The 57,671-nt window shown below is 37.5% G+C and carries 54 protein-coding genes (1 of these 54 running past the window's edge); 15 read left to right on the top strand and 39 right to left on the bottom strand.

What is annotated here, in order from left to right; translation table 11 throughout:
* The 12 genes in view from LDM93_RS09200 to LDM93_RS09145 are tightly spaced (at most 44 nt apart) and all read right to left on the bottom strand, a layout consistent with a single transcriptional unit that may run on beyond the window.
* A protein-coding gene (locus LDM93_RS09200) for a glycosyltransferase family 4 protein (protein WP_223892116.1) crosses the window boundary here: on the bottom strand, positions 1 to 262 show its start. The gene continues 950 nt to the left of window position 1, outside the view; the window shows 262 of its 1,212 coding nt (coding positions 1–262); it begins with the start codon at positions 260 to 262; its stop codon lies off the left edge, out of view.
* Complete coding sequence (locus tag LDM93_RS09195; RefSeq protein ID WP_223892115.1) at positions 252 to 746, bottom strand: DapH/DapD/GlmU-related protein; 495 nt, start codon at positions 744 to 746, stop codon at positions 252 to 254. The genes LDM93_RS09200 and LDM93_RS09195 overlap by 11 nt, the downstream gene beginning before the upstream one ends.
* Positions 747 to 753: 7 nt before the next feature.
* The gene (gene wecB, locus LDM93_RS09190; RefSeq protein WP_238480481.1) at positions 754 to 1,758 is read right to left on the bottom strand and encodes a non-hydrolyzing UDP-N-acetylglucosamine 2-epimerase; all 1,005 of its coding nucleotides are present in this window, start codon (positions 1,756 to 1,758) and stop codon (positions 754 to 756) included.
* A gap of 44 nt (positions 1,759 to 1,802) precedes the next feature.
* Complete coding sequence (locus LDM93_RS09185; RefSeq protein ID WP_223892114.1) at positions 1,803 to 3,035, bottom strand: glycosyltransferase; 1,233 nt, start codon at positions 3,033 to 3,035, stop codon at positions 1,803 to 1,805.
* A complete protein-coding gene (locus LDM93_RS09180) occupies positions 3,032 to 4,126 on the bottom strand; it encodes a glycosyltransferase (RefSeq protein ID WP_223892113.1) in 1,095 nt (364 codons plus the stop codon). The genes LDM93_RS09185 and LDM93_RS09180 overlap by 4 nt, the downstream gene beginning before the upstream one ends.
* A gap of 12 nt (positions 4,127 to 4,138) precedes the next feature.
* Positions 4,139 to 5,158: a glycosyltransferase gene (locus tag LDM93_RS09175; protein WP_223892112.1), complete on the bottom strand. Its 1,020-nt coding sequence runs from the start codon at positions 5,156 to 5,158 to the stop codon at positions 4,139 to 4,141.
* Positions 5,151 to 5,693 (bottom strand): DapH/DapD/GlmU-related protein, encoded by a 543-nt coding sequence (locus tag LDM93_RS09170; protein ID WP_223892111.1) that lies wholly within the window; start codon positions 5,691 to 5,693, stop codon positions 5,151 to 5,153. Before LDM93_RS09170 ends, LDM93_RS09175 begins: the two co-directional genes overlap by 8 nt.
* Before the next feature lie 3 nt (positions 5,694 to 5,696).
* Positions 5,697 to 7,412, bottom strand: a complete 1,716-nt coding sequence (locus LDM93_RS09165) for an asparagine synthase-related protein (RefSeq protein ID WP_223892110.1) — start codon at positions 7,410 to 7,412, stop codon at positions 5,697 to 5,699.
* Entirely contained in the window at positions 7,412 to 8,674 is a 1,263-nt protein-coding gene (locus LDM93_RS09160; RefSeq protein ID WP_223892109.1) for a lipopolysaccharide biosynthesis protein, read from the bottom strand. Before LDM93_RS09160 ends, LDM93_RS09165 begins: the two co-directional genes overlap by 1 nt.
* Positions 8,671 to 9,756: a DegT/DnrJ/EryC1/StrS aminotransferase family protein gene (locus LDM93_RS09155; RefSeq protein ID WP_276571374.1), complete on the bottom strand. Its 1,086-nt coding sequence runs from the start codon at positions 9,754 to 9,756 to the stop codon at positions 8,671 to 8,673. Before LDM93_RS09155 ends, LDM93_RS09160 begins: the two co-directional genes overlap by 4 nt.
* Complete coding sequence (locus LDM93_RS09150; RefSeq protein ID WP_223892108.1) at positions 9,753 to 10,322, bottom strand: acyltransferase; 570 nt, start codon at positions 10,320 to 10,322, stop codon at positions 9,753 to 9,755. Before LDM93_RS09150 ends, LDM93_RS09155 begins: the two co-directional genes overlap by 4 nt.
* The gene (locus tag LDM93_RS09145; protein WP_223892107.1) at positions 10,322 to 11,299 is read right to left on the bottom strand and encodes a Gfo/Idh/MocA family protein; all 978 of its coding nucleotides are present in this window, start codon (positions 11,297 to 11,299) and stop codon (positions 10,322 to 10,324) included. Before LDM93_RS09145 ends, LDM93_RS09150 begins: the two co-directional genes overlap by 1 nt.
* A 222-nt stretch (positions 11,300 to 11,521) precedes the next feature.
* On the opposite strand from LDM93_RS09145, the gene LDM93_RS09140 reads away from it, so the two are divergent.
* Together LDM93_RS09140 and dcd are read left to right on the top strand one after the other, a co-directional pair.
* Positions 11,522 to 12,337, top strand: coding sequence for a peptidyl-prolyl cis-trans isomerase (locus LDM93_RS09140; protein ID WP_223892106.1), 816 nt, complete (start codon positions 11,522 to 11,524; stop codon positions 12,335 to 12,337).
* A 27-nt stretch (positions 12,338 to 12,364) separates the two neighbouring features.
* Positions 12,365 to 12,931, top strand: a complete 567-nt coding sequence (dcd, locus tag LDM93_RS09135; protein WP_223892105.1) for a dCTP deaminase — start codon at positions 12,365 to 12,367, stop codon at positions 12,929 to 12,931.
* Between the two features lie 31 nt (positions 12,932 to 12,962).
* Here the strand turns inward: dcd and asnB are convergent, their stop codons facing one another.
* Positions 12,963 to 14,759, bottom strand: a complete 1,797-nt coding sequence (gene asnB / locus LDM93_RS09130; RefSeq protein WP_223892104.1) for an asparagine synthase (glutamine-hydrolyzing) — start codon at positions 14,757 to 14,759, stop codon at positions 12,963 to 12,965.
* A gap of 124 nt (positions 14,760 to 14,883) precedes the next feature.
* Here asnB and topA point away from each other — a divergent pair, with 124 nt between their 5' ends.
* From topA to LDM93_RS09115, 3 genes are read left to right on the top strand one after another with little or no spacing between them, the layout of a single operon-like run.
* On the top strand, positions 14,884 to 17,082 hold the full coding sequence (gene topA / locus LDM93_RS09125) for a type I DNA topoisomerase (protein ID WP_223892103.1): 2,199 nt from the start codon (positions 14,884 to 14,886) through the stop codon (positions 17,080 to 17,082).
* A complete protein-coding gene (locus tag LDM93_RS09120) occupies positions 17,082 to 17,942 on the top strand; it encodes a biotin synthase (RefSeq protein ID WP_223892102.1) in 861 nt (286 codons plus the stop codon). The genes topA and LDM93_RS09120 overlap by 1 nt, the downstream gene beginning before the upstream one ends.
* On the top strand, positions 17,929 to 19,104 hold the full coding sequence (locus LDM93_RS09115; RefSeq protein ID WP_223892101.1) for a cation:proton antiporter: 1,176 nt from the start codon (positions 17,929 to 17,931) through the stop codon (positions 19,102 to 19,104). The genes LDM93_RS09120 and LDM93_RS09115 overlap by 14 nt, the downstream gene beginning before the upstream one ends.
* Positions 19,105 to 19,110: 6 nt before the next feature.
* Here the strand turns inward: LDM93_RS09115 and LDM93_RS09110 are convergent, their stop codons facing one another.
* The 4 genes from LDM93_RS09110 to recA form a co-directional block, all read right to left on the bottom strand.
* On the bottom strand, positions 19,111 to 19,956 hold the full coding sequence (locus LDM93_RS09110) for a hypothetical protein (protein WP_223892100.1): 846 nt from the start codon (positions 19,954 to 19,956) through the stop codon (positions 19,111 to 19,113).
* 2 nt (positions 19,957 to 19,958) lie between these two features.
* Positions 19,959 to 20,210, bottom strand: a complete 252-nt coding sequence (locus tag LDM93_RS09105; RefSeq protein WP_223892099.1) for a hypothetical protein — start codon at positions 20,208 to 20,210, stop codon at positions 19,959 to 19,961.
* Between the two features lie 15 nt (positions 20,211 to 20,225).
* Positions 20,226 to 21,500: a phosphopyruvate hydratase gene (eno, locus tag LDM93_RS09100; RefSeq protein ID WP_223892098.1), complete on the bottom strand. Its 1,275-nt coding sequence runs from the start codon at positions 21,498 to 21,500 to the stop codon at positions 20,226 to 20,228.
* 298 nt (positions 21,501 to 21,798) lie between these two features.
* On the bottom strand, positions 21,799 to 22,836 hold the full coding sequence (recA, locus tag LDM93_RS09095; RefSeq protein ID WP_223892097.1) for a recombinase RecA: 1,038 nt from the start codon (positions 22,834 to 22,836) through the stop codon (positions 21,799 to 21,801).
* 172 nt (positions 22,837 to 23,008) lie between these two features.
* Between recA and LDM93_RS09090 the strand changes: the two genes are divergently transcribed.
* Both LDM93_RS09090 and LDM93_RS09085 read left to right on the top strand, forming a co-directional pair.
* Entirely contained in the window at positions 23,009 to 23,872 is an 864-nt protein-coding gene (locus LDM93_RS09090) for a menaquinone biosynthesis family protein (protein ID WP_223892096.1), read from the top strand.
* Complete coding sequence (locus LDM93_RS09085) at positions 23,873 to 24,649, top strand: UDP-N-acetylmuramate dehydrogenase (protein WP_223892095.1); 777 nt, start codon at positions 23,873 to 23,875, stop codon at positions 24,647 to 24,649.
* Between the two features lie 5 nt (positions 24,650 to 24,654).
* On the opposite strand, the gene LDM93_RS09080 is transcribed toward LDM93_RS09085, so the two are convergent.
* The 9 genes from LDM93_RS09080 to LDM93_RS09040 form a co-directional block, all read right to left on the bottom strand.
* On the bottom strand, positions 24,655 to 25,179 hold the full coding sequence (locus tag LDM93_RS09080) for a DUF1566 domain-containing protein (protein WP_223892094.1): 525 nt from the start codon (positions 25,177 to 25,179) through the stop codon (positions 24,655 to 24,657).
* 108 nt (positions 25,180 to 25,287) lie between these two features.
* Positions 25,288 to 25,893, bottom strand: coding sequence for a murein L,D-transpeptidase family protein (locus LDM93_RS09075; RefSeq protein WP_223892093.1), 606 nt, complete (start codon positions 25,891 to 25,893; stop codon positions 25,288 to 25,290).
* Between the two features lie 4 nt (positions 25,894 to 25,897).
* The gene (locus LDM93_RS09070; protein ID WP_223892092.1) at positions 25,898 to 26,284 is read right to left on the bottom strand and encodes a hypothetical protein; all 387 of its coding nucleotides are present in this window, start codon (positions 26,282 to 26,284) and stop codon (positions 25,898 to 25,900) included.
* Positions 26,285 to 26,293: 9 nt separating this feature from the next.
* Complete coding sequence (locus LDM93_RS09065) at positions 26,294 to 26,863, bottom strand: murein L,D-transpeptidase family protein (protein WP_223892091.1); 570 nt, start codon at positions 26,861 to 26,863, stop codon at positions 26,294 to 26,296.
* A gap of 153 nt (positions 26,864 to 27,016) precedes the next feature.
* On the bottom strand, positions 27,017 to 27,532 hold the full coding sequence (gene tpx / locus LDM93_RS09060; RefSeq protein WP_223892090.1) for a thiol peroxidase: 516 nt from the start codon (positions 27,530 to 27,532) through the stop codon (positions 27,017 to 27,019).
* A gap of 135 nt (positions 27,533 to 27,667) precedes the next feature.
* Complete coding sequence (locus tag LDM93_RS09055; protein WP_223892089.1) at positions 27,668 to 28,837, bottom strand: NAD(P)/FAD-dependent oxidoreductase; 1,170 nt, start codon at positions 28,835 to 28,837, stop codon at positions 27,668 to 27,670.
* A gap of 11 nt (positions 28,838 to 28,848) precedes the next feature.
* Complete coding sequence (locus tag LDM93_RS09050) at positions 28,849 to 29,040, bottom strand: hypothetical protein (protein ID WP_223892088.1); 192 nt, start codon at positions 29,038 to 29,040, stop codon at positions 28,849 to 28,851.
* An 8-nt stretch (positions 29,041 to 29,048) separates the two neighbouring features.
* Positions 29,049 to 30,494 (bottom strand): cytochrome c oxidase accessory protein CcoG, encoded by a 1,446-nt coding sequence (ccoG, locus tag LDM93_RS09045; protein ID WP_223892087.1) that lies wholly within the window; start codon positions 30,492 to 30,494, stop codon positions 29,049 to 29,051.
* Entirely contained in the window at positions 30,495 to 31,169 is a 675-nt protein-coding gene (locus LDM93_RS09040) for a recombinase family protein (protein WP_223892086.1), read from the bottom strand. It lies immediately after the preceding gene.
* A 160-nt stretch (positions 31,170 to 31,329) separates the two neighbouring features.
* On the opposite strand from LDM93_RS09040, the gene moaC reads away from it, so the two are divergent.
* Both moaC and LDM93_RS09030 read left to right on the top strand, forming a co-directional pair.
* Entirely contained in the window at positions 31,330 to 31,803 is a 474-nt protein-coding gene (gene moaC, locus LDM93_RS09035) for a cyclic pyranopterin monophosphate synthase MoaC (protein WP_223892085.1), read from the top strand.
* 18 nt (positions 31,804 to 31,821) lie between these two features.
* The gene (locus LDM93_RS09030) at positions 31,822 to 32,091 is read left to right on the top strand and encodes a YbeD family protein (protein WP_223892084.1); all 270 of its coding nucleotides are present in this window, start codon (positions 31,822 to 31,824) and stop codon (positions 32,089 to 32,091) included.
* A gap of 11 nt (positions 32,092 to 32,102) precedes the next feature.
* Here LDM93_RS09030 and LDM93_RS09025 read toward each other — a convergent pair whose 3' ends face one another.
* From LDM93_RS09025 to LDM93_RS09015, 3 genes are all read right to left on the bottom strand, one after another.
* Positions 32,103 to 37,463, bottom strand: a complete 5,361-nt coding sequence (locus tag LDM93_RS09025; RefSeq protein ID WP_223892083.1) for a cadherin domain-containing protein — start codon at positions 37,461 to 37,463, stop codon at positions 32,103 to 32,105.
* Positions 37,464 to 37,475: 12 nt separating this feature from the next.
* Positions 37,476 to 39,794, bottom strand: a complete 2,319-nt coding sequence (locus LDM93_RS09020; RefSeq protein ID WP_223892082.1) for a DUF5011 domain-containing protein — start codon at positions 39,792 to 39,794, stop codon at positions 37,476 to 37,478.
* A 660-nt stretch (positions 39,795 to 40,454) separates the two neighbouring features.
* Positions 40,455 to 41,273 carry a paraquat-inducible protein A gene (locus LDM93_RS09015; RefSeq protein WP_223892081.1) on the bottom strand — a complete coding sequence of 273 codons (819 nt, stop codon included), beginning with the start codon at positions 41,271 to 41,273 and terminating at the stop codon, positions 40,455 to 40,457.
* A 26-nt stretch (positions 41,274 to 41,299) separates the two neighbouring features.
* On the opposite strand from LDM93_RS09015, the gene LDM93_RS09010 reads away from it, so the two are divergent.
* Positions 41,300 to 42,076 (top strand): inositol monophosphatase family protein, encoded by a 777-nt coding sequence (locus tag LDM93_RS09010; RefSeq protein ID WP_223892080.1) that lies wholly within the window; start codon positions 41,300 to 41,302, stop codon positions 42,074 to 42,076.
* Positions 42,077 to 42,302: 226 nt separating this feature from the next.
* The gene (locus LDM93_RS09005) at positions 42,303 to 44,504 is read left to right on the top strand and encodes a choice-of-anchor O protein (RefSeq protein WP_223892079.1); all 2,202 of its coding nucleotides are present in this window, start codon (positions 42,303 to 42,305) and stop codon (positions 44,502 to 44,504) included.
* Positions 44,505 to 44,549: 45 nt separating this feature from the next.
* Here LDM93_RS09005 and lspA read toward each other — a convergent pair whose 3' ends face one another.
* Complete coding sequence (gene lspA / locus LDM93_RS09000; RefSeq protein WP_223892078.1) at positions 44,550 to 44,999, bottom strand: signal peptidase II; 450 nt, start codon at positions 44,997 to 44,999, stop codon at positions 44,550 to 44,552.
* Complete coding sequence (gene glmM / locus LDM93_RS08995) at positions 44,999 to 46,336, bottom strand: phosphoglucosamine mutase (RefSeq protein WP_223892077.1); 1,338 nt, start codon at positions 46,334 to 46,336, stop codon at positions 44,999 to 45,001. The genes lspA and glmM overlap by 1 nt, the downstream gene beginning before the upstream one ends.
* A 221-nt stretch (positions 46,337 to 46,557) precedes the next feature.
* Here glmM and rpsT point away from each other — a divergent pair, with 221 nt between their 5' ends.
* The 3 genes from rpsT to LDM93_RS08980 are packed head-to-tail and all read left to right on the top strand — an operon-like array spanning position 46,558 to position 48,411.
* Complete coding sequence (rpsT, locus tag LDM93_RS08990; protein ID WP_223892076.1) at positions 46,558 to 46,827, top strand: 30S ribosomal protein S20; 270 nt, start codon at positions 46,558 to 46,560, stop codon at positions 46,825 to 46,827.
* A gap of 51 nt (positions 46,828 to 46,878) precedes the next feature.
* Entirely contained in the window at positions 46,879 to 47,946 is a 1,068-nt protein-coding gene (gene prfA / locus LDM93_RS08985; RefSeq protein WP_223892075.1) for a peptide chain release factor 1, read from the top strand.
* A 3-nt stretch (positions 47,947 to 47,949) separates the two neighbouring features.
* A complete protein-coding gene (locus LDM93_RS08980) occupies positions 47,950 to 48,411 on the top strand; it encodes a hypothetical protein (RefSeq protein ID WP_223892074.1) in 462 nt (153 codons plus the stop codon).
* Positions 48,412 to 48,881: 470 nt separating this feature from the next.
* Here LDM93_RS08980 and soxZ read toward each other — a convergent pair whose 3' ends face one another.
* The 6 genes from soxZ to LDM93_RS08950 all read right to left on the bottom strand — a co-directional run bounded on the left by soxZ (position 48,882) and on the right by LDM93_RS08950 (position 53,600).
* Entirely contained in the window at positions 48,882 to 49,196 is a 315-nt protein-coding gene (gene soxZ / locus LDM93_RS08975) for a thiosulfate oxidation carrier complex protein SoxZ (RefSeq protein ID WP_223892073.1), read from the bottom strand.
* A gap of 75 nt (positions 49,197 to 49,271) precedes the next feature.
* Positions 49,272 to 49,718 carry a thiosulfate oxidation carrier protein SoxY gene (locus LDM93_RS08970; protein WP_223892072.1) on the bottom strand — a complete coding sequence of 149 codons (447 nt, stop codon included), beginning with the start codon at positions 49,716 to 49,718 and terminating at the stop codon, positions 49,272 to 49,274.
* 100 nt (positions 49,719 to 49,818) lie between these two features.
* On the bottom strand, positions 49,819 to 51,096 hold the full coding sequence (locus tag LDM93_RS08965) for a c-type cytochrome (RefSeq protein WP_223892071.1): 1,278 nt from the start codon (positions 51,094 to 51,096) through the stop codon (positions 49,819 to 49,821).
* Positions 51,077 to 52,426, bottom strand: coding sequence for a sulfite dehydrogenase (soxC, locus tag LDM93_RS08960; protein WP_223892070.1), 1,350 nt, complete (start codon positions 52,424 to 52,426; stop codon positions 51,077 to 51,079). The genes LDM93_RS08965 and soxC overlap by 20 nt, the downstream gene beginning before the upstream one ends.
* Positions 52,427 to 52,698: 272 nt before the next feature.
* Positions 52,699 to 53,166: a thiosulfate oxidation carrier protein SoxY gene (locus tag LDM93_RS08955; protein ID WP_223892069.1), complete on the bottom strand. Its 468-nt coding sequence runs from the start codon at positions 53,164 to 53,166 to the stop codon at positions 52,699 to 52,701.
* The gene (locus LDM93_RS08950; RefSeq protein ID WP_223892068.1) at positions 53,163 to 53,600 is read right to left on the bottom strand and encodes a hypothetical protein; all 438 of its coding nucleotides are present in this window, start codon (positions 53,598 to 53,600) and stop codon (positions 53,163 to 53,165) included. Before LDM93_RS08950 ends, LDM93_RS08955 begins: the two co-directional genes overlap by 4 nt.
* Positions 53,601 to 53,734: 134 nt before the next feature.
* Between LDM93_RS08950 and LDM93_RS08945 the strand changes: the two genes are divergently transcribed.
* A complete protein-coding gene (locus tag LDM93_RS08945; protein WP_223892067.1) occupies positions 53,735 to 54,172 on the top strand; it encodes an MOSC domain-containing protein in 438 nt (145 codons plus the stop codon).
* 53 nt (positions 54,173 to 54,225) lie between these two features.
* Here LDM93_RS08945 and LDM93_RS08940 read toward each other — a convergent pair whose 3' ends face one another.
* Positions 54,226 to 55,224 carry a DUF302 domain-containing protein gene (locus LDM93_RS08940; RefSeq protein ID WP_223892066.1) on the bottom strand — a complete coding sequence of 333 codons (999 nt, stop codon included), beginning with the start codon at positions 55,222 to 55,224 and terminating at the stop codon, positions 54,226 to 54,228.
* Between the two features lie 171 nt (positions 55,225 to 55,395).
* Positions 55,396 to 56,961, bottom strand: coding sequence for a DUF3373 family protein (locus LDM93_RS08935; RefSeq protein ID WP_223892065.1), 1,566 nt, complete (start codon positions 56,959 to 56,961; stop codon positions 55,396 to 55,398).
* Between the last annotated feature and the right edge of the window lie 710 nt (positions 56,962 to 57,671).

Below are 57,671 nucleotides of genomic sequence, written 5' to 3'. Positions count from 1 at the left end.
TCCATATGCGCCCTATAGACTTTGATGATTTATATTCTGGTATTCTAATCCATATATATTCTATTCCATCAATTGTTTCTTTGAGAACACTCTTAGTCACTTTAGGAGGCGAAGAAAAAAGATGTGAGTATGATCCACTCACCAGAGTCACCTTATACCCTTGTGACATCAAATTTTTGGCGAGATAATAATGTCTATATTCCATTCCATGATAAGGAGAGCCGATATATTGATTGATGATTGTTACATACTTATTTGTCATATACAATCTTTTTTATGGGAACCCCACCTACTGTTGTATCGGAGGGAACATTTTTATGGACCAAAGAACCTGCTGCAATAACGGCATGTTCACCTATTGTAATGCCATTTTTACCTGATACCACATTAGATCTCATCCCAAGATAAGCTCCCCTCTTAATGATAATATCCGTATGCCCCTGTCCTTTTCCATGGCAAGCAAAATAACAACCATATGAAATAACAACATCATCCTCTATAATTGTCTTTTGAGGATCAATGTCATCAAGGTAGCATTTCATTCCTATAAATACATTATTGCCGATCTGAAATCCCAACATTCGATACAGTATTACGCGAAGATTTGAAAAAGGGGTATTAGGGATAATAACAACATTGATATATTTACGAATAGGTTTCCACACGATAGTTGTCAGAGAATATTTAACATAATATGGTGGTTCTTTTTTCAGTATCTTTCTGTAAAACTGTTCCATTAAATACATCTAATACTTACCTTTTTAATAATTCTTGAAGAATATGATAACTGGCATTACCATTGCCATATAAACCTAAACCAAAATCATCAGAAAATTCAAAATTTTTATATAAATCGAGTATTTTCTGTTTATTAGCTCCGGCAAGTACATTAAACCGATTCTCTACTAACTCCACCCACTCTGTTTCATCTCTTAAAGTTATACACGGTTTCTTAAAGAAGTAAGCCTCTTTCTGAAGCCCCCCGCTATCGGTCATCACTAAACTACAATGATCTATAAGCCATACCATCTCCAGGTAGCCTACTGGGTCAATAATTGTCAAATTCTGAATGTTTAATTTTAAATTTTCTAGTATTTTTTTTGTTCTTGGATGTAGAGGCAAGATGACTTGTTTCTCTTTAGCAATTTCATCCAATGCCTCAAATATATTTTTTAGTCTATTTTCATCATCTGTATTTTCAGCTCTATGAATAGTACAAAGTACAAAGTCATCCTTGATTTCAATATTTGGCTCAACAGCAAGATTTTTATAAAATATCGCTCCGTCTTGCATCACATCGCCAGATTTCACTATCTTACAGTCATAATTTTCAAAGCCTTCATTTTTCAGATTCTCTATAGCTGTATCTGTAGGACAAAAGAGTATCTTGCTCACTCTATCTGTCAATATTCTATTTACTTCTTCAGGCATTTTCATATTAAAGGATCTTAAGCCTGCTTCTATATGTGCCACTTTTATATGTAATTTTGATGCAGCTAAAGCCCCAGCCAATGTAGAATTGGTATCTCCATATACTAGTACCCAGTCAGGGTTCTCTTGCAGTAAAACCTCTTCTATCTTCTCCAGCATTTGACCTGTCATCGCACCATGACCAAGACCATTGATGTCAAGATTATAATCAGGCTTTGGTATCTTCATCTCTTCAAAAAATATATCACTCATATTGGCATCAAAATGTTGCCCAGTATGTACTATGATTTCTTGTATCTCTTTATATTTAGAAATCTCTCTGCTAATACTTCCTGCTTTTATAAATTGCGGTCTAGCCCCTATAATAGTAACTATTTTGATGATCTTCCTCCTGAAAAACTAGATAATACCTCAACAAAAACCCTATAATTATGATTAGCATTATAGTAATGGTCCCAAGTATCTCTTGCATGGCTTTTCTTATCTGCCAATAAAGTCTTATTATTTACTATGTGATGTAATGCTTCTGCAATTGTATCGTAACTCGCTTTTTTATCTAACAAAATTCCATTATCATTGTTCACTATTTCTGAAATACCGCCAACATCTAATGCCATAACAGGGATAGAGCAACTCATTGCTTCCATAAATGTCACAGGTATACCTTCAGAAATACTCGTATTGATAAATAGATCAACAAAATGATTTTTGTAAAAATCAAAAACAGCTGCGTTGTCTAAATTTCCAAGAAAATCTACTGTAACATTTTCAGGAAGCATCTTGTGTGCAAAAGCTTTTATTTTGCGATACTCTACACCAGTACCTATATGTGTCCAGAAAAAGGCGATTGTTGGATTTTTTTGTGCTACATTTGATAAAGACATGATCATTAAATCCGTTCGCTTTACTGGACTCAGGTGAGAGCAGCTTACAATATGAAAATGCTTTGAATCCTGAGACATTTTCGTAGTGATATTGTGGTCACTTGTTCCCAATCTAGAGAGTGATATTTTTGATAAATCCATCTGATAATGCTGCCTTAGATAATCATACCCATTTTTGGAAATAGGAAAAATTTTTTTAATATTTTTGAGTACTGTTGGTCTCAGAGGCAAATACCCGTCATTTTGTTCAAGATAAAGATCACTGCCATGTACTCGAGTTACATAGTTGATTTTTGCAACTTTTTGATCATACAAAAAAGAAGCAAAAACAGCCCCATTAAACCAATATGAATAAAAAATATTTTCTGTACTATAATTGACTTTCAGATGTTTAAAAAGTGCGACACCTCTACCAGTAAAAGAAGCCAGTTTTTGTAACTTTTTTAAAGAAAGTATTATACTGAGATTAGCAATGATCTCTTTATAGGTATATTTTGTAACCAAACTGTAAAAAGCAAACTTTATGTTATTGTTTTGATATGCAAACGTTGTATCTACAACTATATTTTCTGGAATTTCTCTCTTATCTCCCTTTATAAATGTAGGAATGACAGTTACATTTTCAAAATATTTAGCTAAATATAAAATTTCAGTTTCCAAAAACTGTTCTTTATCCCCATAAGGATATGACACAGTAAATAAAATAAGGTTTTTTTTCATACTTCCCACTTGTCCTTACTTTGCAATATCATATCAAAAAACTCAATTTTTTGATTCTCTTTTACTGACACATCTAACGTCTTCTCCGCAAAGTCTCTTGCAAGTTGTCTAAATTTACTATTATGATGAGCAGATAGCACAAAGTGTCTAATCTCCCTGATATGCTCTTCTATATTTGTTTTTGTATTTGGAAGTTTCAAAACAAATGGTTCTTCTTCACTGATATCCGTATCCTCATAAGCATAGATGACAGGAAGTCCATGAGCGAAGTATTGTCTTGTTTTTAGTGGGCTGGCTTCAGTCATTTTGTTTTCATACAAAGAAAGCGTGCCAATGCCTATATCTTGATCTTTAACAAAATGCTTTGCTTTATCAGTAGAGAGATACCCATGAAAAAAAAGATTAGGCCTATTCTTCCCATCCATACCAATGATATGAAAATCAAATTCTATGAGCTTTTCAGCTAGAAAAATGATTTTATCTACACCATGCCATTTTTGATTGGGTGAGCCGATGAATACTAATGAAGGCCTTATGCTACCTGTTGATGGTTCAAATGCATACATATCTGTATTGATACCATTTGCAATGACAATAGATGGTTTAGCAAGATACTCAAACTTCTTTTGTAATTCATGGCTTACACATACAAATCCATCTACAGGTTGTAAAAAAAGATTACGAAAAAATTTATTGTACAAGTATAAAAGTTTAGAAGAAAACTTATACTCATTAATGTCATCTGTATTGATCTCTACAATTCTAATGTGATCTCCCAATGTTCTTTTTAAGAAGGGAGAATAGAGCCGATACCGCATATAAACAATATCATAGTCAACCGTTTTCAATATCTTTTTTAATCGCCAAGTACTTAAAAGAAGATGGACATATATCTTCCACCCTCTTCTTTTTATATCTATCTTTGGTTCCGTAAGCCTCTCTCCCTGAAGAGAGAAAAGAGAAAGAGATTCTAATGAGATCAGTGATACATTATGTCCCTGCTTTGACCATTGATTGCTTTGCATCAAAACTTTTTGAGCTATGCCTGACGTTCCATCAAGATCAGTATCGGACAAATAGAGTATTTTCATTTTAATGCCCATTTAAAGATTGCTATTCTCATATAAACTTATATATAAAGATTTATTATGCTCTTTTGAAAATTGCTTAATTATAATATCTCTTCTATCTTGATAGTATTGATTATTAATTGTTTTAAATAATGCAAAGTCTATATTTTCTAAGTCCTTAACTATAAAGCCTATATCTGAAGTAACAATTTCCCTATTTGCTGGTAAATCTGATACAAAAACTATACAATTGGAAGCTATAGATTCAACAAGACTAATAGATATAGAGTCACTATTAGGTATTGATGCATATATCTTAGATTTACAATAGTATTCAAAATTTGTCTTCGTGTCAACCCAACCAATGAATTCTACACTATTGGTAATATTTAAAGTTTTTACTAAATTTTTTAATTTTCCACTATCTTCTCCATTACCTGCAATAACTAATTTCCATGATGGATCTAGTTTTAGAAATTTATGAAAAGACAAGATAATTTTATCAATATTATATAATTCTTTATGCAGTCTATTTGAATAAATAATATTTTCTTTATACATTGTACAATAGGGTATTTCAATACCAAAATTTATGTTATAAGTATTTAACTTTTTATTTGTCAATTTATTTGCTTCCAATAAAACAGTATCTGAATCAGCAGTAATAATATCAACACTATTTAGTATATATTTTACTATCCATTTTAAAAATATACTTTTTTTAGGTGTTAAAAGAATATCACTTCCCCATGCCGTTAATACTGTCTGTGTATTATTGCCTTTTAGTGCCAAAAGTGTTAAAAGTGCTGGAATATTGACTTGATGAATGTGTACAGTACTTGGATTAAAATCATTAATTATTTTCTTTAAATTTTTATAGTTTTTAAAACCATTTATTCTTAATCCAAAATCCACTTCTATTGTATCTATATTCCACGACTCATTTTTTCTATCTGTCAATAGTAACACATCATCAAAATAATCTTTTACCAGCTCTATAAAATTAAATATGTGTATACTGCTGTTTCCAACAACTAAGAGCTTTTTAGTCATTAAATATTCTTTTTATCATTTTTGCCGCATTCCCACCGTACATAAACCCACTTTTCAATTTTCCTTTAACTACAGAGTTCGCACCTATTACAACATTGTCATCAATTATTGTATTGGGCAAAATAACACAATTTGCACCAATAAACACATTGTTTCCAATAGTAATATCCCCTTTATTGTAACTATCTTTAAACAGTATCCCTTTATTTTCAGGGATACTGTTTGTACTACAAAATATAGAACAATTTGGTCCGATAGCAACGTTATTACCTATAGTCAAGTTTTGTTTTTCTATTAAAATATACCCATATGGTGCTATATGCGAAAAATCACCTATCCTCAAATATCCTTCTTTACTTTTATAAATAGTAATACATTTGTATAATATACTCCTCTTACCAATGGAAATATTGTTTTTTTGTTCTATTTCGCATCGATAATCTATGGTAACGCCTTTTTTTAATTTTATAGTTTTATAAAATAAAGTTAAATATTTAAAGTTTAATATATTCAGTATTTTTTTTGCAAAGTTCAAAACTTAACCTTTCATATGCAATTTATATGATAACAATACAGTAATAACTAAAAATTTATTATTACTCCCATAATGGTTATGTTTGATATCACAATTATACATATTCTTTAGCAGTTTTTGTAAATTGATATCTTCAATATCATTAATATGAGTAAAATACAAAACATCTAGATTTTTCAATATCTTTTTGTTATTTCTTAACCACATATCAAAAGGATTCATATTATCAACTTTTAATCCTACTCTTCTTAAAAAAGCATTTTTATATCGTTTGAATTGTTTTGCATATTTCACCAATATTATACTTTTTGGTTTTACTCCTGCACTATCCCATTTATAATTTGATATCTGTTTATGTTTGTTATTAAACCAATCTAAATAAATTGCTTCATCCTTTTTAAATACATCTGGTATTGTCAAACAAAATTCCATGAGACTCCTATTATAAAACGGTGAAAGCATATCTGTAAAATGTGTAGCTGTTCTATCCCCATTTAAAGTACCATTAATTACTCTCTGCTCATAGCCAAATAATTCAGAATTATTTTTGTACTTAATTGCATAGTCTTCAAAAAATGTTATCTCTTGTACAAGTTGTGTTTGGTCACTTATAGCACTATTATCAACTGTAAAATATTTTTTAACATATGAGCCAAATAATAAATCACCAATCTGTCCTGTATGCAAAGCACCAAAGTCAGTGTGATTTATTGAAGACAAATAATCGTAACCAGCAGCTGCCCCATTAAAAATTGTCAAACCGTCATTTGCTTCTATATATCTCTCTATCTCTTTCTCTAAAAACTTACCATTATCAAGAGCATAGAAAAAATGTTTAAAGCCCTCTTTACTAGCAATCTCTTGGGCTATTTTTTCATCGCTACTTCCTGATTGTGAAAAGGTCATTGTTAAAACATCCATATATCCCTGCTCTTTTGCTAAAAAAAGATTTACCCTACTATCAAGGCCTCCACTTAAAAAAGTATAATGTTTATAATTGTATTCATCATCTTTTGCCCAACACTCTTTTACGCTAGATATCAGTAACTCGTCTATTTTCTCAATGATTTGTTCTTTAGATAAATCAAAGTTCTCTTTTTTACAAAAATTAAAGTATTGTCTTTCTTCCATATTAAAATGTTTATCTATTTCAAAAATAGTTGCATAATTTAATTTTTTTGTATTTTTTTCATATGTTAAATCATTTAGCATATGTCCAACAGTAAGCATCGAGTAAACAGCATCATGATCCCAAATTTTTTCAATACTTAATTGTGATAATAATTTTGTAATTACTTTTAATTCTGAAGCAAACATAAAAACATCATTATTTTTATAAATATAGAGTGGTTTTGTTGAAAGAGAATCATTAAAAATATATAGTTTATCTATATTTTTATCATAAATAAACCCACAAAACTGTCCTCGAATATTTTGAACAAAATCTATGCCATCATTGTGATACCATTGAATAATTGTTTCATAACTTTTTTTAGTTACTTTGTTATAAAAAACCCCTTCAAAGCCTATAATGATAGTCTCATCTTCATACAACACTCTATCATTTAAAAATTTGTCTATAACACTTCGCCCGTAAATAAAATTTTTATATTTAAACTCTTCATTTATTGTATTATCTAAAGTGGAGCTAAAAAAATTTGTATATATTTCTTTTATATCTTGTTTTTTAGTCGAAATGACACCATATAGACCAGCCATTAATTTACCTTTTTTAGTGAACTAAGCATCCACCATATATTATAGTTTAACATTAAAAATCCAACTATGGAATAACATATTAACGCAATAAAAACATTTTGATAATACAATCCAATACTTATAGCAATAACTCTTAATATAGTATAAACTATTTCTAAAAACAATGCTTTTCTTTGTAAATTTAACAAGCTTGGGATAAAAGAAATAGTTGATGTAAAAATAACCATCCCCAACCATGGAGATAAAACCTGTGTATAGACACCTGCTTCTCTCCACACTTCACCAAATACAAAAGCAAAAATATCAGGGGCAAAAACAATAATTATCAAAAATGGTATACTAATCTTTTTTAATAGAGATTTTAACAGTCTTACAGTAAAGCCATAACTATTGCCATGTTCATTATGTATCTGCATAACCTTTTGATTATATACTTTTGCACTTGCCCCTGCCAATATCATCATGGGTGCAAATACAATTCTTGTACTTAATGAATAAAATCCAACAACAGTTAGATTAAAAAATGGGGTAAACATATAAATCGGTATGTTGGATGAAAAAGTATTTAACATCGCATGAGGCGCTTGATATTTTGGGAAGTTTTTATAGTGTTTTGTGAGAGTTATCATTTTGTTTTTAGATATTTTAGATAGCAGTATTTTATCTTTAATAATATTTTTAAACAAACGTGTATTAGCAAACAATGTCGAAACAATGTGTCCACTTATTAAACCAGTAACTCCAGCCTTTACAAACCCAATACTGAGTTGAATTATGGCCGAGACAATAGATTTAATGATAGTTGCATTTGCAATATTTTTATAATTTTTCTTTCTGTTATTATAATAACTGAGCATATTAAATAGCCCTGTAAAAAATAAAGCTATAGGTACAAAATAAAGCCAATATCCAATCTCATCATTATTTAGTATACTTGTTAAGGACTTATTGAATAAAACTACTAAAGTCAAAAGAAACAATGCTAAGAACAAAACAATAGTCATACCTAGTGCAAATATATTAATTGCATCTTCATCTTCTTTCGGAATCATCAAAGCAAGTTCATATCGTCCACTTGCAACAACAGAAAACAATCCAGTAATTGCCATAAACAATGCAAATACTCCAAAGTCTTCTGGCGTATATATCCTCGTAAGTATTGGACTTATAGCTATAGGTATAGCTTGTGCTATGGTAGTGCCTGTCATAAGGGTTAGTACATTTCTACTGAATTCAGATTTTGGTTTTAATTTTTTGATCATATGCTATTAACAGTATATACTATTTCTTCATCTGTCAAGTAAGGATTCATAGGTAAGCTCATAATCTCATTAGAAACTTGTTCAGATATAGGAAAGTCACCCTTTTTATATCCCAAATACTCAAAACACTCCTGCAAATGTACAGGCATAGGATAATGCACAGCTGTAGGGATACCGTGTTCTTTGAGTTTTATTTGCACTTCATCACGATTCTGAACCCGTACAGAATACTGTGCCCATGCTGAAGTAACATCTTTCTCCACAAAAGGTAAAATCATATTTTTACCTTCTAAAGCTTTAGCATATCTCTTCGCAACTTCTTGACGCAAAGCAAGATCTTTTTCATAATACTTGATCTTTACATTCAGTACTGCTGCCTGAATGGTATCCATTCTTCCACCCATACCGATATACTGATGATGGTATCTTTTGGACTGCCCGTGTACTCTTAGTGACTTCATCTTTTCTGCTAGTGTATCATCATTGGTAAAGACTGCACCTCCGTCACCAAAGCACCCAAGTGGTTTAGCCGGGAAAAAACTTGTCGTTGAAATATCTCCTAAGTTGCTGTCTGTCTTACCTTTATAAGTACTTCCGAAACTTTGCGCACCATCGATGATGACTTTAAGACCATGTTTACCTGCTATGGCTTGAATAACATCCATATCCGCTGGTTGCCCATATAGTGAAACAGGGATGATCGCTTTGGTTTTATGTGTAATCTTTTCTTCTATTTTAGAAGGATCTATATTATAGGTTCTCTCATCTATATCCACAAAGACCGGTTTTGCTTTTAAAAAAGCAATGGTCTCTGATGTAGCGATGAAAGTAAAAGGTGTTGTGATGATCTCATCCTCTGGCTGAATATCCAGTGCCATCATGGCAAGTAATAAAGCATCTGTTCCTGAGGAGCAGGTAATAGCATGTTTTGCCCCCGTAAACTCTTGCAAAGAAGTTTCAAGTTGGGTTATCTCTTCTCCCATAATATAGTTTGACTTATCTAGTACCGATTGTATCGCCTCATCTATCTCAGTTTTATAGAGTTGGTACTGGTATTGTAGTTTTGCGAAATCTATATTCACTTTTTACTCACTTGTAAATTTTCTTCGATTATTTCATACTGTGCGAATTCATCTTCTGCAGTATTATTATGAAATACCAATGTATTTCCAGAAATACCTACCCACCCTATCTGTTTAGCAGGAACCCCGACCATAAGGGCATAAGGTTTTACATCTCTGTTCACCACAGCACCAGAACCTATAAGTGCATATTCACCGATAGTAATACCACACACAATGGTTGCATTTGCTCCAATAGAACATCCTTTTTTAAGGAGTGTCTTTTTAAACTCTTCTTTTCTCTGTATAAAGGCTCTTGGATTGATCACATTGGTAAAAACCATAGAGGGCCCAAGAAAGACATCATTCTCTACTTCAACTCCTTCATAGAGGGAAACATTGTTCTGTACTTTAACACCATTACCTACTGTGACTTTGGGCCCTACTACACAGTTTTGTCCAAACGAGCAGTCTGTACCGATAGTAGTATGTGAAAGAATATGCGAGAAGTGCCAGATTCGGGTATTATCTCCTATGTTTACATGTTCATCAACATAGCTACTCTCATGGACAAAAAATTCTGCCATTAGCCAATTACCTTTTTACAGAAGGGATGGTACTCACCTTTAAGCCCTACAGGGGCAAGATTTCGTATGGTTGAAACAGTGTTGATAGAACCATAAGCTTCATCCAGCCCAAAGCCATTACCTTTAAGTATCTCTTCATATGATCTTGTATGGAGATCCGTAAATCCTCCAGAGAATTCTATCTCTTCTCCATCTACAGTAATACTTCTATAGGTTCTCTGCCCCTGTGCTTTTACCTCTTCAGGGATATAGTCATAATTGACTGACAAGAACCATCTTACATTAGCATTTTTCAATTTGAAAAAGCCTGCATTCGTATCAGCTGTTTTAAGATGTACGATATTCTCTTCAATATCACCAAAGATCCAACACAACATGTCATAGAAGTGTACACCGATATTTGATGCGATCCCTCCTGACTTTGCTTCATTCCCTTTCCATGAAATGAAATACCATTTACCTCTAGAAGTCAGATAGGTCAAATCAATATCATAGGTTTTATCAGGGTTCTCTGCCAACTCTTTTTGTACCTTTTCTTTCAGTGCGATGATGGAAGGATGCAGTCTGAGCTGTAGTATATTATAAACTTTTTGACCGGTTTCTTCTTCAATGATTTTTAATTGATCGATATTCCATGGGTTTAGTACAAGCGGTTTTTCACAAATAGCATCCGCGCCACTTTTGAGGGCAAATCGTATATGGGAATCATGTAAATAGTTAGGAGAACAGATTGACACATAATCTATTTTTTTACCTGTATTTCGTCGCCATTTATCTACAAATCTATCAAAACGTTCAAACTCTGTAAAGAAATCTGCCTCAGGAAAATGACTGTCTATAATACCTATGCCGTCATAGGGGTCAAGTGCCGCAACAAGATTATTACCTGTTTCTTTAATAGCCTTCATATGCCTTGGGGCAATGTACCCTGCTGCTCCTATAAGTGCAAAATTCTTTTTACTCACTACACTCTCCATATATAAATTTAATTTTGTAATATAAAAAATTATATCTAAACAGGTTTAACCATACCCCTATATAAAATATACATCTTTTTAAAATGCTCCATGAAGCCCACGTTATTCCACATTGATGTGTCAATTCTCTATGAAAAAGTATTATATCCTAAACAAAACAATTCATATAATATTTACATGATTATGTTATAATTTTCCAACTTATTAGGGAAACGGATATCTATGAAAAAACTTGTTCTACTTGGATTTATTACTTTACTGACACTCTCACACGCTAAAATGGTAGATGCTATTGCCATTATCGTTGAGGGGGAGCCTATTACCACTGCAGAGATACGTGCAGTACAAAGACAAATGCAGGTTTCTAAGGAACAAGCCACTGATCTTCTTATCCAGGACCGATTGCAAAAATCGGCAATGAAAGATGTGCAGATCGCTGAGGCAGACATCGATGAAAAAATAGCAGCGATTGCAGCACAAAACAACCTTACTGTTCCTAAAATGCAAAAGATCCTGAAAGAACAGGGGACCACATGGAATAACTATCGTTCAAGTGTCAAAGAGGCGATGAAAAAAGAGAAGTTCTTTCAGCAAAATGTGGTCAGTTCTATCCCCACTCCAAGTGAAGACGAACTCAAGCTTTTTTACAAAAATCACCAAGGTGAATTTACCATTCCTGCCTCTGTCAATCTGATTGAATACTCTGCACCATCTGAAGAGAGCATGAAGAAATTTCTTCAAACAAAAAACACCAAAGGTATTAAAAGCCGTTCTGTGACCAAGTCGACAAAAGACCTAAACCCTGCGTTACTTGGCAGCATTTTACAAACACAAGATGGTTCATTTACGCGCCCTTTTAATGCAGGAGACCGATATATAAGCTATAAGGTTCTTTCCAAAAAAGGCAAGGTAAACATGCCTTTTGAAGCAGCCCAAGGTGCCGTTGCTGCAAAATGGAGACAGCAACAGCAAAATAAAGCGCTTAAAGACTATTTTGAAAAGATCAAAACAAACGCTGATATACAAATACTCAGATAACATCTTATTTATAAACGAAGGAAGAACATGGGACTAAAATCCGATAAATGGATACGCGAGAAATCACTGAACGAAGAGATGATAACCCCTTTTTGTGAAGGACTGGTAGGAGAAGGAGTGGTCAGTTACGGGCTAAGCTCATACGGCTATGATATTCGAGTTACGGATGAATTTAAGATCTTTACGAACATCAACGCTGAAGTGGTGGATCCAAAAGACTTTAATGAAAACAATGTCGTGGACTTCAAAGGGGATGTCTGTATCGTGCCTCCTAACTCTTTTGCCCTTGCAAGAACCGTTGAGTACTTTAAAATGCCGAGTGATACTTTGGCTATCTGTCTAGGAAAAAGTACCTATGCGCGTTGTGGTATCATTGTGAATGTCACACCATTCGAGCCCGGATTTGAAGGGCATATCACGATAGAGATCTCCAACACTACACCTCTTCCTGCAAAGATCTACGCGAATGAAGGCATCGCACAGGTACTCTTCTTAGAGGGAGATGAGCAGTGCGAAACAACGTATCGTGACAGAGCGGGGAAATACCAGAGTCAAACAGGTATCACCCTCCCCAGAATCCTTAAAAACAAATAATTAAAGCCCTAGGTAATAAGTATACCATTACCTAGGATCTACGATTTACCTTTTCCAACCATTTACATAACATATAGAGTGAAAAAAGATGTTGTTTGAACATCCCCTGTTTCCCTTTTTCCAAATACATTTCAAGTTCACTTTCATGAAAAAGGTTCATTTTTTTCTGTATACGATGAATGACTTCTAACTCTCCGCTCTCTTGCAACCACTCCATGTAAGGATAGTTAAACCCTTTTTTATTGCGATCGACGATCTCTTTGGGAAGATACTTTCTAGCAACATTTTTCACCAATGCCTTGGAAGGTTTCATCATACGAAGATCAGGAGTACAGGAGAATGCTGTAGCCACCACTTCTTTGTCTAAAAACGGACTTCTTGCCTCTATACTGTGTGCCATGCTCATGCGGTCTAGCTTACGCAAAAAGACATTTCCCAGCATCACTTTGAGATCTAAAAAGCTGTACCACTCCATAGGTGAGACACGGCTACTCTGTTCAAACTCTTCTTTGTAAGGCTCAAGTGCTGCTAAAGAACAGTTATCCTTCACATTCATGCGTAAAAGCCTGTTTTGCTGAAGGTCGGTGAATATCTCAGCGGTCGACCGGAACAATGTACTCCCTTCAAAGATACGTTTGTACCACTCCCACTCTTTATGCATAGAAAAATGTGATTTAAAGTAGTGGTGCAACCACCCTTTGAACTCCAGATCCTTGGCCTGTTCAAGGTCATAAAACTCTTTATAGGTTCTGTACCCCATGAAGAGTTCGTCACTTCCATCTCCTGTCAACACCACCTTGAACCCCTCTTTATGAACGGCTTTCATCAGATGGTAAAGAGGCAGCATGGCTGGATCGGCCAAAGGTTCATCCATAGAGGAGATCACCTCCTCTATGGTTTGCAAAAAATCTACTTTACTGAAGAGCACTTCATGATGGTTGGAATTTATATGCTCCGCTACTACTTTGGCAAAAGGACGTTCATCATACTTCTCATATCCTTCATACCCTATACTGAAGGTATGTACCTTTTGTGTTAAAGATGCCATGGCGCAGATAAGTGAAGAGTCCACACCTCCAGAAAGAAGACAGGCGAATTTTACCTCTTTGGGCAAACGCATTGCCACAGACTCCAAAAGCACATTTTCCAGCTTCTCTTCTGCTTTCTCCTGTGCCGAAATGGTTTGGCCGTCACTGAACGGCGTATAATACTTTTTCCTTTTCACTCTCCCCTCATTTACAGTAAACGTTACCATCTCCCCTGCATCTACTTGATGAATATGCCTATCAAAGGTATGGGGAGAAAGCGGAGTTTGAAAAGAGAGATATTGTGTCACTATCTGCCTGTCAAATGTAAACGGAACAAGGGAGTGGATGGCTTTCATTTCACTGGCAAAGATGAATTTTTGTCCATCCAACGTATAATAGACCGGTTTCTTTCCAAAAGGGTCACGAAATAACTTGACCTGTGCCTCTTCGACGATCACAATGGCGAACATTCCCCTTAGATGTGTGACAAAATCATCACTCCATCTCCTGTATGCAGCATACAGGACATCAACCTCACTTGCTTTGTGAAGCTGAAGTTCCACCGCCAAGACTTCATAATTGTAAATTTCACCATTGAAAAGTATCTGTAGCCCATCATGATTATATATGGGTGTGAGTGTTTTCGTTACATTTGTAATGGCAAGCCTATGGACGCCAAGAAAACAATGCGCATTCACAGAGGTATACTTTGCATCTATCCCCCGATGGGCCAATGCATCAAAAGCCTCTATGGCTTTTTCCTCCTCATAGGTTCCGATGATCCCAAATATTGCACACACCTATCGAAGTCCTTCTTGATCACTTGTTTTCTCAATTATACTTGTTTAAAATAATACTCTTCTCTTGCTTTTACTCTCTTTTGTGTTACAATGCCAAAAATTTATCTATATAAAGTAAGTAAATATGAAAAACCTAATTATAGTAGAATCACCTGCTAAAGCACGTACCATTACCAGTTTCTTAAATAAGGACTATAAAGTCATCGCCTCAAAAGGGCATATTCGTGACCTTCCAAAAAGTACTTTTGGCATTACGGTCGATGACGAAAACGGTGATCTTATCCCTAAATACTCCATCCCAAGAGATGCGAACCCCACGGTCAAAGAGTTAAAGAAACTTTCCAAAGAAGCAGAAACCGTCTTTATCGCAACGGATGAGGACCGCGAAGGTGAGGCTATTGGGTATCATATCGCCAAGGCGATCGGGAAAGAGCCTACTGAGCTTCCCCGTATCGTCTTTCATGAGATCACCAAAAATGCTATACAGCATGCGCTTGAAACACCGCGTAAAGTGGATATGGACTCTGTGGATGCACAACAGACAAGAAGACTGCTTGACCGTATCGTAGGATACAAACTTTCACCTCTGCTTGCCAGTAAGATCCAAAAAGGGCTGAGTGCCGGTAGAGTACAAAGTTCGACATTGAAACTGGTTGTAGACAGAGAACGTGAAATCAAAGCCTTCGTTCCTGAAGAGTATTGGACAATAGATGCACTTTTTGAAAAAGACATCGAAGCTTCTATCTATGATTATAACGGTCTCAAGATTGAGAAGCTGACGGTTAAAACTGAAGCAGATGCCACAGAGATCGTTACTTCGGCCAAAAGTGAATCCTTTGTTGTAGTGTCACTGGAAAAGACGAAAAGAAAGACCAAAACACCTCCACCGTTTATGACTTCAACCCTTCAGCAGACAGCCTCTACCCAACTGGGATTTTCACCTAAAAAAACCATGATGGTCGCACAAAAGCTCTATGAAGGGGTGAAAACAGACAAAGGTACCATGGGTGTCATTACCTATATGAGAACCGACTCACTGAATCTTGCAAAAGAAGCGGTAACAGCAGCAAGAGAATACATCCAAACCACTTACGGGGACAAATATCTTCCGGCTAAAGCCAAAAACTATGCAACAAAATCAAAAGGTGCGCAGGAAGCGCATGAGGCTATCCGCCCTACTATGATCGAGTTTGACAGCAAGACTGCTGCAGACTATCTATCTGTAGATGAGCTGAAACTCTATAGACTTATCTACAACCGTTTCTTGGCCTGTCAGATGACAGAAGCACAAATGGAATCACAAACACTTCTCTTCAAGGGAGATAAATGTACCTTCAAAGCAAGCGGAAGAAAACTTCTTTTTGATGGGTTCTATAGAGTCACAGGATATACCGATAAAGACAAACTTTTACCGGAACTCGAAAAAGGTCAAGCAGTAAGTCTGGATAACATCAAGCAAGAGCAACATTTTACAGAACCTCCTGCACGATACAATGAAGCAAGTCTCATCAAAAAGCTGGAGTCACTGGGTATCGGTCGTCCAAGTACCTATGCACCTACTGTGACCACACTTCAAACACGTAAGTATATTGAGTTAGAGAAAAAACGTATTCATCCCACAGAAGTAGCCTTTACTGTCACAGAAATGCTTGAGAAACACTTCCCTGAGATCGTAGACAGCGGATTTACTTCAAATATGGAAGAGACGCTCGATGAAATAGCAGAAGGAAACACTGACTGGCAAACTGTTCTCAAAGCATTCTACACCCCTTTTTTACATAAGGTAGAAGAGGGTAAGAAAAATATAAAAAGTCTTAAAGTAGCCATCCCTACAGGGGAAAAATGTCCTAAATGTGATTCTGAACTTCTTTTGCGTAAAGGGAGATATGGCGAATTTATCGCATGTAGCAATTTCCCTAAATGTAAATACACGAAAAACACGGATGGAACAGAAGTAGAGGGACCTGAAGAGACAGACGAAAAGTGTGAAAAATGTGGTTCGATGATGGTTATCAAAAACTCGAAAAGAGGAAAATTCCTTGCCTGTTCCGCTTACCCAAAATGTAAAAATGCAAAGTCTCTTGAGCCTGCGAAAGAACTCACAGTTCCCTGTCCGGAATGTGGAGGGAAGCTTCAAGAGAGAGAAGGGAAAAGAGGTAAATTCTTTGGTTGTGTGAACTATCCGAAATGTAAATTCATCGCCAACTTTGAACCTGTAGATAAAAATTGTCCGGAGTGTGGCTATACTATGGGTAAAAAAACGCTCAAAAGCGGTGATATCTATCAGTGCTTTAAATGTAAACATAAAGAAGAGGCAAAATAATGTCAAATCATAAACAACAAATATTTTTATGTGCTATCAATAACATTCTTAGCGGTACTTGCAAAGAGGACTGTAAATTCTGTACACAAAGTGTGAGATATCATGCAGATATCGAACGTTACAGTTACAAAGATATAGGACAAATCGTATCTGAAGCAAAAGCTGCAAAAGCCAACGGTGCTTTGGGGTACTGTCTGGTGACTGCCGGCAAAGGTCTCGATGATAAAAAAGTTGATTTTGTTGCACGTGCTGCACAGGCAGTCAAGGCTGAAGTCACAGACCTCAACCTTATCGCGTGTAATGGTACAGCCAACAAAGAACAGCTTCTCTACCTGCAACAGCATGGTATTGACAGCTATAACCATAACCTTGAAACCTCTGAAAATTATTATGCAGATATTTGTACAACACATGCCTGGAGTGAACGTTATGAGACCTGTGAAAATGTAAAATCCGTAGGTTTAGCACTATGTTCTGGAGGGATTTTTGGAATGGGAGAGACAAAAGAAGACAGAGACTCACTTCTGAACGCGATTGCATCTCTTAGTCCAGAATCAACGCCTCTTAACTTTTATCATCCTAACCCTGCACTTCCTATCAAAACAAGGAACATAGAACTGGATGAAGCTGTAGATATCATCAAAAAGGCACGTAGTCTTTTGGGAGAAGATAGACTTCTTATGGTGGCAGGCGGACGTGAACTTCTGTTTAACGGAAAAGAAAATCTCATGTTTGAATCTGGTGCAAATGCTATGGTTATAGGGAATTATTTGACCACCAAAGGTATCGAAGCAAGCAGCGATAAGGCGATGCTCGATAGACTTGGCTACGAGGTAGCAACAAGCTGTGATACACACTAATATCGTCCTGATACTCACCCTGTCTCTGCTTATATGGGGGAGCCCTTTTGTTGCCAAATTTTTACGTTTGCCTATCCCCCCTGTGGAAATTATATTAGGGTCTATTATTGCTTATCTTGGTTTGGTTGGTCACAACCAATACTTTAGCCTCATTGCAGAAGTCGGATTTCTCTATCTCATGTTTTTAGCTGGGATGGAAGTCGATTTAAAACAGATCACAAAAAGTCCTAAAAGAGTGATACAGAGATCTATACTGTTCTTATTCTTCATGGTTGTCTTTTCTATCATATTTGGTTTTATTTTTGATCTGAATGCTATTGTCATTATCTCTATGCCACTTATATCCATAGGATTGTTGGCTTCTTTATCTAAAGTATACGGAAAAGAAGAATCATGGATACGTTTAGCCTTTATCGCTGGTGTACTGGGGGAGATCTTAAGTATTGCAGCACTGACTGTCTTTGATGCTTACATTACTACAGGATCACCTATAGAACTTATTTTGAAGATCGGTTACTTGCTCCTGTTTATCTTCGTCATTTATATACTCTATAGAATGTTCAATCTGCTCTTTTGGTGGTACCCTGAACTCAAAAGCACTTTGGTGCCAAAACTGGACACTTCTGCACAGGACATACGTCTATCTATGGCCCTATTTTTTATTATGATCGCAGTCATGTTGTCATTAGAATTAGAGCTTGCCTTGGGTGCCTTTATCGCGGGAATTGCGATATCTGCATTCTTCCATCATGAGAAAGAGCTTGAAAAAAAAATGTCCAGTCTAGGCTTTGGGTTTTTGGTGCCTCTATTCTTTATCCATGTCGGAGCATCATTTGACCTGAAGGCGCTTACTCTGCAGGGAGTTGTTCCAGGAGCACTGCTTATTACAGTATTAATGATTATTGCTAGATTATTTGCTGCGATTGTATTAAGAGGGATTAGTGGTAGCTCGAAGGATGCTTTACTTATAGCGCTTTCTCTCTCTATGCCATTGACTCTGCTTGTTGCGGTTGCAACCATTGGGTATGACACAAAGTTATTAGACTTATTGACATATTATCAGCTAATCTTAGCCAGTATTTTTGAGATATTGATCTCTATGACTATCATTAAAGCTTTACAAGCACATAAAAAACATAAGGAAAAAGAGTTGAAAGTGTAAAAAATCTTACTCAGTCTTTCTCATCTCTTGTACTGCTTCCCAGTATGCCTTATCTGCTGCATCTTTTGCTGCTTTCTTTTCCGCAGTAAGATCAATATCTAAACTCTTCGCTGCACTTTCAGATTTTTTTGCAGCCTTTGTTTGAGCTTCTAATGCTGTTTTTGCTAGTTCCGCTTTTTTTTGCACTTTTTTCTCAACCGAATTCATCTCTTGCACTGCTTCCCAGTATTCCTTATCTGCTGCATCTTTTGCTGCTTTCCTTTCCGCAGTAAGATCAATGTCTGCAGGCGTCGAAGTACTTTCATATTTTTTTGCAGCGGCTTCTTTTTTGGCTAACGCTGTTTCTGTTGCTCTAGCTTCCGCTGTTATTTTTGCTAATTCAGCTTTTTCTTGTGCTTCTCGAGCAAGCTTTTCAGCTCTTTTTTTTTCATACGCTTCAACTTCGCGTTGCTCTTGTTCCGCTTGTTCTTTTGCCTTTTTTAACTCTTCTTCTTTAGCAGCGATCTCAGCTAATAGTGCTTCTTTTTCTTTTTGGGAAAGTGTCTCTTCCTCCTTTTTAGCTTCTATCTTCTGTGCCTCTTCTTTTTTCTTGGCGTCATCCATCGCTTTTTGACGTATTGCCTCTGCATGGTCATCTTCAGACTTTTTTTCTTCTTCCAATACAGCCTCAGGAGCATCCATTTCATTCTCTGTTACTTCTTCTTCCTCGTCATCTAAAAAGTCATCATCTGACCCTCCCGCTTCTCTGAGATCAGACAGAAATGAATGTGTCTCTATATCAATATCTCTAAAACCGGATGCATTCGCACTCACAAATAATACTGCCATTACTGCCCATAGATACTTTTTCATACTTACTCCTTAGGTTCTAACTGTTTTAATTCAAAATACTCTTTTTGAAGTCTTTGATTTTCTACTTTTAATATTTTCTCTTCAAGAGACAAGCCTTGTTTTTTCTCTTTTAACTGATTCAAAACAGTTAGTGAGTTCTCCCCATAGACCAAAATACCAATATAGATGCCAAAGAGAAGAATACCTAGGACTGTCACTAAAAAAGTTTTTAGTGACAGTCCGGCTATACTGCCTTCTTCTCTCAGATCTGCCATATATTATACCTTCATTTACTTTGTAAAAATTGATGCACCCAAATACTCAAACTGACCGAGTTCCGCTTCAATTTCAAGTAATCTGTTATATTTAGCGATTCTGTCACTTCTTGCAGTTGATCCCGTTTTGATCTCACCGGTATTCAAAGCAACAGCAAAGTCTGCGATAAAAGTATCCTCACTCTCTCCTGAGCGGTGAGACATCACACACGTATAGCCACTTCTTTGCGCAAGACGCACTGTTTGCATTGTCTCAGAAACAGTTCCTATCTGATTTGGCTTGATCAAGATAGAGTTTGCAATATCTTTTTCAATCCCCTCTGCCAAGATAGATACATTGGTAACAAAAAGGTCATCCCCTACAAGTTGTACTTTATCTCCAAGTACTTCCGTCAACTCTTTCCATCCTGCCCAATCATCTTCGCTTAAACCATCTTCGATAGAAACAATAGGGTACTTGGCACACATATCAGCATAATATGCCGTCAGTTCAGAACTTGTGATCTCTCTATTTTCCGACTTAAGCACATAAAGCCCCTCCTCATTGATAAGCTCAGATGCCGCGACATCTAAAGCAATAGCGATCTGCTCTCCAGGTTTATATCCTGCTTTTTCGATCGCTTGCATAATGACTTGAATAGGCTCTTCATTGCTTTTAAGGTTTGGAGCGAAACCACCTTCATCACCAACCGCTGTACTCTCACCCATACCATCAATGATCTTTTTCAGGTTATGATACACTTCAGCACAAGCTCTAAGCCCTTCTGAAAATCTATCAAACCCTACTGGCATGACCATATACTCTTGAAAGTCTACAGAGTTGTTCGCATGTTCTCCACCGTTAATGATGTTAAGCATTGGTACAGGCATGACCACAGCATTCGCACCGCCAAGGTAACGGTAAAGTGGCATACCCATGCTTTTTGCAGCGGCACGTGCTACCGCCATAGAGACACCAAGTACCGCATTGGCACCCATATTGCCATAATTTTCCGTACCATCTACCTCTTTCATCACAAGGTCAACTTCTGCTTGATTGAATGGGCTGAGTCCCACAAGAGCATCATAGATAGGACCATTCACATTTTCACAGGCTTGAAGTACACCTTTGCCCATGTATCTGTCACCACCGTCACGAAGCTCAAGCGCTTCACGTTTACCTGTGCTCGCTCCACTAGGAACGATTGCACTCTCTACTGTTCCGTCACTCAAACTTACAGTCGCTTTTACTGTAGGATTTCCTCTACTATCCATCACCTCTGTTGCTACGACTTCATCGATAAAAATCATTTATATCCTTTATATACATTTGGTATTTTACATTTATCTATTATTTTATCGAATTTTACCCTATACTTAAATAAGTATAATCCATCAAAGCATCGTTAAAAGCTAGAGTGTGTCATTATGTTAAGTTTTGGTCTTCCTAGGCTAAAAAAACTCAGAGCAAAAGGTATAAAGAGCCCTTAGAAAATTGAAAAGTAGGAATGTGTAGTTATCTGCGTCTATTGGATTTTGATACGTTTCTATGAAAGTATGCCAGAACCTCCAGAAGTATTTGAGGCTCTAGTCTAGGTGGTATTATGTTTTAATCTTCGGTCATTTCACTCTCATCTACTGCCAGTGCTTCACCAAAACCAAGCGCTTCTTTGATTTTGCCTTCCAGCTCTGCCATCAGTTCAGGATTTTCTTTGATGGTGACCTTTGCATTTTCTTTACCTTGACCCAGTTTCTCACTACCATAAGAGAACCATGCACCTGATTTATCTACAATATCCATCTTCACACCATAATCAATGAGTTCTCCTACAAAAGAGATCCCCTCGCCAAACATGATGTCAAACTCTGCTTGTCTAAATGGAGGCGCGACTTTATTTTTCACTACTTTTGCTTTGACACGGTTACCTATGGAAGATTCACCCTGTTTCAATGTTGCGATACGACGTACGTCAATTCTCACAGAACAGTAGAACTTCAAGGCGTTACCACCTGTCGTTGTTTCTGGTGATCCGTATCCCATCGTACCGATCTTCATACGAATTTGGTTAATGAAGATCACCGTTGTATTCGTTTTATGTAGAATAGCAGTGAGTTTACGTAGTGCTTGTGACATCAGTCTTGCCTGCAGTCCGACATGAGAATCACCCATATCTCCCTCTATCTCACTTTTTGGAGTAAGTGCAGCAACGGAGTCAACGATGATCAGGTCAACCGCTGCTGATCTTGCCAATGTTTCAAGCACATCCAGTGCCTGCTCACCAAAATCTGGCTGAGACACCAAAAGATTATCCGTATCTACGCCCAGGTTCTTAGCATAAACTACATCGAGTGCATGTTCCGCATCGATGAATGCACAGACCATCTCTTTTTTCTGTGCCGAAGCGATCGTCTGAAGTGCAAGTGTTGTTTTACCTGAGGACTCAGGACCATAGATCTCTATAATACGCCCTTGAGGTATACCCCCGATACCTAGAGCCATATCCAAACCAAGTGAACCTGTTGAGATAGATTCGATAGGTTCAAACTCTTTGTCCCCCAGTCTCATCAGTGTACCTTTACCAAACGTCTTATCGATCTGCTTGATCGCCATATCCAGTGCTTTTTGCTTGTTTGCATCCATTGCCATTGTCATATCCTTAACCTTAATGTTGAATTCTAGCACCATTCTAATACGTTTCTGATACAAGATACAAAAATATGTCAAATTGACATGTTTTTTATAAAATTTTTTAAAAAGTTGCCACAAATACAAACAATGATAAAATACATTTATCCTAACAAAGAGAGTACACTAGCCCATGAATCCTATACAATTAGCCCATTCTCCAGATGCAGATGATATTTTTATGTATTTTGCCATTAAATTTGGCTGGGTAGATACCAAAGGCTATACGTTTGAAAATATTGGTCTAGACATTGAAACACTCAATGTGGAAGCACTTAAAGGAACTTATGATGTGTCTGCCATCAGTTTTGGTATGTACCCACTCATCAAAGATGAGTATGCACTGCTTCGTACTGCAGTAAGTTTCGGAGAAGGGTATGGACCCAAGCTCATACGCCGTAAAGATAAAAAGCTGAAGCGTAATTTTAAAGTAGCGCTTTCTGGAAAATATACGACCAATGCCATGCTTTTCAGAATATATTACCCAGATGCAAAACCTGTCTATATGGATTTCCTTGAAATTGAGGAGGCTGTCGTTTCAGGAAAGGTGGATGCGGGCGTACTGATCCATGAATCCATCTTGGATTTTGATGCAAGTCTGGAAGTAGAAAAAGAAGTGTGGGATATTTGGGTAGAATTGGCAGGGGAAGGTCTGCCTCTGCCTCTTGGCGGTATGGCGATACGAAGAAGCCTACCCCTAAACCGTGCTATCGATATAGAAAATATCCTCATTGAGGGTGTCAAAGTGGCGAATGACAGAAAAGAAGAACTCTGTGCCAAACTTGAGGCAGAAAACCTTGTACGTATTTCAGATAAAATGCTTAAAAAATACCTTGATATGTATGCATCAGATGCATCTGTCGAACTCTCTGATCTTCAAATAAAAGCACTCGACAGACTATACGAGTTAGGTTTTCAACATGGCTTATGGGAGACCCCTATCAAAACGGAAGCGTATTTGATTCCAAAAGAGTACGAAGCCCTACGGAACAGCTAAATGTTTTTTAAGACCATAGACTTCTCCAAATACTCCAGTATCAAGGTGGGACAGCCCACACAGGTACTGATGATAGAAGAAGGCGATAGCATACCTCAAGACAGATACCTCATCGGAGGAGCGAACAACTTACTTGTCTCACCTACACCTCCCCCACTGATGATGCTCTCTAAAGATTTTGCTACTATCATTCAAGAAGAAGATATGTTGGTTATTGGTGCGGCAATGCCTACAGGTCGCATCGTCTCTTATGCTAAAAAACATGATATTGGCGGTTTTGAGTTTTGTTCTAAACTTCCCGGTACACTGGGTGGCATGCTTGCAATGAATGCAGGGGTCAAAGAGTATGAAATATTTAATATCTTACACTCTATAAAGATCAATGGTACATGGATATTAGCGCAAGAGATAGAACACGGCTACCGTTTTGCTAAACTAGGAGGTATTGCAACCCAAGCAAAGTTTGAGATACAGTATGGTTTTAACCAAAAACTTCTAGACGAGCTGCTCAACCTACGATCCAATCAACCTCTTGAACCCAGTGCAGGTTCAGTGTTTAAAAACCCTGAAGGTGATTATGCCGGACGTCTGATAGAGGCTGTGGGACTAAAAGGTGTAAGAAAAGGTCAAATGCAATGGAGCAGTGTTCATGCCAATTTCTTGGTTAATTTAGGGGGTGGAACGTATGAAGAAGCCAAGTCTCTTATAGACTTGGCAAAAAGTGAAGTTTTAAAGAGGTTTAATATTACATTAATAGAAGAGATAAAAATCCTCTAAAAAAGCTATTTTACATCTTCTGATCTAGAATAGACATACCCTTCACCTAAACAACGGACACATCTAATATAATTAGACTGACTAGGTTTTCTCGCATATTGCATTGCATCTGCAGCATAAACCACATAATATCTATTCTCCGTAGTAGGTGTAGATGACCAAAAGTCTGAACCACGATAGTATGCAAATGGATTGCCTTGTGGATTATGTACATGAGATAACTCCATTGATGTAGGCAATCTCCAATCATTATATCCAGCATAATTCAATGCACGACAGTAATTCATCGCATGTCTATACTTACCTGCTTTCCCTACTGAATGCCCTCGCTTATACGCACCATCCTCTCCATCTGTGTAAGCCGCATCTTGCCACATAAGGCCTGCATCTGCTTCAACATAAACTTTATTTGTTTTACAAGGCTTAGTTGATATCTCAGCCACAGGTGCAAGTGTTTCGCTTGTATCTCCCCCTGCCATAAGCAGCGTTGTGAACATAGATAAACATGCCGATATAAGTACTTTTTTCATAATTTTTCTCCTTGGTTATCCAATATTATTCAATATCATAATATAAGATTCATCAAACCAAGCTAAAATTGACATATAATTTGAAATAATCTAATATTATACAATGAATCATGCGTGTATTTCTATTTTTACACCCTTTTCAACAGCAGCCCAAAGTTTATCCATAGCAAGGTTTCGGACTGCCACACATCCCTCAGTCCAATCACGCGATAGGGTATATTCATCGCCTCGTCCATCCGCATTCCATTTAGGTTGTCCATGGATCGTGATATATCCACCCGGATCTACACCTCTTGCCCTTGCTCTTGCTTTATCAGCCTCGCTAGGATAAGAGATCATTAGAGACCTATACAGTCTTGAATCACATTTCTTTCTCACAATACTATAGGTACCTTCCGGAGTTCTGTAGTCCCCTACCTTTACCTTGTCCCCAGCATTGGCTCCACCATTAGCACCTAGAGAGATACGAAATTTTTCAACCACTTTACCATCTTTATACGCATACATCATTCTTTTTTTCTTATAGACAACGATCTTGTCTATCTTGGCATCATGGTCGATATCAGTGCCTCTTGCCAATTCATTGACACACTCTTGTATCGCATACGGGGTATTGTCTACTTTCCCATAATACGTAGGCTCGCCGCAGCCAACCACAAACAGTAGTACTGCTATCCCGAAAATACTCAGTTTCATCGCTTTTCTTTCACGCAAAGCATCAACCCCAATCCTCATTTTGGCGTTTTGATTTATGCTTGTCTTTTTTATAAGATGTGCCGTTTTTCAGCTTCTGCAACCTGTTTAGATTGCTCATCTCCGCTTCTCTGATATCTGAAAAGTCTTTATCTGTAAACGATTCAGCCAAACATGTTTGCCGATAAAGACGGAACACATACTCTTTAAGTTGTTGATGAAATTCCGATTCAAGTTGTACCTCTTCTTTTTCATCAAACTTACTTTTTAGTTGCGCAAATTTTTTTACAAAATCCTCAGCAGCTACATTCTCATCTCTGAACATACGAAAAAGATTTTTACTGATTTTTTCTAGTTCCACGATGTATTTTTGACGATTAAATTTATCGATCTGCTTTTGCGTATATCTCATACTCTACCCTTATCGTATAACAATAGGTACACCTTCACGCACGGCATACCACAACTCTTGCATTGCAGCATTTGTCACAGCGACACACCCTTGCGTCCAATTTTTGGATAGTGTATAACTATCCCCTTTGCCATCTGCATTCCATGTAGGTTGTCCATGAAGTGTAACAGCTCCCCCTGGGTTCACACCTCTTCTGGCAGCACGGGCTTTATCTTCGGGTCGAGGATAAGAGATACAAAGAGAACGATAATATCTAGGCGAACAGAGTTTTCTGGAGATCCAAAATTCACCTTCTGGTGTCCTATTGTCTCCTTGCTGCTGTTTTGTCCCTATAGGATTTTTACCTAATGAAACCGGTAATGTATTCATCACTTTATTGTCTCTATACAAATACATTGTACGCTCTTTCTTCACCACAACAATCTTATCTATACTTTCACCTTGAGAAAAATCTTCAGCCTCTAGTAACTCTTCTTTGCATTCTTCTAGCGTATATTGGTTATTAACCACAGTAGGTTCAAGAGGTTGCTTACATCCTGTCAACCAAATGAGTACCATGCATCCATAGAGATATCGCATATTTTTTATTGTCCTTGAAGCGTAGTATAAAAATATTTTAACACAAATTAGATAACTAACGGTAAATAAAAAAAATTGAAAATAAAGAGGAGGACAGAAGATAGTGATAAACACTCTTCAAAAGAAGAGGTTTATCTAAAAGAGGAAAACGAATTAACAAGCTGCCTTAGCTGCTGCCAATGCTTCTTCGTAGTTAGGCTCTTCTGTAATTTCCGGAACAACTTGCTTATACGCAACTTTACCATCTTTACCGATAACAAAGATAACTCTTGCCATGATACCCGCTAAAGGTCCATCTGCCAAAAGAACACCATAATTGTTAGCAAAATCTTTGTTTCTGAAATCTGAACATACTTTAATGTTATCGATTCCCGCAGCGCCACACCATCTAGCTGCTGCAAATGGAAGGTCCATAGATACAGTAATGACTTCTACACCGTCAAGGCTAGCTGCTTCAGTGTTAAATCTTCTAGTTTCTGCATCACATACACCTGTATCAAGTGATGGTACGGCAATGACCAATTGCACTTTACCTTCACCGCCGATTGTTTCGTCTTGAAGCATTGGATCACAGTTTACTACTGTAGTTACTGGCGCTGTGTCACCTACATTGATTTCTGTACCTGCCAGGTTACATACGATGTCGTTTTTAAATGTTACTGTTGCCATTTAATTTCCTTAAAATAATTTTTGTACCTGCATTATCTCTTAAAAACTATAAATACAATCTTAAGTAGGACAAAATTACTCTTATTTATAAGAAAAAGCCGAAAATTACATGAAAAAAGGGAAACGGTTAAACCGTTACATCCCAGGAATTCTGGGGATCTTTCCTAGTTTAGAATAACGGCAGTACCATCCCCACATCTTTTTCAGCCAGTGACCAACAACGGGCATAGGAATCATTTTCCCGCCTTTATCACTGCGGTAGACAAACGCTGCCCCGTTTCCTGTATCCATGACACATAAAATATTCAAATGTGCACTATAGCTTTGTTTGGAATCTATATTTTGTATATCATTAAAAATGTTATACGCTACATTCTTAGCCATCACTTCAGCCATATGCCCCTGTTTTGCTCTCCACTCCGGTCCTATAAGCGATGCAGAGTCACCAATGGCATACACGCCATCAAAACCTTTTATCTCATTATACGCATTGGTGACAACATACCCTGCATCACTAAGTGGAAGTCCAGACTCTTTGAGTATGTGATGCCCGGTACCTGCGGATATAAACATCGTCAGATCTGACTCTAATTTGGTCTCATCTTCAAAACAGATACCATCTGCTTCAAAATGCGTGATCTTAGTACCTACTTTTTTCTTGATGTTCGTCATCTTGAACATCTTCTCCATCATCACTAAGGCTTTTTCACCCATCTTCTGTCCGGGTTTTGCCATAGGCGCAAAAAACGTAAGTTCAAAGTTCTCCCGTACCCCTCTTTTCCTCAGATAGGTATCCACATTAAAAAGTACTTCAAACGCAGGCCCTCCACGTACCGCAGAGGTATCTTTAGGGTTCCCGCCAAAGCCCATGGCAATTCTTCCCTCCTTTTTCTGTATCAATGTGTCCAAACGTTCATAAAGTGCCGTAGCCTCTTCTGGTTTACCACATATAGAAAGTGTATGCTCCATACCCTTTAACTGCATCTTGTCCTGTCCGAGTGCCGCAACGATATAGGGATACCCCTCTAGTACACGACCGCTCTGCAGGGTTACTTTTTTAGTTTTCGCCTCAAAATGCGCAACAGGATCCACAATTAACTGAAAACCATGTTTCATCGCAAGCATATCCAAAGGAACAGAAGCCTCTTCTCTGGTCACTTCACCTGTAGGTATCCAGATAGATGTAGGATAGATATAAAAATAATCCCTGTCACTCACCAGTGTGACATCCAAGTCATGTTTTTTAAGATAAATGGCTGCTTCAACACCAGCAAAACCACCACCCAGTACCAATACTTTACTCATCGACTCTCCTGCTATTTAAATATACCTATTGGCTCTTTTATTACCAAAGCATCTGACACACTCGAATTTGCGATCAACATCCCATAGATAGCCCCTACCAATAATCCGGAGAGGATCACGATCCACACGATCAATCTCTTTTCTGTACTTCCTTGAGCCTTGTAGTCCTCAATGTTGTCCAGTGTCGGTTCTGTGCCAAGCATTGTCTCTCCTATTTTTTAACCAGGTCTGCACGAGGGTAGAAAAAGACCTGTTCTCTTTCAACCATTATCTTTTCTTTGTCATCTGTAGCATAGGCTCTTACCACTATAGGGATAGGAACATCTTTTCTTGTATTGTTTGCCAATTGTTCTTTTGTTTCCAAGACAACGACTTTTTTCTTTTTCTGACCTGCACCAAGTCTAAATGCTTCAGACGGTCTCTTAATGGTGATCTTGTCATTTCCTACGATCTCAAAGTAATAGGTATGATCTTTGCTGTCTGTATTGGCGAACATGAAAATATAGTCATTTTGCACGACGCCGTTATCGAGTACTTTATACAGTCTTTGACTCTTGTTAATATTTAAAAGCATATGCTCTTTTTTGCTTCCCATCACGAACAGTGTGACAAGCACGATCATAAGCACTGCAAAATATGCAATGACCTTGCCTCTAAAGTAGTTCGTTTTACCTTCATGACGAAGGGTCTCTTTTTCACTTGACCACTGCACCAAACTTGGTTTACCTAATGCGCCCATGACTGAAGTACAGGCATCGACACACTCCAGACAGTTGATACACTCAAGCTGGAGTCCTTTACGGATATCAATATGGGTAGGACACACTGTCACACAACTCTCACAGGTGGTACACTCCGCACTACTGTCCACACTCAATAGATCTTTTTGTTTCGTAAATTTCTTTTCTCTCTCATACCCATGCCCTTCATAGATCTCTCCACCTCTTATAGGATCATAGACTGCCATAATAGTGTCATCATCATAAAGTACAGACTGTACACGGCTGTAAGGGCAGACATAGACACAGAAATCCTCTTTGATAAACACCACATCAAGAATGAGAAAGAGTGCCGTACTCACCAACACACCTACCAGTACCATATGCTCTGCTGGATTGCTCAAATACTTGAAGAAATCTTCAGGGGGTACAAAGTACCATAAAAAGTTAGCTGCTGCCACAAAAGAGAGAACAGACCAAAGCAATATAGCAATAACACTTTTCACTTTGTTTTCCATTTTGCTCATATCTGGTTCTTTTTGCTTATTTTTGATCTTTTTTCTCAATCCTAAAAGTTTGGTCTCTATACCGTCTCTATAGATCACACGGAAGATAGTCTGGGGACAAGCCCACCCACACCATGCTCTACCTCCTACGGCTGTGACTGCAAAGATCCCCAGGAAAAGAAGCATAAGCAAAAATGGCATCAGATAGAGCTCTTGCATATCAAAAGCTACCCCTGCCAAATGCAACTTCTTCTGATCAAAACTTAATAAAAAGAGATGGTTGCCATTGATCGTGATCCATGGCATTAGCAAAGCCACTACCGTTGCCGCGACATAGACCCAATATCTCTTGATACGATAAGGTACCCAACCTTTTAAATACTCTTTTGCCTGATTTTTTGTTGATTTTTCTGTTGTGATTGTAGATTCCATTTATAACACCTTTTGTTCTTTTGCTTTTCTCGCTTCTTCAAATGGGCAAATCAGTACGATGTTGTCCATATTTTTGACATCTTTTGATGTAACCATCTCCATCCATGCCCCGTCTACCAGTTCTTTGATCCCGCGTGACTCGATATAGTCTTTCAAAGAACTGCGGCTCACGTCTAATTCTCTGGCTATCGCACTGACACTCATTCCTTCGCTTAGAAAAGTGATAATCTTTCTTTGATGAATATCAAACTTGGAACTTGATTTGCTTCCTTTTGGACGTCCTATCTGATTGGTCTTCTCTTTTTCCTCTTTTCTTAATGCGTTCAATAAAGGAAAGATATCAACCATATTCGTCTCTTTATTCATCAGTAGATTTGCATCTACGATCCAGAGATTCACACTATGACTCAGCATACAATTAATCACCTTTATCAATTCTTCAACCTTGTCGCTCAATATATAAAAAGAAGAGACAATCACCGTATTGCCCTCTTGCATAGTTTGCAAGAAATCCTCAAACTCTTCCCTAGCATCAAGAGGAAGGTTTTTGGTCGCATACTCAACCACTTCTTTATCAATCTCAAGTCCCTTTTTTAACCCAAAGGAGAGAATATCGCTTTGCTGTGCGGTTAAATGAGGAAAGCCCGGTACTTGTCTCATATATCCATAAACCATATGATTCCTTTATAATTTTAATTATCTTATCTTATATGATGATAGAAGTCAAGTATATAGTGACTATATTCGTCATTTTTCTATTTTTAGCACCACTTTTTCTTTAGTTGTGTCTATTTATGTTAAAATATGTACTAGAATAAAAGCATGAGGACAAAAAGTGAACCTTACACATCTAGATGAACAAAACAAACCAAAGATGGTCGATGTCTCTGACAAAGACAACACAACACGTATCGCTACGGCAAGTGGGATCATAGAAGTGGGACAACCTGCTTTTGATGCCGTACTAGAAAATACAGCAAAAAAAGGACCCGTGCTGCAAACCGCTGTCATCGCTGCCATCCAAGGAACAAAACAAACCTCAACACTTATTCCTATGTGTCATCCACTCATGCTGACATCCGTAAAAACAGACATCGAAGAGCTTCCGGACCTCCCGGGATTCAAACTCACCGTCACAGCAAAACTCAATGGACAGACAGGTGTAGAGATGGAAGCGCTTACGGGAGTGAGTGTAGGACTACTCACTATTTACGATATGCTCAAAGCCATTGACAAGGGTATGGTGATCAAAAACGTTCAGCTAGAAAATAAATCCGGCGGTAAGAGTGGCGATTTTAATCGCGCATAAGTTTACAAAGGAGAACCTATGATTTTAGACGACAAAACACCAGAAAAACCGAAGATAGAGTATCCTACCCAATGGGGATTTAAGCTCATAGGGAGAGACAAGGAAGCACTCTTAAAATGTATCAAAGAAGCGATGGGAGAAAAAGAACACCTTTGCTCTTTAGGAAACTCTTCACGGACAGGTAAGTTCCATACCTATAACGCCAGCTGTGTTGTAGAGACAGAAGAAGAGAGAAATCGTATCTTCAAATACTGTCAGGATCATGATGATGTGGATATGGTGATTTAATTCACCGTATCCTATAAGCTATTTGTAATTAGTATGTTTACATGATCGATATCAGTATTCCCTTCAATGTCTTCTATACTTAATGTAATATTGTGTTCACCTACAGAAAAACTATCCATAATAACAATTTCTTCACTCCCTAATAGCACACCATCTTCTAGCCATCTATATGAAATAATTTGATTTGTACTCGTACTCCCAGAAGCATCTAATATTACTTCACTCCCAAATGCTACACTCTTATCAATCCCCGCATTGGCAACAAGATGTATTGCAGTAGTATTCTCTGCAAATAGTGCTGAATATAATACTTCTCCTTGGCTATAGTTATAGAAACCATATGCACCATCAGGATATGTTCCTGTAATGTTTAATTCTTTTACATCATTAATATATACTTCAACCAGTGATTCTGTATAAATGATTTTGAAGATATATTCAGTATTATCTTTCCATCCAATATTACCTAATGTTTTCCCTCTTTGAAGTTCAGTTACTCCTTCAGTAGCGTTATGTGCCCAAGCCCCTGGTGTGATAGGCCCAGTAACTCTAGAAATGGCTAAACCTTTTTTTCCATCAGTCTGATCAGCTTGTTTCCAGTCTATAAGTAAATAATCCACATCATCACGAACAAGATCTCCATCATTATAGCCTAAGACAAAACCAATAAAATCATCGTCTCCTGTCGTTTTGACTGTTATTCCACCAGTTAATTCAAAGACTTCACTCTGACTATTGACGTTATTATGAAAAATTGTAGGATTAGCATTTAACGTTTGCAATACACTCCTATTATCTTCCTGTAATACCCAATTACCATCTCCATTTGCTTTCCAATCCTGAAGATTGATATTTAGATCTCTCACAATGATAACACTCCGAGTAAGTTCTGCAGCCACATTTCCGGCAAGATCCTCAACATTATATCTGATTATAAAGTTTGTTCCTACAGGAGCACTAGTATCTACGGGATTATCCACATTTATTTTACTTGTTATATCTCCATCAATATTGTCCGTAGCTCTGGCTCCCAAATCATTATAAATGGATCCTTCAACAATAGATAAAGTACTAGGACCAATCAATTCAATGACAGGAGCAATCACATCAGGTATAGAAATATTAAATTTAATGCTTACGGGTGCACTTACCCCTGCTGAATTTGTAGCAGTCATACCGAGCTCATAAAAATCTTTTTTACTTGCATCCAATGGGGTATTAAGGATGATTTCCCCTGACGATGTAACTATAAATACACTTGTATTGTTTAATTCATATGAGAGTATAGGGCTATCACCACCAATTTCTTCTTCTACTCGCCCCACTATAGTACCAAGTGGTGATTCTTCTTCGACAGTAGCAATCAATGGTTTAAGAATAGGCACATGCTCTGGTATATTTTTTAAATAAATATTCATCGCAACAGGGAGACTGGCTCCTGTACTACTATGTGCAACTACCTGAAGTTCAAAAATATTTTGATTTTCAAAGTCTAAAATGGCAGAATTTGCAACACGTATCACACCTAAATTATCAATAACAAAACTATTATTCCCTTCACCAATTAATTCAAAGTACTCTATTTCACTTTCCCCCATATTGACAATATCAACACTACCAACAATTGTACCTTCAACAATATTTTCTTCAATATTTTTTGTCAAATCTTTCAACGTTGCAGCTTCGTCACTAAGATTATTTAAAGTTATATCAACAGAAACCAATACACTACTTCCATTTGCATTATGCGCTATAGCCTGTAAGGCATATGTATTTTTTTCTTCATAATCCAATGTTGCATTATCGGTTACCACAATAGTTCCATTGACATCTACAGTAAAGTTAGAGTGCCCAGTGCCGCGCAACTCTATAAGCTCTACTGGACTTGCACCCTGGTTGATATCTAGTTGACCTACTTCTATACCAGCATAACTGTTTTCATCTATGGTTGCAGTAAATGGCTGTATGCTTGGTTTTCCTGTTTCAGGGTAAATATCAGTGATAAGTATCTGGAGGTCAACTTTATTACCATTTCCACTATCTGTTTTTGCAATAGCAAGCAGATTGTATTCATCTACATCTTCATAGTTAATATACCCTGTTGTACGGATAGTACCATTTACATCTATAGCAAACGGTACGTTAGGGTTAAGTATATCAAAAGAGGTAATAGGACTTCTTCCTTCTCTAAGTTTGACTATTTTTCCTACAACTGTACCTATAAGTACATTTTCAGAAAGATGTGTCAAGTACACTAAATCGTGCAATGGTGTATCTATCTCATTAATTACGTTAAAAGAGAGAGACACAGGGAAACTCTCATTACCAGCTTCATTAATGGCAGATACCTTAACAGTATATGTATCTGACTTTTCATAGTCAATGTCTGCACCATTTGCAACTGTTATTTCTCCTGTATTGTCTATAGAAAAAGAGCTATTATCTTCTCCGCTTAGCCTATAGCTTACAATATTTAAAGAAGTATCTACAAAGTTGGCTTGTCCAACTGGCGTGCCGGCAGGACTATTTTCCAGGATATCATTAAGCACTACACTTTCTAACATAGGTACCGTAGCATTAGGATCAGCCAAAGGTACACCCTCTATAACTTTAACAATCAGTTCCATACTGATACTACGTTTTCCATCTAAACCCACTGCTACCATATCTAGCTTGTATACAGCATCTAGAATCAATGCTGAGGCATCTACAACTTTAACTAAACCTTCTTTATCTATACTAAATGTACTGTTTGCATCTCCATGAAGTTCTATGTGGTCTATGCCGCTTATTCCTTCACTCTCTATCGAAACTTTCCCGATGATGCTGTTGTTTGGTATTGTATGTGGTATTTCTAGTGCCAATGGCGTAAGTTGTGGGGCATCCGTATCTAACTTTTCATAAATGAGTCTATAACTCTCTTTTACACGGTCTTCATCTGCATATGTTTTGACAACTATAGGCTCCACAAAGGTATCGTAAGGCTTAAAGAGTTTTTTCTTATCCACACCTGGTGTCCAAAGAAGTACATCATGGTAATTAATTTCTAATTCATTGTTAAAGATAAACGTTTTTTCTTTAAAAAGTTTTTTCGCTGCTGTAGCTAATTTACCCTGTAATTTATCGGCATCATAGTTGACCCCCAATAAGTCTCCACTGACTTGATAAATTGCTTCAGTTAAAGCATTCACTCTAAATGAAACTGTTTTTAGGTCGCTACCTTTAATAATTGCATGAATAGTACCATTATTAGGGGTAGAGGTATCATCTTTGACAAGGTCATCATCTCTATCGAGGTCAGATCCGCCTTTCGCATCTACCACATAGTACACTTCATCTTCAAATTTAGTATAATCATCTTTTGTAAATTTAATAATCCCTGACTTAAAAAGATCCTCTTCATTACTTGTGCTGCCTCTATACACAACTTGATTCGTATTCCCATATGTATCTGCACGTATTATTTCGACTTCTGCATCTCCTATTGGACCATATTGCACTGTGTTTTCTAACCCGTAAATGATGTACTCACAGGGTACACATTGACAGGTATACTTCTTTTCTGAGTCAATACACTCATCATATGTCCGCACAGAGGTACCGCCACCACTACTTCCACCACTACTTCCACTACTTCCACCACTTGAAGTATAACTACTTTCGATTCGTTTGCTTTTTACTTCTATAACTGCAAATTCACCTAGGTTCAATTGTCCAAAATTATGCGCCTGATAATGTTTAAATTTACTTCCGCCTGGAGTTTTTACAATAGCATAAATATCAACAGGGTTCTCTTCAAGTTTACTCTCTTCTAGCACACTTTTTTCACGTTTCTCACCTGTTGCAGAAGCTGTATACCTTGTATTTGGGTAAATATGCCCCTCTGTCGGTACATAGGCATGCTCTATGCCACTATATTCTACATCCTTTACATCTTGAATAACATTATTTCCCTCTAACGTTAAATCCATATTGATATCACAAGACTGTGACCAACTTATAGTGGTTTCAATAGCGCCATCAATTGTTGTTACAGGCGTGTCTTCTCCATTCTCTTTGTCTAACTGAAACTTATCTATAGCTATGTCTTGCGCAGTTGTATTAGTAATAGTGATAAACAAATCACCTTTTTTATCTTCATCGGTTAGTATATATGGAGTGTCATTGGTTTGCATCATGAAATTATTTGATATATCCTTACTACCATTGTCACTCACTCTTACCGCCACAAGTTTCAAATCCCCTGTTGCATTAAGCGTTAAATTAATATCAGCACAAGCATCAGATATAGTTTCCTGAGTAAGAAGAAATGATTTTGCCGAAAACTTTGGAAGTTTACTATCTACCATAGTTTTCAAGTCTAAATGAGATTTGAAATCTGGTTTATGCATCTTTGTTACTTTCTTCTTGATTCCTGGAATATAAGAAAGTTCATCACCTTCTATTAGGCTCAAATCATTATGAAGGATCATTGCCCAATTATACAGGACAAATGCTCCTGCTAATTTATCATTATAAACATCTGGTACAGTACTACAACTTTGTGCAACATCATTGAAATTTCTGAATGGGTCTCCAAGCATCTTATAAAAATCAAGTTGGCAATGTCCCTGAAGTAACTTCCAGAACATAAAAGTTTTATACCGAGTACTATGTGAGATTATATCACTCAAGATATCCTCAATATCATCGCCCTCATACATAGGGCTAAAGCCTGGTTCTGCATATGGATTATCTGCATCATAAACAATATCTTCAAACATTCTAGCTGATCCTTCCAGAAGCCATCCTCGATCACCCTCAAATTCATCATCATCAAAATGTTCATAAATATATTTCGTCTTGACTATACCTTGTATAATATGGAAAAACTCGTGTACTACAATAGTATTCATGTGCGAGGCAAAACGATTCCCATCAGGCTGATATTTTAATTTAGGAGTCCCCAATCCATATCCAGCAAAAGCATCACTGTCAAGTTCTAGATTCTCTAGCCCTCCTGTTTGCCCACCAACAGACCCTGGAATATGGTGAATATTTAATGTTAGTTCATCTCGAATATCTACTTGCATCCCTGTAACTTTAGAAAGATTTGATGCACCCTCATTCAGCCATCCTAAAACATGACAGACAGTTGCCCCTGTACCAAAATAGGATTTTAAATTTCCTTGTCTATCAAATACATCATTAGCAAAAATATTCATATTCGGCATATTTGGAACTTTACAGTTAATTCCACCTGTAGATTTTCCTGTTTTGTCATTTATGATTGTATTACAACTATAAACAGAAGTATCAGAAATACAATCCTCTGCTTCAGCAAAATTAATTAAAAGAAGAGCAAACAAAATTCTTTTTATAAAATAAAACATATTCATATCTCCTTATAAGTTTTCATTGATAGTGAATATAAAAACTTTAGAGCCGTTAATTTCACCTTTATACTTATGAGGAATAGATACACCATTAGTATTTTCATACAAATAACTACTTCCATTTCTCCAATTCCAGCAATCTTCAGTCATTAGACAATTTTCTGAATATCTATCAAATCCTGCACCAATATTAATCCGTTTTTCAAAAGTATCCATATACGATGGGAATTTAATATCTATCATTTCTGGCATATTGTCAATGACAAAAACTATATGCTCTATTTCTTTATTTGCATCTAGCGGCTCCGCATAATGTTTCCATACATCCTTATAATCAACAGAACGGAGTCTAAGCGTACTTATATCCTCTCCATTATGCCCCTTCATCTTCATACCATACAATGCAGATCTTTTATCTGTTACTCTAAGTTCATTGCTTACTATCTCTATAGCTATAAGGCTTGTGGTAGGTACTTTTATTTGGAAGTCAATAGTACTTTGTCTACCTTTAGTGTCAGTTGCTCTAGCTGTAATAACATGAATCTTACCTTCTTCTGCATCCATTGGCACATCCCACAAGACATCTATCCCATAAATCTCTGTGTTTTCTATAGATGTTTGGCCTATTACTTTCATCCCCTCAGGTGGATTGACAAGGCTATATTCCAGCCCTGGTGTCACAGAAGTAACTCTAAATTTTATAGGTACACCTCGTATAGCTCCTCTTCTTGCTTGTAATGAAGGCGCAATGAGTTTTGCTAAAGAAGCTTCTCTATTTATATGGATATCTACGGGATTCTTCCCGCTATAGTTGTTATCATTACTCACAATATCATCAGTGACTATAATGATTTCATTGCTCATATTGGCATCTGATATTTTTAGACGGACATCAAGTGTTCTCATCCCTTTCTCCCAATCTTCAGGAGTGAATACCATTGTATAGTTTTGCTTAAGTAGACCATCTTCAAAGGCTACCCTGTCTTCAGGTCTAAGTTTTAGTGTTAATTGAACATCCTCTAGCGGTTTATGATTGAGTGCTATATTTACCCAGATATCATTGCTATCCACCACATGGTCTATTTCATACTGTATGAGACTTGTTGTATCATCTTCTACATTGATAGTAATTTCATTAGAAATCAAATTATTAAGTGATGCAGAGACAACAAATATCCCCTTTTCTGCCTTAAAATAATCTGTAAAGAAAGCTATCTTTCCCTCAGTAGTATTCCACTTTACTTGATCTGTCACCTCTTCACTATGTCCATCACTATATAAACCCATAACTTTGATTGACGCATTCACAGGTATATAATCATCATAAAAAGTGTCTTTTTGTCTGACAAAGTGAGTTTGAGAAGCAGTAAGTGTCAATCCTATGACCTTATTCTTAACAGTAACTAGACGTGTCACATTCGCACTATTGCCACTGCTATCTGTTGCTGTATATGTTAGTGCATAACTTCCCTCTCTTGATGTATCTACACTACCAGAGATTTCTACTGAGATATTACCATCCCTATCATCCGTAGCAGTAGCTCCTAGTTCTACATAGTTTTCATTTTGTTCTAAAGTGATATTGGCTTCACCATTAAGTGTCAATACTGGAGGTATAACATCTATCAAGGTTACGGTTCCTGCAAAGCTTGCGTCATTGCCTATTTGATCTTTAGCATAAACAGTAAATGCAATATTGCCTAACGCGAACGGTTCAGTTACAGATGGTAAATATCTATAGGTATTGCTATTTGCATCAAAAACCAACATATGGCTCGTATTTGTATCTGTGAAAGTTATTTTCACCGAACTTTCATCTAAACCACTTCCGTTGATATTATCATGGATATCAAAAATAAAAGGAGTTAACGGATCAGTAATAGTTGTATTATTATTCGGGGTAAGCGGCTCTATTGTTGGTGCCAATGTATCTACAAAAATATGTAGCTCTTTGGTATAGAAGTCAGAAGCTGTAGGATATATATCTTTAGAAGGTATGGTCAGAATAATGCGTACATTACCTTCAGGTAAAAGTTGTGGTGCTACAGGCTGATATACAACACGAAGAGGTCCGAAGTTCCAGGTATTTTCATTCTCTGTTACCGTATTATCTGTTCTATCAACACCATTAACGGTCAAGACTCTCTTATCAATATCAAGAACATCTTTTGCATCACCATGGTCAGTTTCAAATATGATAGTTTGATCATTTTTTGTAAGCGAAACGCCTTCTTGAATATTTGTTGCTACATTTATATCATCACATCCTGTTAAGAATAAGAGTGATATAAGCAAAAATAGTAGTGTTTGTAGTACAGTTTTAAACATATATAATCCCTTTTTATAATTTTAATCCCGGTACTTTATCATAATAATCTTATAAAATATTATTAAAATATATAATTTACTTGAATTTTTCTTATATATATAGTTTAAGATGATTGATAGAGGAGAATCTCTATCACGTATTTTGACAACATTATAGATGAGGACAGCGATACTTTTGAATTCGACTACAAATTAGCTCGGTTACTTGATTTGACTCAACGTATTACAGTTATTTCAATAGCAGAGATTTGGCTCTAAATATTTCTGGTCATACCAAAGGAAACCCTGATTTTATGGGATATAACGGTCAAAAAAAACCCATGTAATTCATGCAAAAGTTGTACTTGTTGATGCCAACTCTGTTGCAAATGGATTAAATGAACATCTCTACCATCATGAGAATAAAATCGTTGCCAATGATGTCATCTCAGTGCTGCAAGAAAAAGGCTCAGAGCAATTTAAACATCGTGAATATGTACCCCACGCTAATAAATTTAAATTACCTAATCTGTCAGAAATTTGAAGATTAAGTATATATTGCTAAATTTACAGGTGTATAAACTAAATAGTTTTAAGTTTTTGTAGAAAGACATTTCGTTATTTGACTAAATAATTTAGTGGAGGTATGGGGGGGGGTAAGAAATGCTTCCTGGGATGCCCCTAACCCTTCATCCTCTGCAACATCCTATCAGCACTCAAACTCACCAACATAGAGACGATCACATAGGCCAAAAAGAAATAAAGCCCTACCTGTATCTCAGCCTGACTGACATCAGAACCACTGCTTGTGAGATAAACCAGCAAAGTAGCCACCACAAAGACATCCAGCATTGACCATTTTCCAACCCATTTGAAAAACTTTACGATACCATGAGAAAACTTACTTTCCATCACAACCGATACATACATTAAAGAGAGCGTTTTCAAGAGTGGAATAAGTATAGAAAAAAGGAGGATCACAAAGGCTACCGCAATCTCACCACTCTCCGATAATTTCACAACAGATCCCAAAAGACTTTTAGACTCAAAAGAGAGTATGACATCACCAATATACTCAAACTCTTTATGGATCGTCACTGTCAGCAGAGGTGTAAAGAGACCAAAAGTTAACACGACTAATGCTGCTAAACCGCCAAAAAAGGTGAACTGTCTCAACTCTGTCAAAAAAGCACTGATCAAAATTAAAAGAAGCATCGCCATCACATAGAAGGTATAACGCTTTGCTTCTAATTGATGCTCTTTTTGTACATGGATAATTGCTTCTCGTAAAAGCCGTTTATCATTCTCATAGTATCCCAAGCTGAATTGCTCCGCCCAACTTTTTGCCTGATATTCAGCCTGTGCTGAAATCTCTTTATCCATGACAAGTGTTTGCGTACTCTGCTCATACTTCTTTGCCTGTGAGTAAGCTTGCAGTCCAAAATACCCCATGATGATCACCAATAGGGACAATAACAGCATCATTTTCTTTTTTTTCATAGAGAGATTATACTATAATCATTCCTATGAATATAGATACATTAAAACAGATAGCACTGGAAGCAGGTAAAATCGTAAAAGAAGGCTACTCTTCTCACAAGGAGGTCACCCATAAAGGTGTCGTTGATCTTGTCACCGAATTTGATCTTAAAACCGAAGCTTTTATTCTCGATCAACTCCAAAAAGCATTTCCTGACCATACCCTTGTAGGAGAAGAGAGTCACCACGGAAGCTACCACTATGATAAGGCCATCTACGTTGACCCCATAGATGGTACTACCAACTTCGTTCACGGCATCCCCCATCTTGCGATCTCGCTTGGTGTCTGGGAACAAGGCAAGCCTACACTGGCTGTAGTCTACAACCCTATTTTAGAAGAACTGTTCTGGGCCGTACGTGGAGAGGGTGCGTATTGTAATGGAAAACGACTTGAGGTGAGCCCACAAAGCAAGCTTCAAAATGCACTGATCGCCACAGGGTTCCCTTATGCCAAGGTCAATGCCGGTATTGAGTACCAGTGGGTGATCAACTGTATGACTAACCTGCTTCCACATATTCAGGATATCCGCAGGCTAGGTGCAGCATCTATTGATTTATGCTATCTTGCTCAAGGAAAGGTAGAAGCCTTCTATGAGATTGATCTTAAACCCTGGGATGTGGCTGCAGGGATCTTGATCGTGCAAGAAGCAGGTGGGCATATCAGCAATGTAAACAATCAACCATTTGATTTTGATGATAAAAGTATTGTCGCAAGCAATGGCAAAGTGCATCAACAGTTACTGAAGTATTTAGAGAAAATCTAAATACTTTATCCTCTTTATTTTCACCCCTTCCCTAATCCTCTATCACCTTTAAAACATAAGTAATAACTATCTTAAATCATTATATATTTGACAAAATGAAAAAAAGGATTTATACTGTTTTTAAGGTATGTGTTTTAAAACACAAAAAAACTGAGTATGTTTACAGTAGTAGATTCTTGTTATATTTTAAACATTCTTCTTAAATAACCAACTAAAGGAGTAAAAAATGAGTCCAAGTTACAGATCTATAAAACTAAATATGATTGTTGGGACATTGTTATTGGGAAGCAGCTTACAAGCAGGCTTACAATTTTCGGATGCTGAAGTACTCTCTGCAGGAGGAAGTGTCACAGGTGATGGTCTGGCGTTTAAAACAAAGCTTGTAAGATTGGGGGATGGGACGTTGATTAGTGTCTATGGGGATGCAAATGGTCCAGATGTCTATGATGTCAAAGATGATGCTGTACGTAGAGCAAGAGATATTTATGCACGTACATGTAAGGCTGAAGAGTCGAATGGGTATTGTGCTTCACAATCAGATTGGAGTGATCCAGTAAATATCTCAAATACAGCAGGACAGACAAGCATCTCTACTAAGTGGCAAGATACGAATAATAATGGTATCATGGATGATGATGCAGTACCTTTTTATGGTGATTCAGATAAACCAAATATCTTCCGTTCAGGTTCATTTGCCGTGGTAACGTGGACTGACAAATACTGTCCAAGTGGAGATCAGCGATCTACCAGTTACTTGGAAAGGGGTGGGATACAGGTGCCTTTCTCCTGTGTGTATGAATCTCATATAAACTTTAAAGATGCTACGCCTACTTGGTCAACGGCACGGCTTACCAGTGCAAAGAGAGATGCCAAACAAGATGTCAATAGAGGGCTGAGTGTAGGAACACCTGCATTAGGTAAATGGGTTATTACCTGGCAGGAGGATCCTCACGGCTTGCAGCTTGGTCAGGCAGAAGGACCTGGAGATGGTGCATCTGGAGCAAAAGTTACACATGGGACTGATATCTGGTACACTTATACAGAAGACCTCATGAATACATCATTCAGCACTCCGGTAAGACTAACCAATAATATGACCGGTATCAGTGGTGGTGGAAATTTCAACCCTGTGTATGATAATGCGGGTAACCTCATCACCGCGCTTGATCATGGCTCTACTGGAGCGTCTCGTGCCAATTTAGCATTGGTTGGACCTGAAAAGATCGCGATCGTAAGCTATGAAGAGACAAAAGGTTCGAGTGGATTGGATGAAGGGAAATTTGTGCGCTACCATACTTTCCCGTTCAATACCCCTGACACCAATGCTACAGGAGCAATTATCAGTGATCCAACCAAAAATACCCGTCGTGTCCGTGTTATACCACAGTCTAAAGCGGGTGCAAATGGTTTAAGAATGGGGGTTATCTGGAGAGAAGGTACAGAAACAGAAGGTGGTCCGGCTGATATCATGGCACGTTTGGGTTTTGTAGATAGTAATGATCCAAACTCAACAGGGTTAAGGTTCCAAGATATGATTCCAACCGTGGATCCAAATGCAGAAGCGATAGATTACGCTGCAGCAACGCAGATCAATAATACTCCTGCATATAACATGAGTAGCAATACCATTCCTTGGAGTGCCATTGGAGAGCCAGAGGGTGCACCAACCAATACACTCGGTGATACCACAGAAAAAAATCCATACGAAGATGCAAGAGCCCATCGTGCAGTACTCCGTGGAGATGATTTCCATGTCGGTTACACGTATACAAAAGATTGGGCAATAGCGAAGTATACTGATTTGGATAACTACAACTTCTGGGTACGTACCTATAATGCAAGTAATGATAGTTGGACAACAGCTAAGAATCTTTCAAACATCACAGACAAGGGATTTAATGTGAAAGAACCTCGTTTAGTTGGAATGCAGGGAAATGGACCAGGTTGTAAGGATACAACTAACCCTACAAATCCAGAAGATTGTCAAAATAAGAGTGTGCTCTTAGCTGCATGGGGTATTGAATCCAATGTCTATGACACTATTGGTGGCTCAATTGATGGTAACATCTACTACACACGTACTAAAGATAAAGGTTTAACATACCTAGAGCCAAGCGTAGTAGATGGGATAGGCATAAATAATAGAGCCGAGTCCCAACTTCGCGCAACACCGGCAGGCAACATTATCTTTTCTGTATGGAATGAGAAGAATAATGAAGTGGGCGGGGACTACTCTATGTTTAGTGTCTCAACATCACAAGGACCTACCGTACCAGTAATACCTGAACCAGTTACACCTGAACTGGCAACAGCTGGAGGAGGTGGAGGTTGTACATACAATCCTCACCAAAAAGGTCTTGATATGATGTTCCTTATCATAACCTCATTAGGTTTCTTATATTTATTAAGAAGAAAGACCGACAACTAATTAGTTCTACTCTTCAATAGAGCAGCCTAGATAGCTGCTCTAGTTTCATTTAGTTTTTGATTTTTGAGGGAAGAAGTAGATCATCACTAATAGCCACACAACAGCAAGGTCTATAGCAACATCTGCAAAGTTAAAGACTGCAAAGTTAAAACCACAATGCCAGGCAACATAATCCACAACGCCCCCATGCACAAAACGATCATACACATTACCTATTGCGCCACCTACCAGTAACCCTACAGGAAATGCATAACGCTTGATGTACCCTTCTTTAAACACAAAGAATAAGATCACCAGTACAAGGAGTGCCTGTATCCATTTAAGATAAGGTCCAAGAAAGGATAGCATAGAGAATGCCACCCCTTTATTATAATGCAACTCAAGGTCTATACATGCTCCCGCACGATAATAACCTTCTATAAAGAGCGATTTAATGTTCTGGTCTATAATGAAGGTACCTAAAAGTACCAGAAAAAAGACAGCAAAGGCTCTCATTAGGCTAAAGCGCTTTTAAAGAATTCTACACACTCTTCCATGATCTCTTCAAGCTTTTTCTCATCTTTTCCCTCAAGCAAAAGGCGTATTTTATTTTCTGTTCCGGAGTAACGGAAAAGATGGCGTATACCTAACCCTTCAATTTTTTCTTTGAAAGTAGCTAAGCCTTCTATCGTATCAAAATCTCTTTTTTCCTGTACCAAAAGGTTCACTAAAAGTTGAGGATATGACTCATACGGATTAAATGCTTCACTTGCCTTTTGCTCTGTGTCTACCAAATATGCTAAAGCTTGCAATGCACTGGAGATGCCATCTCCTGTTTTTGCATAGTCTGAGAAAATGATGTGTCCACTCTGTTCTCCACCAAAGTTTATACCATGTTTCTGCATCATTTCCACAACATTTTTATCTCCTACTGCAGCACGGTGCAATGTAAGCCCCTGCGAGGTAAGATACTCATCGAGTCCCTGATTGCTCATCACCGTAGCAACCATCCCGTCACCTTTGAGCGTCCCTTGATTATTAAGATGTACAGCAAGCACACCCATCAACTTATCTCCATCAATCACATCACCTTTCTCATCAACCATGACAAGTCTGTCTGCATCCCCATCTAATGCGATACCCACATCTGCACGATACTCCAGTACAGCCTTTGACAAATACTCAGGATGCATGGCACCACATCCTTCATTGATGTTAAATCCGTTAGGCTTGTCACCTAACACAACCACATCTGCACCCAGTTCCTGCAGAATAGTAGGTCCGACAATATACCCTGCACCGTTCGCACAATCTATCACGACTCTTTTCCCCGCTAATGTAAGTGGCTTAGGAAATGAATTTTTAATGTGTACGATATAACGTCCGATCACATCATCGATACGTTTAGACTTTCCTATCGACTTATCCATCACTTGCGCACTATCGATAAGCTCATTATCTGCAAATATTGCTTCGATCTCTTCTTCCTTATCTCGGTTAAGCTTATTCCCCTCTCCATCAAAAAATTTGATCCCATTATCATAATAAGGATTATGGCTTGCCGAGATCATAATACCCGCATCACAACGCATATTTTCTGTCAAAAAGGCAATAGCAGGGGTAGGCATAGGTCCTATCTGTATCACATCAAATCCTACTGCAGTAAGCCCAGAGACAATAGCATTTTCTATCATGTACCCACTACGTCTAGTATCTTTTCCTACTAATATTTTGTTGGTTCTAGCAAATTGTTTAAAATAGATACCTGTAGCCATAGCCAAACGCATGGCATTCACTGCACTGACTTTTTTCCCTGCTTTTCCACGTACACCATCTGTTCCAAAAAGTTCCAAAATTATTTCCTTGATAGGGTTTTACACTGTCCCTTGATTCTATGGCTCCATTTTAACGCATATTTGATTAACATTCCGCTATAAAACCCTCTATCTCTTCATGCAATTCATCCGCTAGTGCATAACATTAATAAATCTTTAATCTTTTTTTAGCTATTATTCGCGAACTATTTTCACTCTAATTAATTGAGTAATAACAACATACCTATAAAGGAAACAACATGGCACATCACAAATCAGCAAAAAAACGTATTTTGCAAACTGCTGTAAGAACTGAAAGAAACAGATATTACAGAACGAGAATCAAAAACATCACAAAAGCCGTACACGAAGCAGTAGCAGCAGCAGATAAAGCAGCAGCAACAACTGCATTCGCAACAGCGAACAAACAAATCCACTCACTAGTAAGCAAAGGTTTTATCAAGAAAACTACAGCTGCTAGAAAAGTAAGCCGTCTTCATAAAATGGTAAATGCTATCGAAGCTGCATAAGCAGTCTCGATACACCCTCACTAAAAAAACAATCTAACACAAAGAACGCCTATGTTCAAAGAAAAACTTCAACCTTTCATCGACAGATACAACGAACTCAGTGAACTCTTAAGTTCTCCGGATATTGCCAGTGATATTAAGCGTATGACTGAACTCAGTAAAGAGCAGTCTGACCTTAGTACATTAGTAGAGAAAGCAAATCTTTACGTTGAAACTGCTGATGCCATAGAAGAGAATAAAGAGCTTTTAGGGGATGCAGAGCTTGGTGACCTTGCAAAAGAAGAGCTCAGCGAATTAGAACCCATGCTGCCTGCCTTGGAAGAGGAAATTAAAGTGCTCATGATCCCGAAAGACAAAAATGATGACAAAAACATTTTCCTTGAGCTTCGTGCAGGTGCAGGAGGGGACGAAAGTGCACTTTTTGTGGCTGATGTCTTTAGAATGTACTCACGCTATGCAGAACAAATGGGTTGGAAAATAGAGATCGTCAGTACCAATGAAGGTACATCCGGGGGATACAAAGAACTCATCGCCCAAATCAAAGGTGATGGTGTATACTCACAGCTCAAATATGAAGCGGGAACACACCGTGTACAGCGTGTTCCAGATACCGAAACACAAGGACGTGTGCATACTTCTGCTATTACAGTGGCTATCATACCTGAAGTGGATGATGTAGAGATAGATATCAAACCAAACGAAATTAAAATGGATGTATACCGTTCAAGCGGTTGTGGTGGACAGTCGGTCAACACAACGGATTCTGCTGTACGTTTGACACACATTCCTACAGGTATAGTAGCGGCCATACAAGATGAGAAGTCCCAACATAAAAACAGGGACAAAGCCATGAAAGTCCTTAAAGCAAGAGTTTACGAAGCAGAACTTCAAAAACAACTGGATGAAACATCAAGCCAAAGAAAACTTCAAGTGGGTTCAGGTGACCGTTCAGAGAAGATTAGAACATATAACTACCCGCAAAATAGACTTACCGATCATCGTATCGGATTGACACTTTATGCTCTGGATGACATCATGAACAATGGTAACTTAAAATTGGTCATCGATCCACTTATTGCCCATGCGCAAACAGAAGCCATCCAGGAAGCAGGTCTTTGATCCATGCTAAAATTCGAACAACTCAAGAGCGATAATGATCTAAAAGACGTTATCAAAGCAGCTTTTGATGCAGATCTTTCTGTTTCGGGTGCCTGGGGATACACACAAGATCTTTCCACGATCATTGAATCTGCAAATATTCCAGTGAAACAACTAGAGCATATGCTCGCATCTATGCGTACTTATATAGAGATGAACATGACCCTTCCTGAAGAAGAACGTTATGGCAGTATCAATCTCAATGAAATACACAGAGAACAAAACCATGTGGGAGAACTGGTCTATGATAAAGTGACCTATGAGATCACTGCGATGAAAGAAGAAACCTATACGGCATTTATCAAGGAATATAAAGAGGGTTTAGGTACAGAAGGATTTGATATCACTGAACACTTTAATCAAAGAAAAAAAGCTACGATAACAAGAAATGAAGCGTACTGGTTTGAAGTGCATCAAACACTTTGATCCCGCTATTCCTTTTCAAACTCAACCTTCATTTTAAGATATTCCCACTCCATCACTTTACACACCCCCTGTAAATATAGTTTAATAACAGTAAGAATATCTCACTGTCTCTCTATATTATCCTATCACACTGTAAACGATACTATTATTGCCATCTACAAGGTCCAAAGTGGGATAAAAACCATCTCTAACGATTTGACATAGATATTCGTTGAAGTCTCGAGGCAATAAGATACTTCCCTCATCATCAATACCAATATGTCAAGCAAAATAAAATAGGGAGAGGTCATCAATGTCGGTATGTTGTATCACACAATAACGGGGAGATAAGAAAAAGAAGAAAGAAAAGTGTTACCATCAAAGGTTGAAACATCTTCCCTTTGTAATAAAATTAACCTATAGACTCTATTTCAAAGTATATAGGTTAACTCTTTACACTGTCTGACCGAAACGGTCAGACGAGAGTATTATTAAAGACCTTTGATCTCTTTAGATTCAGTAACAGTATTACCTTTAAGATCTTTCCAAGTGATCTCTATCTTATCACCTTTCTTCAATCCATCAGCTTTAAACTTAAATTTAAACAATGGATTTTTAGACCAGAATTGGCTTGTAGATACATCATATACTACTTTTCCGTTCACTGTCGCTGTGATATGTGTGATAAAGTTTGCATCCACACCTTTTTTCTTTGCTTGATCGTATGTAAGCATGTCATGTTTAGCACTTATTTTTGCATTAACTACATCTTCTTTAAGCTTCGCTTTAATTCTCATATTACCCATAATATTCCTTTTTCTTTCTATTTCTGTTTATATCTATTAAGTTTTAAACCTAGTCTTGCTGGTTGAGGGGAAGGGTTAACCTTCACATCCACCAAGTGCAACTTCAAGTGTTACGTTACCTACATAGAACTTACCATCTCTACCTTCAACGATTGCAGTGATCGTACCAGATTTTTTCATTTTGATCTTAAAACCATAGTCAACAATTCCACCTTCTTGTACATCAAATACACATACTGTTGCTTCAGGGTTTGCATCTTGGAAAACAGCTACAGTTTTAGCATCGATATCAGATTCAACAGTTACAGGAACAGCTCCACCGTTACTTGCTACTTTTGGTGCTTTAACTTTTACACCTTTTTCTTCTGGTTTGATATCACCGTAAAGTGCTTTAATTGAATCTGCTACAGTGTGTGCAGTCCATGTATCAGGCTTTGTAGCTCTGAAATCAATTGCAGATAAACTTGCTGGCAATACAGCAGCTGCAACCATACTTAAACTCATAAATTTTCTTCTATCCATTTTATTTCCTTTGTACAAAAATTTAGATAAAAGGTCGACATCAGCCAACCTCATATCTTATATTACTTATATATTGTGTAATAATTGTGATAACTCACAGTTATTTACTTGCTTCTATCATATAATCAACTACTTCTTTCACTTTCTCATCTGAAAGATCCATAGCACCACCTTTTGGAGGCATACCGCCTTTTCCATTGATAGCATTATGATAAACTTGGTCTATACCTTTTTCAAGTGCTGCAGCCCAAGCCGCTTTATCACCTACAGCCGGAGCACCCATTGCATCTGTTTCATGACATACTTTACAACTTGCGTCATATGTGTCTTTTCCTGGTGCTGCAGGTGCTGCCTCTGTTACTTCTGGCAATGTTTTTTCAGAACTCAACGGTGGGTTAAAGTCAGTCAGTGCAAATGCAATTCTCTGTATTTCTGGCTCACCTTCAAAACAGTCTTTCATACATCTCACACCATTACCATAATTTAATGGATTGTTATAGTATTCACGTGCATTGTCTTGTCCTTTTGGACCATTAATATCAGGCTCAAAACCATCAACGTTTGGCATAACGATCTTTAAGAACTTCTCTCTGTCAAGTTCATACTCATCATCTACAAGCTCTCCATCGATCTTCAACTCATTGATATAAAGAACATATGCAGCTAAAGCATACACTTCGTCTGTTGTTAAAGACATAGGTGCTTGATGAGGCATACCCGTTTTAATATACCACCACAATGTACTTGCATACGGCCAGTACGAACCAAATCCACGCTGAGGACCGTCAGAGTCTGGATTTACACGTTGAAGTTTCATTGTTTTTTGCATTTCATATGCATTACCAACAGTAAGTCTTGGGTAAAGTCCAGAACCGGCACCAAAGTCACCGTGACAAGATAGACATTTTTCTTCATAAAGCTCATCACCCTCTTCTACAGTACCTGAACCTTCAGGAAGTCCCGTACCGTCAGGCATAACATCTATATCCCAAGCTTTCTGCTCGTTTTCAGTTGCTCTTTTACCTTTGTTAAATGGTGTTTTATGTGCTTCTTCATTTGCATAATACGCACCTGTCTTACCATTTACGATCGGGTAGATCACCCCACCGTCAACAGCAAGTTTACCATTGTGCTCATATGTCTTCTTAACACTATCAGATACTAAAGCATTTGCTGGACCTACCGCATCTATTTCTCTTTTAGTGAAACCTTCTGTATTCATTGTTGTAGTTGCTGGTGCTACACTTTTTGTTTCAGCTGCAGGCTTTGCCTCAGCTGTATCCTTTGTACCGTTAGATGCATTACAAGCAGTTCCTAAAAATACTACAGATGCAAGCAGTGTACTTGCAACAATTTTTTTACGATAAGATTTGTACATTTGTAACCTCTCCTTTTGCATCTATTTCCCATGTATGGATACCATTTCTATGGTAAACACCTTCGATTCCCACAGCAGCTCTTTCATTTTTCACTGTCGGCTGAATGTGTCCTGCATCATCTGATGCACGTGAACTAAGAAGCATTGGCTTACCTGTATATTCATGCATAATAGAGAATCTAGTCCAAGCTTTTTCAAGCACTAAACCTTTAAGTGATGCTTCTACCCAGTTTTTACCACCGTCAAATGATACATCCACTGTTGTAATCGTACCCATACCAGACCATGCAAGTCCTTCTATCTCTACCATATCACCTTTTTTAAGATCAGTCCATGGTTTCTCAGGACAAGGTGAAGTAATAACAGAGTTAACTTCGTTTGCATAGAAGTGCTGGATCGCTTTACCTGTGTGCTTCAATGCCGTATATTTAGATGTCTCTTCTTTTGCATAGAATGGCTCAGATGCGAACTCAAGTCTACATAGCCACTTCACACATAAGTTTGCTTCCCAACCTGGAACAACGATTCTGATCGGGTAACCTTGCTCTGGACGTAATGCTTCACCATTTTGTCCCCAAACGATCATTGCATCATCAAGTACTTTATCTACAGGGATCGTTCTACCCATGTGAGAGTTATCTATACCTTCTGCAAGCATCCATTGTGCCTCTGGCTTAAGACCGAGGTCTTTAAGAATATCTTTGATGTAAACACCAGTCCACTCAGCACAAGACATAAACCCTTTTGCAAATTGGATAGAATTGAACTGAGGGCCTCTCCACTCCGGTCCACCATTTGCTGGACACTCAAGAAAGTGTACTCTACTTACATTTGGATATCTTTTCAACTGGTCCATCGTTAAAACAATCGGCTTTTCCACAAGACCGTGAATCATAAGTCTATGTTGGTTAGGGTCAATGGTTGGTGTACCACCGTGATGTCTGTTAAAGAAAAGACCATTCGGTGTGATAATACCGTTTAGATCCTGAATAGGTGTAACCGCAATTGATGCTCTGTAGTTACCTGAAGAAAGAATAGGTGTTGTTCTTCTTGTAACTGCATGCTCATATGGTGATGGCTGACCGTACAGGTTCTCTGTTACTGGAGCACCGAATTTAAGGCTCCATGGCTTCTCTTCCATGATGTTTGGATCATCCTCTGGGTTTGCTTTAATATGCTCACTCGCATCTATTGTGACGGGTGCGACAACACTAGCTGCAGCCAATGCGCCCATAGAATAAGTTGCTGTTTTCTTGAAAAAGTTTCTTCTTGATGTCTGCTCTGATACTTCAGAAACAACGTCAAACTCTTCTTTTGTTATCTTATTCATTTGTCCTCCTTGATTAATTTTAAAATGACTAAGGATGTATGCCTTAATTTCGTCATATGCCTTAGATTATATTCAAAAAAAATAAAAGTTAGGGATTAAAATGATCAATCTGTCCCTATAATATCCATAATTATCTTCTATCTGTAACGAATATGCACCACAAAGATAAAAAAACCATATAATTATCATAAATATTATATATAGTATGCCATACTGACCTAAAAGACTCCCCCCCAATGAAATATCATTTTAAACCCTATAAAACAACCAAGTTACTCTCCAGAACCCATACAGCTTAATAGGAGTACCTCAATATATTCTCGTGTATAATAGAGTTTGCCATCCAAGCCTTCAAGTACGGCAAAAACGGTTCCCTTAAACTCCATCCTCATATTAAGCTCATACTCGATAATACTCTCTTCACTCAAATGAAAGACTGCGACTAAACTCTTGGGATTGGCATCTTGGAAAACAGCAAGGCTTTTCGCTTTGATAGATGAACGTATAGTAATGGGTATGTTTTCCGGATCTCTTACGATGCCCTTAGGAACGATAAGTTCTATATCTGTACTCTTTTGGATCGTTGCAAATTTTTCTCTTCCGTACAGTGCCAGTGCTGCATCATTGATCGAAGAGGCCTTCCATGCTAGAGGTTTGCGCTTTCTATAATCTACAGCGAATACCTCTGCCGTGTAGGGGAATATACAAAAACCCAAAACTAAAAAATGGCGTCGATTCATACTTTTCCCAATACTCTTCGTATGGCTTCAGCACGTGACTCTACATCCCCCACCGTCTTTTCATTGGCTTCTAATGCTTTGTTCAACCCATCTTCCTCTCTGCCATACTTCATAATAAAATAAATGGATTCAGCCAAAGTATTTTCCAAAGGAGTAGAGGGATCCGGCTCTATCGGATTAAAATAGGTATTATCCCAAAGTACTCCCATACTTAACAGGGCCAAGGCATCTGTATCTTCTTCTTGTGACAAATGAGACTGCGGGTGTATCGCTTCTTGATACTTCGCCATCGCCTGAGAGACTTTAGCGGTTATAAGTCCTCCTACAGTGACTGCAGCCAACTCTATGGCATCTCTGTACACCATGCCGTTATCCATATTTTCTTCAACCAGTTTATAAAATTGTTCTATTGCTTCTGCATTACTTTTATTCACTAAACATCCTGACTCTATAAAATCTTAATTTAAAATAATACAAAAGACCTTTGAGTTTTCTGACACCAGCAGTCAAGTCTCCCTCTATAAAATCTTTATGGTACAATTCTAAAAAAATATAGAGGAACACTTTTATGAAAAATGTAGGGAAAGTAACAAGTCTTTTTATATCAGTACAAGGATCCTCTAGGAGAGTTGAAAAAGAGCTGTTTCATTTGGACTCAAAGGGTATTGTAGAAGATAAATATCATGATACAAATATCAACAGATCAGTGCTGCTCACATCAGAAGCAAGTTATCAGTTAGCCAACAGAAACAATATCCAGATGCCTTTTGGTTCTTTGGGAGAAAATATCTTAATGGACTATAATCCTTACCATCTTATGCCAGGAGATCAGCTGCGTATCGGTGAAGTGGTTTTGGAGATAAGCCAGAACTGTACCATGTGCGACCATCTTTCAAAAATAGATGAAAGTCTGCCTACACTGCTTAAAGATGATAGAGGTATTTTTGCTAAAGTAATTGAAGGTGGTATAATTAAAAAAGAAGATGAGATATCGCTTTTAAAGTAAAAGTGTTATCTCATCATAGAGGTGGGGGGTAAAGATCCCCGCCGAAACATGACTTATTCTTCAGCAACAAGCGTTTTTGAAGTAAGCTTTTCGAGTATATCTTCCATTTTTTTCTGTGCCATGATAAGAACATCATGAGATGCTTTGTCTTCTATTGCCAAAGATGCTATCCAGTTATAAACTGAAGGGAATCCGATCTCCATAGTATTTGTACCTTTTTTCTGATACATGTACATTGAACATGGTGCAAATGCTCCTGCTTCAGGGTGTGTTTTAGACACAGTATAGATCACTTCTAGGTAACAGATAGAGTAAACATCATAAAAAGTAAATGCTTGAGATCCGCTCTCTTCCATATCATAGTTAAGGTCATTAAATCCTGCATTGATAAACATAGCCGGGATCAGTGCTTGCTCAAAATCAGCTTGGAATTTATCTTTAACCTCTTCCCAATCTGCATCAGGATCCATTTTCCCTTGAGCAGTTGAAACAAGTGGACCTTCTGGTTCTTTCATCTCGTAAGTCACTTTTTCTTCTTTTGCATTAGGAAGCGCTGCCTTAAGTGTCTCTTTTACAAGTTTAGCGTAAGCAATCAACTCTGCATCATCCGCAGGAACACCCATGATCTCTGCCATAGCTGCAGCACTTAACGAAGCAACAGAAATCGTTTTTGAACCTTTTTTTGTCCAGATCGACATACTCATTGGAGAGAAAAGTCCGATATTCGCATATTTCTTAGCTAAGCTAACCACTACGTCTTTTTTAAAGATCGTAAAGAGGTTATAAACATCATAGTCAACTGTTGTAAAATTTTTAGTACCCGCTTTACATTGTCTTGCCCATGGTGCAGTCATATCTCTGTTATCATTGATGAAAAAACCTGCTTTTTCAAATGCCGCTGAGATCGTTTTAGGTGTGATCTTGCCATCACTGTTATCTGCAGTTAAAATGCTTACATTGTGTGTAGCTGCCTTAGTGTCATTTGCAACTATTCCTGTTGCCAGTCCCATTGCAACAACCATTGTAAGTAGCAATTTTGTGAAGTGTTTCATAGTATTCCTTTTAGTGTGTGTTTTGTACGTGGCCATTATTATAACCGAACTTCATTTAATTTAAATTAATAATGATACGTGTAGTAGGATAAAGAAAAAAAGTGGATTAAGTGTGTAAGAATTTTTAAAAATGAGAGGTTAACAAAGGGAAAAACCCTTTGTTAAATGTTCTTAGAATCTATATCTGAGGTAGAATCTAGCATCTGTTGCTTTTTCAACAACATTTGGTAAGAATGCTTGTGCCAACCCTTGTGCAGCTGGTCCCATAGCACCTGTTGCCATAACTTTAAGATCATCAATTTTAAGTGGAGTACCGCCTGAAGCGAAGAATCCATTACTTCCGGTATAGTCATAATCAATTTGAGTATATCTGAATTGAGCACTTAACGCTTCATTGATTTGATAAGTATAATATACTTCCCATGCATCACCACGTGCAGCCAATTTAGAACCGACCATAGTATCTTCTGCATAGTCAAATGGTCTCCAATATTTACTACCGTGGTTAAACTCTGCACCAAGTTTACCATAATTCTCATCACCCACATTTACAGGAAGCTGTGCACCAACCCAGTAAGAGTGACCTCCTTTATCTTCACCATAGTCAGCTCCGATGATTCCTAGCCCCATTGCAGTAGCATCCATACCTAACATTTGTCCATCTGCATCTGCTTTTGTTTTAGTCCCTGCCAAAGAAGCAAATAGTTTTACATCAGAAAAGTATCCATCATCTGTCACACCGTCAACCAACACAGAAATCGCAGCACCGTCAATATCACCATTTTGGTTCATTGTAGCATCCTCTGGAGCAATAAGAGGATTCATACCCAATGCTCCCAACATATTAGCTGTATTAAATCCAGGAAGGTCATAAGCTCTAAATGCTGTAGTTTTTACAATGTACTGACCATCATTATATGGTTCAAAGATAAATCCTGCAAGCTTGATATCTTCCATAGAAGCATCATCATTCGCATATGCTGTATACGCTAAATTACCATACATAGGTGTTGCATTAGTAGAACCTTGTCCCATACATAGTTTAAATGACATACCTGGTACACCAGTAATTTTTGAAAGATCAAGTTTTGAGCTTAAACCATCGAATTCAACGTTGATAATGTGACCAAGTGGTGATTGTGCTGCATCATCATCTCTAAGGTTTGCAAGGAATCCATTTGTTGATGGTCTTCTACCTACAGAGAATGTCCAAGGCATATCCAAACCAAATGCTTTCTCACCTAGATACAACCAGTATGCTTGTCTTACTTTAAGGTTATCATTTGTCAATGACTCATTAGAGAACCAGTTAAAAACATCAAATCCAGTACCTCTCATACCAAATGGATTAAGTGCTGGGGCAGTAGTTGCACCAAGATCAGCACCAAATGCTTTATTGTAAGCCAGTTGTCCTTTAAATACATTGTGAGCATCTGGAGCATAAGCCATGTTTAACCACAATCTTGTAGCCATAAGGTCATTTTTACCTCTTTCAGTACCATCTGCCATATCATAGTTGATGTTATCGATAGATGTTCTTAAGTCAACACCCCATTTGATGTTATCTCCTGCATCGTGTGCTTTTACTTCATTGATCTTCTTATTTTGTTTTTTAAGCTTTTTAGTGACCTTAGCTAACTCTGCTTCTACTGAACTTAGTCTGTCTGACAAAGATTCTGCCTGAACACTAGTTACTGCAAGTGCTGCAACAAGTGACGCTGTTATAATTCTTTTCATGTTTACTCCTTTAATTTATGTTTGTCCAAAACATGTAACGGTTAGTTTAGACCAATTAGACTGATTTTAGACTTAAATAAATAAAATTTGTAAATATTTTGAATATAATTAATACAAGGTTATAAATGTTATAAAAAGAGATGCAATCAAAGAAAAAAAAGACAGATCAAAAGATAAACGAAGAGCCTAAAAAAGGGAGTTATATCGGGAGGGATAGGCTCTTCAATAAAAGATAACCGTGTCAAGAGAAACAAGGAAGTTTACAAATTTTGGACAAGGAGTAAAACAAATCTCTTGAAGGGAGATGGTTACCTTTATGTTTGTATTATAAACGATGGGAGTTAATGAGGAGTAAATAGAGCATTAATCAAAGGTTTAATTCTGAAAGAACAATTATAATTGAAGGTGAAAGAAAGACTTTTTAGAAAAAGATAACCGATACAAGAAATATCAAGGAAGACTACTTATATTGGACAAGAGTAAAACACGATCTCATAAAAGCTAATGGTTATCTTTTCTGCACGTATTATAACCTATGAGTGTAAATCATATGTAAAAAGATAAAATAATAACTTGATAAAAAACTGAATATTGATAAGAGTTGATTGATTGTAAAAATGAAGTGTGTGTTATAACTCAAAGTGGCAGCGACCTACATTTCCACAGACGTAGCCTGCAGTATTATCGGCGATGGGAGGCTTGACTTCCAG

It is taken from the genome of Sulfurovum sp. TSL6 (genome assembly GCF_019972115.1).
In the GTDB taxonomy this organism is placed as follows: domain Bacteria; phylum Campylobacterota; class Campylobacteria; order Campylobacterales; family Sulfurovaceae; genus Sulfurovum.
This window is presented reverse-complemented; position numbering and strand designations above follow the sequence as displayed.

Excerpts from the sequence above, each read along its gene's own strand:
- LDM93_RS09195 (WP_223892115.1), bottom strand. The coding sequence starts at position 746 with ATGTATTTAATGGAACAGTTTTACAGAAAGATACTGAAAAAAGAACCA.
- LDM93_RS09185 (WP_223892114.1), bottom strand. The coding sequence starts at position 3,035 with ATGAAAAAAAACCTTATTTTATTTACTGTGTCATATCCTTATGGGGAT.
- LDM93_RS09180 (WP_223892113.1), bottom strand. The coding sequence starts at position 4,126 with ATGAAAATACTCTATTTGTCCGATACTGATCTTGATGGAACGTCAGGC.
- LDM93_RS09175 (WP_223892112.1), bottom strand. The coding sequence starts at position 5,158 with ATGACTAAAAAGCTCTTAGTTGTTGGAAACAGCAGTATACACATATTT.
- LDM93_RS09165 (WP_223892110.1), bottom strand. The coding sequence starts at position 7,412 with ATGGCTGGTCTATATGGTGTCATTTCGACTAAAAAACAAGATATAAAA.
- LDM93_RS09160 (WP_223892109.1), bottom strand. The coding sequence starts at position 8,674 with ATGATCAAAAAATTAAAACCAAAATCTGAATTCAGTAGAAATGTACTA.
- LDM93_RS09150 (WP_223892108.1), bottom strand. The coding sequence starts at position 10,322 with ATGGCAGAATTTTTTGTCCATGAGAGTAGCTATGTTGATGAACATGTA.
- LDM93_RS09145 (WP_223892107.1), bottom strand. The coding sequence starts at position 11,299 with ATGGAGAGTGTAGTGAGTAAAAAGAATTTTGCACTTATAGGAGCAGCA.
- LDM93_RS09140 (WP_223892106.1), top strand. The coding sequence starts at position 11,522 with ATGAAAAAACTTGTTCTACTTGGATTTATTACTTTACTGACACTCTCA.
- dcd (WP_223892105.1), top strand. The coding sequence starts at position 12,365 with ATGGGACTAAAATCCGATAAATGGATACGCGAGAAATCACTGAACGAA.
- topA (WP_223892103.1), top strand. The coding sequence starts at position 14,884 with ATGAAAAACCTAATTATAGTAGAATCACCTGCTAAAGCACGTACCATT.
- LDM93_RS09120 (WP_223892102.1), top strand. The coding sequence starts at position 17,082 with ATGTCAAATCATAAACAACAAATATTTTTATGTGCTATCAATAACATT.
- LDM93_RS09110 (WP_223892100.1), bottom strand. The coding sequence starts at position 19,956 with ATGAAAAAGTATCTATGGGCAGTAATGGCAGTATTATTTGTGAGTGCG.
- LDM93_RS09105 (WP_223892099.1), bottom strand. The coding sequence starts at position 20,210 with ATGGCAGATCTGAGAGAAGAAGGCAGTATAGCCGGACTGTCACTAAAA.
- eno (WP_223892098.1), bottom strand. The coding sequence starts at position 21,500 with ATGATTTTTATCGATGAAGTCGTAGCAACAGAGGTGATGGATAGTAGA.
- recA (WP_223892097.1), bottom strand. The coding sequence starts at position 22,836 with ATGGCAATGGATGCAAACAAGCAAAAAGCACTGGATATGGCGATCAAG.
- LDM93_RS09090 (WP_223892096.1), top strand. The coding sequence starts at position 23,009 with ATGAATCCTATACAATTAGCCCATTCTCCAGATGCAGATGATATTTTT.
- LDM93_RS09085 (WP_223892095.1), top strand. The coding sequence starts at position 23,873 with ATGTTTTTTAAGACCATAGACTTCTCCAAATACTCCAGTATCAAGGTG.
- LDM93_RS09080 (WP_223892094.1), bottom strand. The coding sequence starts at position 25,179 with ATGAAAAAAGTACTTATATCGGCATGTTTATCTATGTTCACAACGCTG.
- LDM93_RS09070 (WP_223892092.1), bottom strand. The coding sequence starts at position 26,284 with ATGAGATATACGCAAAAGCAGATCGATAAATTTAATCGTCAAAAATAC.
- LDM93_RS09065 (WP_223892091.1), bottom strand. The coding sequence starts at position 26,863 with ATGCGATATCTCTATGGATGCATGGTACTCATTTGGTTGACAGGATGT.
- tpx (WP_223892090.1), bottom strand. The coding sequence starts at position 27,532 with ATGGCAACAGTAACATTTAAAAACGACATCGTATGTAACCTGGCAGGT.
- LDM93_RS09055 (WP_223892089.1), bottom strand. The coding sequence starts at position 28,837 with ATGAGTAAAGTATTGGTACTGGGTGGTGGTTTTGCTGGTGTTGAAGCA.
- LDM93_RS09050 (WP_223892088.1), bottom strand. The coding sequence starts at position 29,040 with ATGCTTGGCACAGAACCGACACTGGACAACATTGAGGACTACAAGGCT.
- ccoG (WP_223892087.1), bottom strand. The coding sequence starts at position 30,494 with ATGGAATCTACAATCACAACAGAAAAATCAACAAAAAATCAGGCAAAA.
- LDM93_RS09040 (WP_223892086.1), bottom strand. The coding sequence starts at position 31,169 with ATGGTTTATGGATATATGAGACAAGTACCGGGCTTTCCTCATTTAACC.
- LDM93_RS09030 (WP_223892084.1), top strand. The coding sequence starts at position 31,822 with ATGATTTTAGACGACAAAACACCAGAAAAACCGAAGATAGAGTATCCT.
- LDM93_RS09025 (WP_223892083.1), bottom strand. The coding sequence starts at position 37,463 with ATGTTTTATTTTATAAAAAGAATTTTGTTTGCTCTTCTTTTAATTAAT.
- LDM93_RS09020 (WP_223892082.1), bottom strand. The coding sequence starts at position 39,794 with ATGTTTAAAACTGTACTACAAACACTACTATTTTTGCTTATATCACTC.
- LDM93_RS09015 (WP_223892081.1), bottom strand. The coding sequence starts at position 41,273 with ATGAAAAAAAAGAAAATGATGCTGTTATTGTCCCTATTGGTGATCATC.
- LDM93_RS09010 (WP_223892080.1), top strand. The coding sequence starts at position 41,300 with ATGAATATAGATACATTAAAACAGATAGCACTGGAAGCAGGTAAAATC.
- LDM93_RS09005 (WP_223892079.1), top strand. The coding sequence starts at position 42,303 with ATGAGTCCAAGTTACAGATCTATAAAACTAAATATGATTGTTGGGACA.
- lspA (WP_223892078.1), bottom strand. The coding sequence starts at position 44,999 with ATGAGAGCCTTTGCTGTCTTTTTTCTGGTACTTTTAGGTACCTTCATT.
- rpsT (WP_223892076.1), top strand. The coding sequence starts at position 46,558 with ATGGCACATCACAAATCAGCAAAAAAACGTATTTTGCAAACTGCTGTA.
- prfA (WP_223892075.1), top strand. The coding sequence starts at position 46,879 with ATGTTCAAAGAAAAACTTCAACCTTTCATCGACAGATACAACGAACTC.
- LDM93_RS08980 (WP_223892074.1), top strand. The coding sequence starts at position 47,950 with ATGCTAAAATTCGAACAACTCAAGAGCGATAATGATCTAAAAGACGTT.
- soxZ (WP_223892073.1), bottom strand. The coding sequence starts at position 49,196 with ATGGGTAATATGAGAATTAAAGCGAAGCTTAAAGAAGATGTAGTTAAT.
- LDM93_RS08970 (WP_223892072.1), bottom strand. The coding sequence starts at position 49,718 with ATGGATAGAAGAAAATTTATGAGTTTAAGTATGGTTGCAGCTGCTGTA.
- LDM93_RS08965 (WP_223892071.1), bottom strand. The coding sequence starts at position 51,096 with ATGTACAAATCTTATCGTAAAAAAATTGTTGCAAGTACACTGCTTGCA.
- soxC (WP_223892070.1), bottom strand. The coding sequence starts at position 52,426 with ATGAATAAGATAACAAAAGAAGAGTTTGACGTTGTTTCTGAAGTATCA.
- LDM93_RS08955 (WP_223892069.1), bottom strand. The coding sequence starts at position 53,166 with ATGAATCGACGCCATTTTTTAGTTTTGGGTTTTTGTATATTCCCCTAC.
- LDM93_RS08945 (WP_223892067.1), top strand. The coding sequence starts at position 53,735 with ATGAAAAATGTAGGGAAAGTAACAAGTCTTTTTATATCAGTACAAGGA.
- LDM93_RS08940 (WP_223892066.1), bottom strand. The coding sequence starts at position 55,224 with ATGAAACACTTCACAAAATTGCTACTTACAATGGTTGTTGCAATGGGA.
- LDM93_RS08935 (WP_223892065.1), bottom strand. The coding sequence starts at position 56,961 with ATGAAAAGAATTATAACAGCGTCACTTGTTGCAGCACTTGCAGTAACT.